General features: G+C 62.6%; 52 protein-coding genes and 2 pseudogenes (2 of these 54 only partly in view). 29 read left to right on the top strand and 25 right to left on the bottom strand.

What is annotated here, in order from left to right; genetic code table 11:
• Together ACWNC0_RS04085 and ACWNC0_RS04080 are read left to right on the top strand one after the other, a co-directional pair.
• Positions 1–639: the 3' end of a TonB-dependent receptor gene (locus tag ACWNC0_RS04085; protein WP_449469863.1), read on the top strand. 1,341 nt of this gene lie to the left of the window's left edge; 639 of the gene's 1,980 nt are visible here — the last part of the coding sequence; its start codon lies off the left edge, out of view; the stop codon is at positions 637–639.
• Between the two features lie 231 nt (positions 640–870).
• Entirely contained in the window at positions 871–1,113 is a 243-nt protein-coding gene (locus ACWNC0_RS04080; RefSeq protein ID WP_449469799.1) for a hypothetical protein, read from the top strand.
• Positions 1,114–1,151: 38 nt separating this feature from the next.
• On the opposite strand, the gene ACWNC0_RS04075 is transcribed toward ACWNC0_RS04080, so the two are convergent.
• The gene (locus tag ACWNC0_RS04075; protein WP_449469797.1) at positions 1,152–1,604 is read right to left on the bottom strand and encodes a MaoC family dehydratase; all 453 of its coding nucleotides are present in this window, start codon (positions 1,602–1,604) and stop codon (positions 1,152–1,154) included.
• Between the two features lie 317 nt (positions 1,605–1,921).
• On the opposite strand from ACWNC0_RS04075, the gene ACWNC0_RS04070 reads away from it, so the two are divergent.
• From ACWNC0_RS04070 to ACWNC0_RS04060, 3 genes are all read left to right on the top strand, one after another.
• A complete protein-coding gene (locus ACWNC0_RS04070; RefSeq protein ID WP_449469795.1) occupies positions 1,922–2,671 on the top strand; it encodes a helix-turn-helix domain-containing protein in 750 nt (249 codons plus the stop codon).
• Positions 2,672–2,965: 294 nt separating this feature from the next.
• Entirely contained in the window at positions 2,966–5,434 is a 2,469-nt protein-coding gene (locus ACWNC0_RS04065) for a TonB-dependent receptor (RefSeq protein ID WP_449469793.1), read from the top strand.
• Between the two features lie 23 nt (positions 5,435–5,457).
• A complete protein-coding gene (locus ACWNC0_RS04060; protein ID WP_449469791.1) occupies positions 5,458–6,351 on the top strand; it encodes a hypothetical protein in 894 nt (297 codons plus the stop codon).
• A 43-nt stretch (positions 6,352–6,394) separates the two neighbouring features.
• Here the strand turns inward: ACWNC0_RS04060 and ACWNC0_RS04055 are convergent, their stop codons facing one another.
• The 4 genes from ACWNC0_RS04055 to bktB form a co-directional block, all read right to left on the bottom strand.
• The gene (locus ACWNC0_RS04055) at positions 6,395–6,925 is read right to left on the bottom strand and encodes a VOC family protein (protein ID WP_449469789.1); all 531 of its coding nucleotides are present in this window, start codon (positions 6,923–6,925) and stop codon (positions 6,395–6,397) included.
• 56 nt (positions 6,926–6,981) lie between these two features.
• Complete coding sequence (locus ACWNC0_RS04050) at positions 6,982–8,733, bottom strand: N-acyl-D-amino-acid deacylase family protein (protein ID WP_449469787.1); 1,752 nt, start codon at positions 8,731–8,733, stop codon at positions 6,982–6,984.
• A gap of 271 nt (positions 8,734–9,004) precedes the next feature.
• Entirely contained in the window at positions 9,005–9,316 is a 312-nt protein-coding gene (locus ACWNC0_RS04045) for a hypothetical protein (RefSeq protein ID WP_449469785.1), read from the bottom strand.
• A 199-nt stretch (positions 9,317–9,515) separates the two neighbouring features.
• The gene (bktB, locus tag ACWNC0_RS04040; protein WP_449469783.1) at positions 9,516–10,697 is read right to left on the bottom strand and encodes a beta-ketothiolase BktB; all 1,182 of its coding nucleotides are present in this window, start codon (positions 10,695–10,697) and stop codon (positions 9,516–9,518) included.
• Positions 10,698–10,896: 199 nt separating this feature from the next.
• On the opposite strand from bktB, the gene ACWNC0_RS04035 reads away from it, so the two are divergent.
• Together ACWNC0_RS04035 and ACWNC0_RS04030 are read left to right on the top strand one after the other, a co-directional pair.
• Positions 10,897–11,577 (top strand): TetR/AcrR family transcriptional regulator, encoded by a 681-nt coding sequence (locus tag ACWNC0_RS04035; RefSeq protein ID WP_449469782.1) that lies wholly within the window; start codon positions 10,897–10,899, stop codon positions 11,575–11,577.
• Positions 11,578–11,693: 116 nt separating this feature from the next.
• Entirely contained in the window at positions 11,694–12,401 is a 708-nt protein-coding gene (locus ACWNC0_RS04030; RefSeq protein WP_449469781.1) for a TetR/AcrR family transcriptional regulator, read from the top strand.
• A 50-nt stretch (positions 12,402–12,451) separates the two neighbouring features.
• On the opposite strand, the gene ACWNC0_RS04025 is transcribed toward ACWNC0_RS04030, so the two are convergent.
• The gene (locus ACWNC0_RS04025) at positions 12,452–13,702 is read right to left on the bottom strand and encodes a TetR/AcrR family transcriptional regulator (protein WP_449469780.1); all 1,251 of its coding nucleotides are present in this window, start codon (positions 13,700–13,702) and stop codon (positions 12,452–12,454) included.
• A 122-nt stretch (positions 13,703–13,824) separates the two neighbouring features.
• Between ACWNC0_RS04025 and ACWNC0_RS04020 the strand changes: the two genes are divergently transcribed.
• Genes ACWNC0_RS04020 through ACWNC0_RS04005 form a run of 4 tightly spaced genes read left to right on the top strand, consistent with a single transcriptional unit; the run spans position 13,825 to position 18,722 of the window.
• Positions 13,825–14,685, top strand: coding sequence for a TauD/TfdA dioxygenase family protein (locus tag ACWNC0_RS04020; RefSeq protein WP_449469779.1), 861 nt, complete (start codon positions 13,825–13,827; stop codon positions 14,683–14,685).
• A 14-nt stretch (positions 14,686–14,699) separates the two neighbouring features.
• Positions 14,700–15,554 (top strand): hypothetical protein, encoded by an 855-nt coding sequence (locus ACWNC0_RS04015; protein WP_449469777.1) that lies wholly within the window; start codon positions 14,700–14,702, stop codon positions 15,552–15,554.
• Positions 15,551–17,305 carry an N-acyl-D-amino-acid deacylase family protein gene (locus ACWNC0_RS04010; protein WP_449469775.1) on the top strand — a complete coding sequence of 585 codons (1,755 nt, stop codon included), beginning with the start codon at positions 15,551–15,553 and terminating at the stop codon, positions 17,303–17,305. Before ACWNC0_RS04015 ends, ACWNC0_RS04010 begins: the two co-directional genes overlap by 4 nt.
• A 31-nt stretch (positions 17,306–17,336) precedes the next feature.
• The gene (locus ACWNC0_RS04005) at positions 17,337–18,722 is read left to right on the top strand and encodes an FAD-binding oxidoreductase (protein ID WP_449469774.1); all 1,386 of its coding nucleotides are present in this window, start codon (positions 17,337–17,339) and stop codon (positions 18,720–18,722) included.
• A gap of 29 nt (positions 18,723–18,751) precedes the next feature.
• Here the strand turns inward: ACWNC0_RS04005 and ACWNC0_RS04000 are convergent, their stop codons facing one another.
• Positions 18,752–20,074, bottom strand: a complete 1,323-nt coding sequence (locus tag ACWNC0_RS04000) for an MFS transporter (RefSeq protein ID WP_449469773.1) — start codon at positions 20,072–20,074, stop codon at positions 18,752–18,754.
• A gap of 214 nt (positions 20,075–20,288) precedes the next feature.
• Between ACWNC0_RS04000 and ACWNC0_RS03995 the strand changes: the two genes are divergently transcribed.
• Positions 20,289–20,570, top strand: a complete 282-nt coding sequence (locus tag ACWNC0_RS03995) for a hypothetical protein (protein WP_449469771.1) — start codon at positions 20,289–20,291, stop codon at positions 20,568–20,570.
• A gap of 82 nt (positions 20,571–20,652) precedes the next feature.
• Here ACWNC0_RS03995 and ACWNC0_RS03990 read toward each other — a convergent pair whose 3' ends face one another.
• Genes ACWNC0_RS03990 through ACWNC0_RS03955 form a run of 8 tightly spaced genes read right to left on the bottom strand, consistent with a single transcriptional unit; the run spans position 20,653 to position 28,058 of the window.
• The gene (locus ACWNC0_RS03990) at positions 20,653–21,447 is read right to left on the bottom strand and encodes an SDR family NAD(P)-dependent oxidoreductase (protein WP_449469770.1); all 795 of its coding nucleotides are present in this window, start codon (positions 21,445–21,447) and stop codon (positions 20,653–20,655) included.
• A gap of 14 nt (positions 21,448–21,461) precedes the next feature.
• Positions 21,462–22,697, bottom strand: coding sequence for a serine hydrolase domain-containing protein (locus ACWNC0_RS03985; protein WP_449469768.1), 1,236 nt, complete (start codon positions 22,695–22,697; stop codon positions 21,462–21,464).
• 29 nt (positions 22,698–22,726) lie between these two features.
• Positions 22,727–23,488, bottom strand: coding sequence for a 3-hydroxyacyl-CoA dehydrogenase (locus ACWNC0_RS03980; protein WP_449469767.1), 762 nt, complete (start codon positions 23,486–23,488; stop codon positions 22,727–22,729).
• 17 nt (positions 23,489–23,505) lie between these two features.
• Positions 23,506–23,925, bottom strand: coding sequence for a nuclear transport factor 2 family protein (locus ACWNC0_RS03975; protein ID WP_449469766.1), 420 nt, complete (start codon positions 23,923–23,925; stop codon positions 23,506–23,508).
• A gap of 19 nt (positions 23,926–23,944) precedes the next feature.
• On the bottom strand, positions 23,945–24,829 hold the full coding sequence (locus tag ACWNC0_RS03970; protein WP_449469765.1) for a crotonase/enoyl-CoA hydratase family protein: 885 nt from the start codon (positions 24,827–24,829) through the stop codon (positions 23,945–23,947).
• 2 nt (positions 24,830–24,831) lie between these two features.
• On the bottom strand, positions 24,832–25,806 hold the full coding sequence (locus ACWNC0_RS03965; RefSeq protein ID WP_449469763.1) for an NAD(P)H-dependent flavin oxidoreductase: 975 nt from the start codon (positions 25,804–25,806) through the stop codon (positions 24,832–24,834).
• A gap of 18 nt (positions 25,807–25,824) precedes the next feature.
• Positions 25,825–26,883, bottom strand: a complete 1,059-nt coding sequence (locus ACWNC0_RS03960) for a phosphotransferase (RefSeq protein WP_449469761.1) — start codon at positions 26,881–26,883, stop codon at positions 25,825–25,827.
• Positions 26,880–28,058, bottom strand: a complete 1,179-nt coding sequence (locus ACWNC0_RS03955; protein WP_449469760.1) for an acyl-CoA dehydrogenase family protein — start codon at positions 28,056–28,058, stop codon at positions 26,880–26,882. The genes ACWNC0_RS03960 and ACWNC0_RS03955 overlap by 4 nt, the downstream gene beginning before the upstream one ends.
• 136 nt (positions 28,059–28,194) lie before the next feature.
• Here ACWNC0_RS03955 and ACWNC0_RS03950 point away from each other — a divergent pair, with 136 nt between their 5' ends.
• From ACWNC0_RS03950 to ACWNC0_RS03930, 5 genes are all read left to right on the top strand, one after another.
• On the top strand, positions 28,195–29,790 hold the full coding sequence (locus tag ACWNC0_RS03950; RefSeq protein ID WP_449469758.1) for a class I adenylate-forming enzyme family protein: 1,596 nt from the start codon (positions 28,195–28,197) through the stop codon (positions 29,788–29,790).
• A gap of 135 nt (positions 29,791–29,925) precedes the next feature.
• Positions 29,926–30,972, top strand: coding sequence for a hypothetical protein (locus tag ACWNC0_RS03945; protein WP_449469757.1), 1,047 nt, complete (start codon positions 29,926–29,928; stop codon positions 30,970–30,972).
• Positions 30,972–31,715: a glucose 1-dehydrogenase gene (locus tag ACWNC0_RS03940; RefSeq protein WP_449469756.1), complete on the top strand. Its 744-nt coding sequence runs from the start codon at positions 30,972–30,974 to the stop codon at positions 31,713–31,715. The genes ACWNC0_RS03945 and ACWNC0_RS03940 overlap by 1 nt, the downstream gene beginning before the upstream one ends.
• 84 nt (positions 31,716–31,799) lie before the next feature.
• Positions 31,800–32,705 carry an NAD-dependent epimerase/dehydratase family protein gene (locus tag ACWNC0_RS03935; protein WP_449469754.1) on the top strand — a complete coding sequence of 302 codons (906 nt, stop codon included), beginning with the start codon at positions 31,800–31,802 and terminating at the stop codon, positions 32,703–32,705.
• A gap of 98 nt (positions 32,706–32,803) precedes the next feature.
• Positions 32,804–33,598, top strand: a complete 795-nt coding sequence (locus tag ACWNC0_RS03930; protein ID WP_449469753.1) for a hypothetical protein — start codon at positions 32,804–32,806, stop codon at positions 33,596–33,598.
• Positions 33,599–33,775: 177 nt separating this feature from the next.
• On the opposite strand, the gene ACWNC0_RS03925 is transcribed toward ACWNC0_RS03930, so the two are convergent.
• Entirely contained in the window at positions 33,776–34,615 is an 840-nt protein-coding gene (locus tag ACWNC0_RS03925; protein WP_449469751.1) for a helix-turn-helix domain-containing protein, read from the bottom strand.
• Between the two features lie 190 nt (positions 34,616–34,805).
• Between ACWNC0_RS03925 and ACWNC0_RS03920 the strand changes: the two genes are divergently transcribed.
• The gene (locus ACWNC0_RS03920) at positions 34,806–35,711 is read left to right on the top strand and encodes an alpha/beta fold hydrolase (RefSeq protein WP_449469749.1); all 906 of its coding nucleotides are present in this window, start codon (positions 34,806–34,808) and stop codon (positions 35,709–35,711) included.
• Positions 35,712–35,715: 4 nt separating this feature from the next.
• Here ACWNC0_RS03920 and ACWNC0_RS03915 read toward each other — a convergent pair whose 3' ends face one another.
• The 9 genes and pseudogenes from ACWNC0_RS03915 to ACWNC0_RS03875 all read right to left on the bottom strand — a co-directional run bounded on the left by ACWNC0_RS03915 (position 35,716) and on the right by ACWNC0_RS03875 (position 45,822).
• Positions 35,716–36,522 (bottom strand): SDR family NAD(P)-dependent oxidoreductase, encoded by an 807-nt coding sequence (locus ACWNC0_RS03915; RefSeq protein WP_449469747.1) that lies wholly within the window; start codon positions 36,520–36,522, stop codon positions 35,716–35,718.
• A 31-nt stretch (positions 36,523–36,553) separates the two neighbouring features.
• Positions 36,554–38,035, bottom strand: coding sequence for a class I adenylate-forming enzyme family protein (locus ACWNC0_RS03910; protein ID WP_449469745.1), 1,482 nt, complete (start codon positions 38,033–38,035; stop codon positions 36,554–36,556).
• A gap of 12 nt (positions 38,036–38,047) precedes the next feature.
• On the bottom strand, positions 38,048–39,238 hold the full coding sequence (locus ACWNC0_RS03905) for an amidohydrolase family protein (RefSeq protein ID WP_449469744.1): 1,191 nt from the start codon (positions 39,236–39,238) through the stop codon (positions 38,048–38,050).
• An 88-nt stretch (positions 39,239–39,326) separates the two neighbouring features.
• Positions 39,327–40,202, bottom strand: coding sequence for an alpha/beta hydrolase (locus tag ACWNC0_RS03900; protein WP_449469742.1), 876 nt, complete (start codon positions 40,200–40,202; stop codon positions 39,327–39,329).
• Positions 40,199–41,290 carry a Zn-dependent alcohol dehydrogenase gene (locus ACWNC0_RS03895; protein ID WP_449469740.1) on the bottom strand — a complete coding sequence of 364 codons (1,092 nt, stop codon included), beginning with the start codon at positions 41,288–41,290 and terminating at the stop codon, positions 40,199–40,201. Before ACWNC0_RS03895 ends, ACWNC0_RS03900 begins: the two co-directional genes overlap by 4 nt.
• Before the next feature lie 2 nt (positions 41,291–41,292).
• Positions 41,293–42,189: an IclR family transcriptional regulator gene (locus ACWNC0_RS03890; RefSeq protein ID WP_449469738.1), complete on the bottom strand. Its 897-nt coding sequence runs from the start codon at positions 42,187–42,189 to the stop codon at positions 41,293–41,295.
• Between the two features lie 10 nt (positions 42,190–42,199).
• Complete coding sequence (locus ACWNC0_RS03885) at positions 42,200–44,086, bottom strand: flavin-containing monooxygenase (RefSeq protein ID WP_449469736.1); 1,887 nt, start codon at positions 44,084–44,086, stop codon at positions 42,200–42,202.
• Between the two features lie 134 nt (positions 44,087–44,220).
• Positions 44,221–44,926: pseudogene (locus ACWNC0_RS03880) on the bottom strand (enoyl-CoA hydratase-related protein).
• Between the two features lie 80 nt (positions 44,927–45,006).
• Entirely contained in the window at positions 45,007–45,822 is an 816-nt protein-coding gene (locus ACWNC0_RS03875) for an enoyl-CoA hydratase (protein ID WP_449469735.1), read from the bottom strand.
• Positions 45,823–45,976: 154 nt separating this feature from the next.
• Here ACWNC0_RS03875 and ACWNC0_RS03870 point away from each other — a divergent pair, with 154 nt between their 5' ends.
• From ACWNC0_RS03870 to ACWNC0_RS03820, 11 genes and pseudogenes are all read left to right on the top strand, one after another.
• Entirely contained in the window at positions 45,977–48,064 is a 2,088-nt protein-coding gene (locus ACWNC0_RS03870) for an acyl-CoA dehydrogenase family protein (RefSeq protein WP_449469734.1), read from the top strand.
• A gap of 123 nt (positions 48,065–48,187) precedes the next feature.
• Entirely contained in the window at positions 48,188–49,570 is a 1,383-nt protein-coding gene (locus tag ACWNC0_RS03865; protein ID WP_449469733.1) for a spinster family MFS transporter, read from the top strand.
• A gap of 49 nt (positions 49,571–49,619) precedes the next feature.
• Positions 49,620–50,549 (top strand): phytanoyl-CoA dioxygenase family protein, encoded by a 930-nt coding sequence (locus tag ACWNC0_RS03860; RefSeq protein ID WP_449469731.1) that lies wholly within the window; start codon positions 49,620–49,622, stop codon positions 50,547–50,549.
• 209 nt (positions 50,550–50,758) lie between these two features.
• Entirely contained in the window at positions 50,759–52,504 is a 1,746-nt protein-coding gene (locus ACWNC0_RS03855) for an N-acyl-D-amino-acid deacylase family protein (RefSeq protein WP_449469729.1), read from the top strand.
• 20 nt (positions 52,505–52,524) lie between these two features.
• Positions 52,525–53,358 carry a TauD/TfdA dioxygenase family protein gene (locus ACWNC0_RS03850; RefSeq protein WP_449469728.1) on the top strand — a complete coding sequence of 278 codons (834 nt, stop codon included), beginning with the start codon at positions 52,525–52,527 and terminating at the stop codon, positions 53,356–53,358.
• A 158-nt stretch (positions 53,359–53,516) separates the two neighbouring features.
• Entirely contained in the window at positions 53,517–54,878 is a 1,362-nt protein-coding gene (locus tag ACWNC0_RS03845; RefSeq protein WP_449469726.1) for a spinster family MFS transporter, read from the top strand.
• 23 nt (positions 54,879–54,901) lie between these two features.
• Positions 54,902–55,576: an SDR family NAD(P)-dependent oxidoreductase gene (locus ACWNC0_RS03840; protein ID WP_449469725.1), complete on the top strand. Its 675-nt coding sequence runs from the start codon at positions 54,902–54,904 to the stop codon at positions 55,574–55,576.
• A pseudogene (locus ACWNC0_RS03835) lies at positions 55,474–55,920 on the top strand (alcohol dehydrogenase catalytic domain-containing protein); the annotation flags it as partial. The gene ACWNC0_RS03840 and the pseudogene ACWNC0_RS03835, both read left to right, overlap by 103 nt.
• Positions 55,921–56,106: 186 nt before the next feature.
• The gene (locus ACWNC0_RS03830; protein ID WP_449469862.1) at positions 56,107–56,415 is read left to right on the top strand and encodes a zinc-binding dehydrogenase; all 309 of its coding nucleotides are present in this window, start codon (positions 56,107–56,109) and stop codon (positions 56,413–56,415) included.
• A complete protein-coding gene (locus ACWNC0_RS03825; RefSeq protein ID WP_449469724.1) occupies positions 56,367–56,597 on the top strand; it encodes a hypothetical protein in 231 nt (76 codons plus the stop codon). The genes ACWNC0_RS03830 and ACWNC0_RS03825 overlap by 49 nt, the downstream gene beginning before the upstream one ends.
• A gap of 167 nt (positions 56,598–56,764) precedes the next feature.
• Positions 56,765–57,158 carry the start of an FAD-binding protein gene (locus ACWNC0_RS03820; RefSeq protein ID WP_449469723.1) on the top strand. Its footprint extends 1,295 nt past the window's final position, so the window shows 394 of its 1,689 coding nt (coding positions 1–394); it begins with the start codon at positions 56,765–56,767; its stop codon lies off the right edge, out of view.

Below are 57,158 nucleotides of genomic sequence, written 5' to 3'. Positions count from 1 at the left end.
TCCAACGATGCGCGCGGCGCGGTCAATGTCGACACGCCTGTCCCGATGCTCGTGCGCGGCACGGGCAAGGAATTGGGCGGCCGCCTGCAACTACCCGGCTTCACCTTCACCGCGACCTATTGGTGGCTGAATGTCGGCAGCGAGTTGCGTTTCGTCGGCGACTCAAATGCGGTCGAACCCAGCGGAGCCAGCCGCCGCCACGGCTATGAGCTTGTCGCCTTCTGGCGCCCGCTCCCCTGGCTCGCCTTCGACGGCAATTACACCGCCAGCCACAGCCGCTATACCAATGGCGACCATATTCCCAACGCCTTCAAAAATGCCGCGTCCGCTGGCGCGGCCATCGTGCTTGACCCATGGGAAGCCAGCATCCGCGTCCGCCACCTTGGCCCCTCGCCGCTGATCGAGGACAATAGCGTGCGCGATTCCGGCAGCACAATCGTCAACGCCCGCGCCGCCTGGAAAGGCAAGCGGGTGCAAGTCTATGCCGAACTGCTCAACATCCTTGGCAGCGGGGACAAGGACATCGCTTATTATTACGAGTCCTACCTTCCCGCCGCAGATGCGGAGCCTGTCGAAGGGAGGCTAAGCCGCGTGGTCGAACCGCGAACGGTGAGAGGCGGCATCAAGTTCAGCTTCTGATGCTGGGGAAGGCCGCATCTACAAAGAGCCTGCGGCCTTCCCAATCAATGGCTTACATAATGAACGGCGATGTTCATAAAGTAAAAGTGGATAGGGCAACGGTCAAACTACAATAGAATACATGTTAAATACCCGTGGAAATTTTGAGACGTAGTTGACGTCTTTTCGCCGCTATGCAATTTTCCCCCTCGGCAATCTGGACAAAGAATCAGTAGCCTGGAGAGGATGCCAATGAAGCACGCACCATTAAGGGGCGCCGTTTTTCACGCGATATTGCGTGACTGCCTGGAAGCACAGCGCGCCCCCAAGGAAACAGAAATACAACTGATCGCCTGCAAGATATGGCAGGACAGTTTCGCGGCGATCACGCACAAGAACTGGCACGACCTCGTACCGGGCGGCGAGGAGTATGAATACACCATCAACGCCGCGCGCATGGCCTTCGGCCTACACGCGACCAACACCGCCGCCTGAATGGATAGCCCAATCCGCTTACTCCGACGATTGCCGGATCAAAGCTGGAACTGGGTTATCCATTCGCAGATTAGCGCGGGCTTGCTCTCGCCTTCTATCTCTACCGTTGCTTCGGTGGTCAGCTGAATCTGCCCCGGCCGCTTTTCGACGATCTCCAGCGGCTTGAACCTTCCACGCACACGTTTGCCGGATCGAACGGGCGCCAGGAAACGTAGCTTGTTGCTGCCATAATTGATCTCAGTAGCGCCGTCGGGAACGATGTCGCCTCGCGCATCGGCGCACAGGTGCGGCAGGAGTGAAAGCGTCAGGAAACCATGAGCAATCGTCCCGCCAAAGGGCGACTGCTTTGCGCGCTCCGGATCGACATGGATATATTGATGATCCTTGGTCGCTTCGGCGAACTGGTCAATCATCTCCTGACTGACCAGGAACCAGTCCGACACGTCTTCCTCGTCCGCCCGCGCCTGAAGATAATCGAGAAACTGGCTCATTCCATTCACCCCCCATGCTGCTCCAAGAGCAAAACTATGCACAAGCATGCGCGAATGCGATAGGAAAATACTCTAGTGGTGATGAGGATCAGTTGGACCTTGTCAGCGGCGTCGAGTTACTTACCCTTCCCAAAAGAATAAGCTGGAGAGGCCATGACTGGAGAAGACAAGAAGCTTCGGCTGCACGAAAGCCGTGCAGCCGAAGAGTCGAGGGATGGATATCGATCGCGGAACCATCCACGATCAAACATCGCGGAATATGATCTAGCGCCGTGGTCGGCCCACATCATCCTTGCAGCGTGGGAAGGGATCATCTGATGAGCCCCTCTCATCCGTCCAACGACCCTTTCGGAATGGAACATGAGCTGCTGCTGGCGGCGCTCCGACGGCGGCTACGAGCAGCGGGCCTGACCCAGGCCGACGTCTCGAAAAAGCTTGGCGTGGGCACCGCCACCGTCAAACGATGGCTGCATGGCCGTGGGCTGGGCCTGCGCACCTTGTCGCAACTGTGCGCACTCGCCGACACCACGCTCACCGAAATCGCCGAAGAGGCCGCCGTGCGCGATCGGTCATCCGACAAGCTGACGCTGGCGCAGGAAAAGGCGCTGACCACAAGCCCCGAACTATCCACCATTTTCTTCATCATCGTCACGGGTTGGCCGGTGTCCGAAGCCGAGGAAGGCTTTGGCATACCGCCCGAACATATCGCGCAACATGTCGAACGGCTGGAAAGGTTGGCGCTGATCGATCGCCTGCCGGGAGGACGTCTACGTGCGCGGCTGGACCCGGCCCATGTGTGGCAACGCGAGCCCATGCGCAGGCATTTCGAACAGCATATGAAGCATCTGTTCTTCAATCTGAACTATGGCGACCCAGATACGATCTTCGGCGTGGAAACGGTCAAGCTGTCGCCCGTGGGCGTCGCGCGTGTCGCGGAAAGGATCGAGCGTTTCAGGGCCGAACTGCGGGAAATCGCGCAGGCGGATCGTCGCACCTCGGCTCTTCCGGGAGAATGGCACGCTGTTCTTGCAGTGGCATGTCCGGTGGCGCCGCTGAAACCTCGCTGATTGTGGATGGCCCTTGACGAAGGGATCATTTCAAGACACGCTGCATGCAAACAAGATAGCTCGGCCGAAGAGCTGATCGGTGGCCGAAGCTGTCAGGAGAGGATGCAGAAAGGGCTCGCGGCCATGCGCCGCAGATCAGGCTGCATCATGAACAATATAATGGCGGAACACCGCCAAACGTCCGCTTTCGGATGCGCGTACGCGTGTTCGGTCCCGGATGGTGGACCGAGCTTCTAAACGGAGCACGGCCCGTATCGAGGGATGGCATCGCCCGACGAAAGGAAGGGGATTGCCATGCGTTCATCTATTGCCGTTGCGTTAGCGGGCATATCATCGTTCGCCACGACAACGGCTCTGGCGCAGACTGCCGACCCGGCCACGCAGGCTGCGGTTCAGGGGCAGCTGGCCGACATCATAGTGACGGCGCAGCGGCGCGAGGAAAGCCTGCAAAAGGTGCCCGTCGCCGTTACCGCCATCGGCGCAGACCAGCTTGACCAGTTGCGCGTCACCAATGTGCGCAACCTCGCTGGCCTGGCGCCCAGCCTTCAGATCAATACGCAGGGCCTGCAATCCAATCCCACAATCATCATTCGCGGCGTGGCTTCCGGCACGTCCAACAATGCGGTCGATCCAAAAGTCGGCATCTATCTGGACGGCGTCTATATCGGCCGCACCGTCGGCTCGATCTTCGACCTGTCCGACATCCAGCGTGTAGAAGTGCTGCGCGGCCCGCAGGGAACGCTGTTCGGCCGCAACGCGACAAGCGGCGCGATCAGCCTTGTGACGGCTGCTCCAACGGGCGAGTTCGGCGTTCGCGGTACGGTATCCTATGGCAATTACGACGCGTTCCGGACGAAAGTATCCGTCGACCTGCCCGCCTTCGGCCCCTTGTCGGTCAAGCTGTCCTACCTTCATGACGAGATTGAGGGTGATTATCGCAACCTCCTGGGCGGCCGCACCATAGATCTGCGTCAGCGCGACCCGTCATTCGGCGTGCAACGCATCGCCGACCGGCTGGGCGAACGCAATGTCGATGGTGTCGGCGTCGCGGCAAGACTGGATCTGGGCGATCTGACCGCCGACTATCGCTTCGACTATACCGATGCGCGTTCGACCGGCCGGGCGATACAGAGCTATGGCGTCATCCCGGATGCATCAGGCCAGTTGTTGGCGCCGATTATCGCCTTCCAGCCGCTATTCGGCGGCATCACCAATATTTCGACTGATCGCCTGACGTCAGTCGCCAATGCGACCAGTCCCGAACATGTAGTGACGCAAGGGCATAGCCTCACCTTCACCTATCCCGTGAGCGATGAGATTACGCTCAAGAGCATCACTGCCTATCGCAAGTTCCGGCAGGATCCGAACATCTACGACCTTGGCGCGACCGGAGGTTTGCGATTTACGACCCTCCAATTGCAGGCATTGCTGGCACAAAATATTCCGGCCGTGCTCGACCCCAACAATGCGCCTCAGCCCAACGATTCCTTCTTTTCCCTGCTGACGTCGCGATCGACCAGTCAGAAGCAGTTCACCCAGGAATTTCAGGTCCAGGTCACATCCGAAGCCTTCGACCTGACCGCGGGCCTGTTCTACTTTCATGAAAATACCCCGGCGACAGACATATTGGGAATCTTCCAACCCGTGGCGAACGGCGTCGTCGTGGATACATCCACCGTGGGCGTCATTCCCAACGTACCGGTTGGACCAGTTGCCGCCGACATCAACGGCGACGGCGTGGTCAATGCGGCCGACTTCAACCCATCGCTCGACAGCATATTCGGCAGCGGACTGACGCGGACGCGCGCCATCAATGACAGCTACGCAGCCTATGGGCAGCTCACCTATCATCTGACCGATACGATCGATTTGACGGGCGGCATTCGCTACACGATCGACAAGCGGGAAAACCGGATCTTCGCAGTATCCGGCGGGCAGGGCGGCCAGTTGGGCGTCGGCGACTACAAGGTCGATTACAAAAAGGCCACCTGGGCGGCGATCGTCACCTGGCGGCCGACCAATCAGGTGACCGCCTATGGCAAAGTGTCCACCGGCTATGTGGCTGGCGGCATATTGAGCGGCATCCCCTATAAACCCGAAACGCTAACAGCCTATGAGCTCGGCCTGAAGACGCAAAGCTGGGGCAACCGGCTGCGGACCAATATCGCTTTGTTCTACAGCGATTATAAGGATCTTCAGACCCAGAACTTTATCAATGGCCGCCAATTCTTTGACAATGCAGGAAAGGCGAGCATCAAGGGTTTTGAACTTGAGGCCGATCTGGTGCCGGTGCGCGGGCTAACATTGAGCGGCAATCTGAGCTATACTGACCTTGATTATAAGAGCTTCATCCTGAACGGGGTCGAAGTTGCCGACATTGCCCGCACCACCTTTGCCTCCAAATGGCAGGGCCGCGCCTCGGTCCAATATGACAGCCCTGACATGAACATGGGCGGCCATATCTCGGCACGGGTGGACGGCCGTTATCGCAGCCGCGCGCCGCTGGTCTCAACGCCCTTCTTCGACCTTGCGGGCAATAGCGCGGACCTGAACCGATATGCCTACACCAAGGCATATTGGCTGGTTGATGGCAGGATCGGCTGGGTGGACATGCCCTTGGGCGGGACAAAGGCGTCTCTGTCGCTGTTCGGCCAAAACCTGTTCAACGAACATTATAATCCGTTCGGATCGCCCGTGCTGCAACTGATAGCCAGCTACGAACGCGGGCGGACCTATGGTGTCGAACTTGGGGTGAGTTTCTAAAAGACAGAATGAAGAGGAGAGACATGATGGAAAACGAGATTGCGGCGCGCGTAAGCAGCGCGGATTTTGAATATTATAATGGCTCGGGGCCGGGCTTCACGACCGAAAGCTCCGTCTTGATCAGTTCTTCGCCCTATCTCAACCACCCGCAACTGCGCGCGCTGATCGCTCAGGAGATGCTGCGGCGGAACGGCGCTGAACTGCCTAACACGGCCTATATTCCCGATGTCGTGAAGATATTGATGGAACTGGAAAACTGGCCCCGTATCTTCCAGCTGTTCGAGGAAGAAAAGGCGCGGCTTCCTGAATTCAAGACATGGCTGGACGGCAAAAAAGTCTCGCTGTTCAAAAATGAGGAACTGGCCGGTGCTGAGCCCGGCACGCTACGTGCCGTGATCTACGATTTCGTGGTCAATAGCGGCTATAATATGGACCATTTCTTCCAGGGGATGGAGATAGAGACCGATTTCGACTTCTACATGAAGGAGCGGACCCATACCCATGACATCGAACATATGATCACGGGTTTTGAAACCAATCATGCCGGTGAAATAGCGCTGCTGGCAGCGAACATGCGCGCGCTTTATAAATATTTCACGCCTGAACTCGCATCCTTCTTCAACCGCGTCAGTTCCTATCTGCGCGCCAAGACGATGATGAAGAGCGGGCTTTTCTATCCTGAATCAGTGAAGATAGAGCTCGATGCTGAAGACATTGGCGCAGCACAAGGGCGTAACTGGAAGCATCCCCTCTTCCTCATACCCTATCGCGACTATCTCGATTGGCAGGTGACAGATATTCGCGAGGAATTTGGCATCACTAATCCGCCAAAGCCCGGTGAATGGGCATGGACCACCGCAATCAGCGAAGACCCAAGGCCAAGCCATCAGGGCATGCCCTCCATGGCGGCGGAGTGAGATCAGGATTGGCGCTGCCCCTCTGATGAGGGGCAGCCGCCTACTACATTGCCGCGAAGTCGATCACCGTTACAGCATCGCTGCCGTCCCAGTCGCGGGCCGCCACGATCCCCGCTTCGCACATGCCGCGCATATCGGGGCCGCAGATAAACTCGAACAATTGGCCAGGCTCGCCGGGGACGCGCAAATAGGCGACGCGCGTGGCAGGGTTATGCGCCGTGAAAAGCACTTCCATGCCCCCCGCCACCGCAGTTTCAACGGCGGCGTCCAGATCATCGACTATGCGAGCGATGTGGTGAAGGCCCAGCAAGCGCGACCCATCATCAGCTCGATAGGGTGACGGGGCGTCGTTCGTGGCCTCGATCAACTCAATTTGCACGCCATCCTGATAGGATAATCCGACGTGCATGGTGACGCGGGTCGGTTCGTCACGATATTGGCCATCCAGCGCGACATTGCGGAATACGGTCCATGGACCCACGCCCGAATGACTGATCCAGCGATTTATGCTGGCATCGAGATCGTCCACCAATATCCCGATCTGGTCGATCGCACCGAATTTTGCCAAATTCATATTCCCATTTGCAAGGACAGGGTGCGAACGGCATGCACCGCCCGCACCCTTTTTCTTTATTCAGCGGCTTCCAACGAAGCCAGCGCGTCATTCGCCGCAGCGGTGGGCACCAGATATTCGCCCGGACGGGCGCCGGTATAGCTGTTGCCGTCAAAGGTCTTGACCCCATTCACCAGCGTAAGCCGCATGGGCGCAGCCGGACGAGTGAAGCGCCATGTCGTACCGCCATCGCCATCGGGCACGTCGAACCGCTTCTCCATATTGCGATATTCGACCTCGCTCAGGTTGAAGACGGCAATGTCGGCGCGCCGCCCGACCTTGATCTCGCCCGTATCATGCAGGCCGAAGAAATTGGCGAGCTTGCCCGTCTTTACATGGATCGCCTGCTCCAGAGTGAGCAGCCCTTCCCGCACATATTTGGTGAAGAGCAGGATATTCTCGCCGCCACCGCATAGCATCTGAAGATGCGCGCCCGCGTCGGAGATATTCCCCACCGTCTGCGGGTCCAGCATAAGCTGGATGGTCAGGTCCTCATCCTTCGGGAAGGGCGCCATATGCACGGTGGATTTGGTGCCATTCTCAAGAATCCACTGCGCCATCGCGTCCGAACGGTGCAGACCACGCGACTCCGCAAATTCCTTCAAAGTGCCGCCCACGGGGCCGGTGCCATTTTCGCTATCCAGCAGATACAGGTCCTGCGGATTATTCATCGGCGAATGCGGCCACGCCTTGGTGTCCCAACTCTCCCGCGCCCGCGCCCGCCAGTCGGGATCGGCCAGCAGGCGCGCCTTTTCCTCATGCGTTTCGGCGAGGACTACTTCATGCCAGACATAGTCATTGGACTGGGCGAAGATCAGCGACTTGACGAGGCTCAGCGTGCTGGTCGGCGAGACATGTGCATAGCCGGGCCAGACATCGATCCCTTCTTCCTTCAGCTTCGCAAGGGTGTCCTGCAACCGGGGCAGAATATCCTTCTGGAATTCCAGCGTCGGAATGCCACCCGCCACCTGCATACGGATAGCCCGGCCTTTCGCCAGCCGCCCAAGCCGCTCCAGACTTTCCGGTCCGGTCTTGCGCATGAAGGTGTCGATGATGACCTGATAGGTCGTGCCGGGGTAACGCTCCATCACCGTAAAAAGCGCTTCGAACTCCGCGTCATCGGCGAGCAATGTCGGGATGGCGCGGTCGTCGCCATCATGGTCGTGCAGATTGTCCGACAATCCAAGAGCCCCAGCGGCCAGCGCATCCTCCAGCAGTTCGGCCATGCGCGCAATCTCTTCAGCCGTTGCCGCGCGATCCCATGCTTCAACGCCCATCGCAGCGAGACGCAGGGCAATATGACCAACGAACGCAGAGTAATTGGCAGGCAAGCTGATGTTGCGCGCCATCGAAGCCTTATATTCCGACCACTTCTCCCAGTCCCATGGGACGTTCTGGAGGAAGGGCTTCAACGGAATATCCTCGAAGAAGGAGAAAATCTTGATCATCTCCAACTGCGCGGCCTTTTCCTTCGAAAGCGGCGCTGCGCTAAAGCCGCAATTGCCCAGAATTACCGTGGTCGCCCCGTTGCCGGGCAGCGGATCAAGGTCCGGTTGCCACCACATCGTCGCGTCATAATGGGTGTGGCTTTCGATGAAGCCCGGCGTCACATAGCACCCACTGGCATCCACCACTTCCTCACCGGCGGCGGCGGTCAGACCCGCGCCGATCTCGGTGATCCTGCCGCCTGCCACGCGCACGTCAGCAGCATAGCCGGGCGCGCCTGTGCCATCGACCACCGTGCCGCCACGGATCAACATGTCCGTCATCTCTCTCTCCTCTTGAGGCTTGTTTTCCCTCGAGCCGAAGCCATTGCATCTGTGTCGCCTCTTAGGGGCGATCGTGCTGGATGCAGGCTATCGCGACCGGGTCAGCCACCGCAAGTTCACTGCCGGACAAGTGGGTGACAGGATCATCGGGTGATCCCTATCGGGATTGGTTGGTGATCCCATCGGTCGGGACCAGGATGCATCGGTCAACTGGAGGCCATCAAGGCCCGGCGGCGCAAAGCGCCCCGACCAGGACGATAACGCTTCCCTATCAAGCCGCCGATTGAAGCCCTGCCTCGACTACCTGATCCGCAATGCCCGCAGCGGACGAGGGCCGTTCAGGCTCGATCATCAGTGCGACAAAATGCCACCACGCAGGAGTAGCGGGGCGCAGTGCCAACAACTGCCCCTGGCGACGCACCGCGACCCAACGGCCATCTTCGCGTTCAAATTTCCACTGGGGATCGCAATTGAGCGGAACCTGTTCGAATTCAGGCGCACCGTTCTGCCGAGGACCGATCGCCCGGAGCTGACTGGGAACTTCGCGGCATGCGCCTCCGGGAAACTCGACGAGAACGGACATGATCTACTCCATGCCAGCGGGTGGTCAAACCGCCGCCTCGTCCAAACGCACGACAAGGGATTGAGTTCTCGAAATAAGGAGAGGACATGACGCATCATGTTCGGGATAGGGCCGTCGGAGCAGCAGAGCCGCTCTGCGACAAGGTATCGACTACCACGCCGAACCCCGCATGTCCAGGATCCGGCGCGGCATTCAATCGTCAGTCTACATTCTCGATCACCAGCGCGATGCCCTGACCGCCGCCGATGCACATGGTGATAAGGGCATAGCGGCCGCCGATCCGCTTCAGTTCATAAGCGGCCTTGACCGTCAGGATCGTGCCGGTCGCGCCGACAGGATGGCCAAGCGCGATGCCCGACCCGTTCGGATTCAGCTTTTCCCCATCGAACTGCAATGCGTTGGCTACCGAAAGAGCCTGCGCCGCGAAGGCTTCGTTGGCTTCGATCACGTCCATCTGATCCAGCGTCAGCCCGGCCCGCTTCAGGGCAACCGGCACCGCCTTGATCGGGCCTTCTCCCATATATTCCGGCTCCACGCCCGCGTGGCCCCAGGCAAGTATCTTCGCTAGCGGCTTCAGCCCGCGCCGTTCCACTTCGCTTGCCGTCGCCAGGACGACGGCGGCCGCGCCATCATTGATGCCAGACGCGTTGCCTGCGGTAACTGTCCCGTCCTTCTTGAACGCAGGACGCATGGCGGCCAGCGTCTCGGCGCTGGTGTCGGCGCGGGGATGTTCGTCCGTGTCGAAAATGGTCACGCCCTTGCGCGTCTTGACCTCGACCGGCACGATCTGCTCCTTGAACCGGCCTTCCGCGATAGCCCGCACCGCGCGCTGATGCCCTTCGGCCGCCAGCGCATCCTGCTGTTCGCGCGTGATGCCATGCCGTTCGGCGCAGTTTTCCGCCGTCACGCCCATATGGTATCCGCCGCTCGCATCCTGAAGCCCGCAGACCAGCGCGTCCTCTACCGGATTGTCGCCCATCTTCCGGCCCCAGCGCGTGCCATGATCATGATAAGGCACATTGGACATCGATTCAGCGCCACCCGCGACGGTGATCGACGCTTCACCCAGCTTCATCATCTGCGCGGCCGATACGATCGCCTGTACGCCCGATCCGCAAAGCCTGTTCAGTGTCAGCGCCGGAACCTCAAACGGAACCCCTGCCTGCAAGGCGATGGCGCGCGACAGCATGCCATCGCGGGCACTGGTCGGCATCACCTGACCCATCACGACATGCTCAACGTCGGAAGCCGACACACCGGCACGGGACAGCGCTTCCTTCACGACGATGCTGCCGAGCTGCGAAGGCATGAAGGGCTTCAGCGAGCCGCCGAAATCGCCAATCGCCGTCCTGACGCCGCTGACAATATAAATATCTTCCATCTCTGATCCTCTGAGCAATGGGATGCGCCGTTCCGCACTTGCAGGCGCTCATGCGCCCCCACACGCAACTGTCAAGGACAATGCGCACCCTGCCACATGGGTGGCGGCGGCGCCTGACCATATAGGAATGGCTATGCTTGCCGACCAGATCAGCCACGACATATGGCCAAATCCCGGTCGGCCCGTTACGAACAAACCCATGACCAGCACCGCCCAGCGCGCCATCAGCGAACATGTCGTCCAACGCACCAGCAAGGGACAGCGCACCGCCGACCGCTTGCTCGACACGGCGGAACTGCTGTTCGCGCAGAAGGGCTATGAGGCGACCGCATTACGCGACATCGCAGCGGCGGCAAATATCCAGCAGCCCGGCCTGTACAAGCATTTCGAAAGCAAGGACGCCCTGTACCGGCAAGTTCTGCAACGGGCGCTCCAACCCCTGGCGGACGAGATGGAGGCGACCATCAGCCGGTCGCCGCGAGAAGCCTCCTTTCGCACGCTGTCCGACAAGCTGATCGATGTGCTGGCACAGCATCCCAATGTGTCCATGCTGCTTATCCGGTCGATCCTGTCGCCCCCATCGGATCGGGACGAGATCGGCATGGCCTGGGTGGAACGGCTGATGGATTATGGACGGCGGATCACACGCGCGGCCGAGGTCGAGCCTCCGGCCGAGGATCTGATCCTCCAGATCGTTGCCATCTTCAACATGATGTTCGGCTATTTCTGGGCCGCCCCTCTTTCTCGAGGATTGGCAGGCATTGACCCGCTCTCTCCAGCGATGATCGAGCGGCAAAAGGCGCTGCTGAGCCGATTTATCGCGACGATCGAACAGGACCAGCCTGACGGGAAAGCCACGGCAGGCGCCTCACCGGAATAGCGGTCAACGTGCATCTGCCTTGTTTCCGATCCGTAACGCCTTAAACTGCCTTCTCACATTTTCGCGAGGCGGGGACGCCGATCGCCCAGCCTGGTCCCGGAGTAATAGTACAAACGATGTCCGCAACCCGTCTTTCCAGCGTCGGTCGCCGCGCTTCCATCATCGCGGCGGCCAGGGCGGTTTTCGCGCGCCACGGGTTAGAGGGCGCGCGGACGCAACAGATCGCCCGCGCCGCTGGTGTGTCGGAAGCCCTGCTGTTCCGCCATTTTCCTACCAAGACACACATCTATCGGGCCGTATTGCGCGAGGTGATCGCAGACCAGAACAGGGTCTTCCGATCATTCGGTGACGCCGAAGCCAGCACAGAGGGCTTGCTCGAAATTTTGCGGCGCACCTTCAGATATGCGACCGCCGGGATGTACGCCCTCAATGCAGAAGGCTTGCGCATGGTCTTAGGCAGCCTTGCCGGCGACGGAGGCTACGCTCGCCTCGTCTATCGCCGAGCCTTGCGCTTGACACTGCCCAATCTGGAAAAGGCGTTGCAGGCGGCACGGGCCGACGGGGGAATGCCCGGAGAGGCGCTTTCGACAACGAATGTCGGCGCTTTCATAGAACATATCAGCACGATGATGCTGGTGGCGCGCTGCCATGAAAAGACTGCGATACCCTATGAGGAAGATCGCGTGTTGCGCGACGCGATCCTCTTCTGCGCACGCGGGCTTGGCGTCGCGGAACCACGCATCCAGCAATTTCTGGAGCAGATGAAATCATGCGAGCCCGAAACCGCGGCATTCATCCGATCGGGAACGCCTGTCACGCCATAGGATGTGAATTGGGAACCTTCTTCACCAGCTTCGACGGATTCGAGATAGGCTCAAAGCACTGCCATGAACCCCCGCAGGAACATCGACGCCGCACGTTCCGCATAATGCCGCCGTTCAAGCTTTGAGATGGAATGCCCGCCCGCCAGCAGACGGTTGCCACGCATCGCAAGCACCAACAGTTGGCGCGCGTGCCAGTCCGCACTCTCCTTGATGCCCAGGCTTTCCAGCCAGGGGATCAACCCCGTCACCCACGGCCTTCGCAGGATAAAGTAGACGTCCCGCGCCAATGCAGCGTCCCGGCGAGACTGACTGATGACGACGCGGTGCAACCGGATTGAACGACTGGAAGCCAGGTTATCCAAGGCCGCTTCCACATATCGGCTTAATGCCGCCGGATCGGCTTCGCCCGAAGGCAACGCTGGCGGCCTGGCCACGCGCGCACAGTCTTCGGCCATTATGCGCATTGCAGCTGCAAACAGCCCGGCCTTGCTGGCGAAATGCCGGTAGAGCGTACCCCGCCCAACCCGTGCCTCTTCCCCGATAAGGTTCAGGTTGGCGCCTTCAAAGCCCTCATCCAGAAAATGGCGCCCTGCTACATCGAGCAAGGTTCGGATATGAGGAAGCGGCTCCTCACGCAGTGGCCGCTCGGCGTCGAATAACGGCTCGGGCGAAGGCAAGCCATCCGACTCTCCCGCCCGGATACCCTGAATGAAAAGCGCCACCGATTGTTGCACTATCCGCTCGCGATGTTCTGGCGAAGCGGGAGGAAAGCCCATGAGGACAACGGGGCCTTCCACCGCAAGCGATCCGAAATCCAGCGCCAGTTCCAGCGGCACCGGGCGGTCAACGCCCTTGTCTCTCGCATAATCCTCCAGCGCGAGCCGCACCGGCTCCAGCCGCATGCCCTGCCCATTCTGCAACGACGACGCCAGGTCGGGCATCTTGTGCGCGACGCCAGCCGCAACCCAAAGCGCGCCGAACATTCCCTGATCTAGCGCCGAATCCAGAATCGCTCGCGCAAGCCCCGCCAGTTCAGAGCCCCCCGTGGCGGCACTTTCATGCACCGCCGCCGCGCGAGCATCGAACTCCGCGCCCTGCGCATCCAGCGCTGCGCGAAACAAGGCTTCCTTATCGGGGAAGTAGCGGTAGATCGTTTCCTTGCTGACGCCTGCGGTGCGGGCGATCGAATCGATGCTCACCGCGTCAAAACCGCGCTCGACAAACTGCGCGCACGCCGACGACAGCAAATGCCGGACGCGCGGCGACGCCAGTTGGCTCCCGGCCTCCGCTACCACTTTCATTCTGCATCCCCGCACATTGGAACCTGCTATAACAGGCTCAGGCACCGATGCACCCATGCTTCTTGACGAGAACCGAACGGTTCGATACCGTTCGGTCATATAGAAAGATGGAGAGCGATAAAATGGCATTGCCATGGACGGAGCGGCCGCTCGAACCGTTCGGCGTCGAAATCGGCGTTCGGCTGCAATGGCCGCTGCCCGACGGATTCGAACAAAGGCTGACCGAGCTATTTGATCGCCACAAGCTCATCCTGTTCCGCAATCAGAAGCTCAGCGAGGCCGATCAGGTCCGGCTGCTCGAAAATTTCGGCCGGGTCCTGGGGTCGCACGGTGAATATCGCGAAATATCCAGCGACGGCGCCCTAGGATCGGGGCCGCTCACCTGGCACAGCGATCTGGCTTTTACCGAAGAACCCTTCAAGATCATCTCGCTGCATGCCGTTGCCGTGAATGACGGGCAAAGCTGGACCGACTTCGCCAACGGCGCGGCTGCGGCCGCCGCCCTGCCGCAGCAATTGAAAGCCGCCGTCGCAGGCCGGGAGGCAGTCACGATGATCGCCCCGATCCAAACGCACCGTACGGTCGGCTACGACAGTTCGACCGACCTGCCGCATCAGATACGCCCGGTCATCATCCCCCATCCCCGAACCGGCGAGCCCATCCTCTATATCAGCGACATGCAGACCGCCCGCATCACCGGCATGGACCAGCCGGAAAGCGACGCAACGCTGAACGCCCTGTTTGCCGAACTCTATCGCGAAGATCGCGTCTACCGCCACCACTGGAATAATGGCGACCTCGTCATCTGGGACAATATCGCGCTCCAGCATGCGCGCGGCGACCTCACCGGCATGACGCCCCGCCGCCTCCAGCGCATCGTCGTCGCGGACAAGAGCTTCTTCGACCTGCTGCCGCAATTCAAGGTGGGGGATGAACGGATCAGCGCCTGGGGTTCAGGCAACAAGCAATTGGTACTTGATTGAAGGAACGACAAAAGATGGTCGACATTCCCTATCTCGCACGCGGGCTGATGCCCGTCGAAACGGACAGCAGCATACTCATCTCATCGTCCAAATATCTGAACAATCCGCGCCTGCGCGAATGGCTGGCGATGATCCTGTTGCGGCGAAACGGTCCCGACGTGCCCCCGCCGGCGGAAATGTACGAGTTCCTCCCGATCCTGGATTCACTCCGCGACTTCGACGCGATCGAAGACATGTTCACGCAGGAGAGGAAGGTAAATCCCGAACTGGACGCCTGGTTCAGCGAAGGCTTCATCTCCACCTACAAGATCGAAGATTTCCAACAATATGAACCCGGCTCCCTGGGCGGCATCTTCTACCAGCAGATGACGGCCGGAGATTATGAGATCCAGATCACGCCCTGGAAAGAACCGGAAACACAGCTTCAATTTTACAATCTGCGTTCGGGCCAGACGCATGACTTCGAACATATCCTCTGCGGCGGCGGCTTCAATTTCATGGGTGAGCTGGTGCCCTATTGGTATCGCCTGACCAACGTGCCAAAGCATATGCGCAACCCGCATCTGGCGGCGGAGGTCAACATGATCCAGATTTTCGGATCGCTCCGCTACACCGTACGCACGATGCTGCATTATCCCGAAGTGTGGCCGACCGCCGTCAACGCGATCCAGCGCGGCATGAAGGTGGGGCAGCAAAGCGACGCACTCTTCATGAAGAGGCTCGAAACCGTGTTCCACCTGCCGCTGGCCGAAGCGCGCGAGGCGCTGGGCGTGCGCGGCGTCGAAGAGGTCGATACGACACAAGAAGGCGCCTTCTGGGCATCGGACGGCAAGACCAGTCTCGAACCCATCGCGAGGGCAGCCGAATGAACGCATGCGACCTGCTGATCCGTGGGGGCACCATCGTCGACGGCAGCGGCGGCGAGCCCTTCATTGGCGATGTCGCCATCCATGATGGAAAAATCGTCAGCGTCGGCGCCTTTACCGGAGAAGCCCGCGAAGTCATCGATGCAACGGGCCTCACCGTCACGCCCGGCTTCGTCGATATCCATACCCATTATGATGGTCAGGCCATCTGGTCGGAGGAACTCTCCCCCTCCTCCTCCCATGGCGTGACCACGGTCGTGATCGGCAATTGCGGCGTGGGCTTCGCGCCTTGCCGCGCTGCTGATCACGACCGTTTGATCCGCCTGATGGAAGGTGTCGAGGACATCCCCGGAGTCGTCATGGCCGAAGGGCTCAGCTGGGATTGGGAAAGCTTCCCAGACTATCTGAACGCCCTCGAAAGCCGTCCCCGCGACATCGACATTGCCGCCCTTCTGCCGCACAGCCCCTTGCGCGTATTCGTGATGGGCGAACGCGGCGCGCAGCGCGAGGCCGCGACCCCTGCCGACCTGCAAAAGATGCAGGCCCTCACCCGCGAAGCCTTGGACGCGGGCGCGATCGGCTTCGCAACCTCGCGCCTCCTCATCCACCGCACAAAGGCTGGAGAGAATATCCCCAGCTATCAGGCCGATGTCGAGGAACTCAAAGCCATTACAGGCGCCATGCGGGACGCGGATACCGGCGTCTTGCAGATGGTGCTGGACGCCCCCTTCTCCAGCTGGACCGACGAGCTTGCCCACCTTCTCACCGTCGCAAAGGCAGCGAACCGGCCAGCCACCTTCACGCTCGGCACCTCCAATACAGGTGAGCCCGTCTGGCAGGACGCGCTCCGCATCTGCGAGGAAGCCAATGCGCAGGGCCTGAAGATCAGCCCGCAAATACTCCCCCGCCCCGTCGGCATGATCTGCGGCTTTGAACTGTCCAGCCACCCCTTTTCGCTCTGCCCAAGCTATGAAGCGATCGCCGCTCTACCGCTCGATCAACAACTCATGCATCTGCGCGACCCGGAATTTCGCGCAAAACTCATCGCGGAACAGCCCCATGAGGGCCATCCCCTGGCGATGATGACCCGGAACTGGGACTGGATCTTCCCGCTCTCCGACCCGCCCAACTATGAACCTCCGGCGGAAAGCAGCGTCGGAGCGCAAGCGCGCAGCCTGAACCTCACACCGGAAGAAGTCGCCTACGACCTCATGATGAACGGCGGCGATGGCGGGGGGATGCTCTACAACACCCTCGGCAACTTCTATAATGGCAGCCTCGACACGGTGCATGACCTGATCACGCATCCGGACACGGTCATGGGATTGGGCGACGGCGGCGCCCATTATGCGGCAATCTGCGACGCAAGCTATCCCACCTTCCTGCTGACCTACTGGACCCGCGATCGAGCCGGACCAAAGCTCAGCATCCCTCAGGCCGTCCGCGCCCTCACCTCACGCCCGGCCGAGACGATGGGCCTGCGCGACCGGGGCAGGATTGCGCCCGGCTACAAGGCGGATATCAACATCCTCGATCTTGAGACCCTGCGCCTCCACGCTCCTCATATACGCTATGATCTGCCGGCAGGCGGCAGGCGGCTGGACCAGAAAGCCACCGGCTTCGTCGCCACCATCGTCTCGGGCGAAGCCATCCGCCGCACCGACAACGCGACCGGCGCGCGGCCGGGGCGGCTCGTCAGGGGCGCTCAAACCGCACCAGCTAACACGGTGGAGGAATATGCCGGAGCGTTGTAACGTGGGTCACTGACCCACGGGAGAGATGCAAATGGCAACAGCGGTACATGTCCCGCAAGCTGACTGGTCCGCCCTGCGCGCCATGTTCGGCGATCGGTTCAGCGATAGCGCCGCCATCCGCGATCATCATGGCCGGGCAGAGACCTTCTACCCGGCCATGCCCCCGGACGCGGTTGTCTTCCCCCTCACCACGGAGGAAGTGGCCGCAGCGGTCATTTTCTGCAAGGAGCGGGGCATCGCCGTCACGCCTTACGGCACGGGCACATCGCTGGAGGGCAATTTTCTGGCGGCAAGAGGCGGTCTTTGTATCGACCTCTCCCGCATGAATCAGGTGCTGCGCGTCAGTCCAGAAGACCTGGACTGCACCGTGCAGGCGGGCGTCACCCGGAAGCAGCTCAACAGCGAGTTGCGCGTCACGGGCCTGTTCTTCCCCGTCGATCCGGGCGCGGATGCGTCCATCGGCGGCATGGCTTCGACACGCGCCTCCGGCACCAACGCGGTTCGCTACGGCACCATGCGGCAGAATGTGCTGGGGCTGACGGTAGTGCTTGCCGATGGCCGGATCATCCACACCGGCGGGCGGGCGCGTAAATCCGCGGCCGGGTACGACCTCACCGGGCTGTTCGTCGGGTCCGAAGGCACGCTCGGTATCATCACCGAAGTCACCTTGCGCCTCTATGGCCAGCCAGAAGCCGTTTCCGCCGCCGTTTGCGAATTTGAAACATTGCGCGGCGCGGTGAACGCAGTAATCCAGACGATCCAGATCGGCCTTCCCGTCGCCCGTATCGAATTGCTCGATCCGCTACAGATCCGCGCGATAAATGCTTACAGTCGGACAAACTATCGCGAAAGTCCGACGCTGTTCCTGGAATTTCACGGCACACCTGCGGGCGTTGCGGAACAGGCGGAAAACTTCGGACAGATCGCCACCGACAATGGCGGCGGACAGTTCACCTGGGCGACGAAGACGGAGGACCGAACCGCCCTCTGGGAAGCACGCCACAAGGTCCATTACGCCAATCTCGCGCTGCGGCCAGGGTGCAAGGCGATCGCAACGGATGTCTGCGTCCCGATTTCACGGCTTTGCGACTGTATAGAGGAAACGCGCAGCGCCATTGAGGCAAGTGGCCTTACCGCACCGATCGTGGGTCATGTCGGCGACGGGAATTTCCATGTCATCCTCGTCTTCGATCCGAACTCGGCCGAGGAAACGCAAAAGGCGAAGGCCTTGTCGGAACGGATCGTCGAAATCGCTCTCGCCATGGAGGGCAGCTGCACTGGCGAACATGGCATCGGCATTGGCAAGAAAGCCCATCTCGTTACGGAGCATGGCGCCGCTGTCGAGGTGATGCGCCAGATCAAGCGGGCACTCGACCCGGATGGCATCATGAACCCTGAAAAGGTTATCGACCTTTGACGCAACCCTCCTTCATCGGAATCTGAGGATCAAGCGGAAGGCAGGCGGCTTTCAGAGCCCAGCCTTCCACCTTTGTTTCCCCACTTCCAGCTGATCACAAGGATCGACAGCAAATGCCCAACGGCGGGGCCAATCGCGAAGAACAGATGCACGCCCGCCACCCCTTCCGATCCTGAAGACCGCGGATCAAATCCGAGCAAGCCCACGACGGACAAGGCTATGCCCACGGCCACCGCATAGGCCGCGTTGGTCGTCACATTGAACACGGATGAAAACAGCCCGGCCCGCTCCACGCCGCTACCCTCGCGATGACGGTCTGCCACATCATAGATCATCGACCGCAGCATCAGATTGCCCGATCCCTGCGTCAGCCCCTGTCCCACGATCAGCAGGATGAACAGCCACATGCGATCCGGCGTCAGGAACAGGACCATCAGGTTGATCACAACCTGCACGCCCTCGGCCATGATCAGCGTTCTCAGCCTCCCGAACCGGTAACTGATCCGCGCCCATAGCGGCGCTGCGAACATGCCGAATGCATATTGCAGCATCAGCAGCATGGCCGGTGAAGCCATGCCCATGTAACGCGTCACGAAGAACAGGAACACGGCAGTGCGAAAGCCCTGCCCCAGCGCGACGAAGAAATCCGACGCCACGATCCGCCAGAGCGCTGCATCGGTCAGCACCGCTTTCAACCCCTGCCGCCAGTTCGCGCCTGCGGGTGCGCGTTCTGGCAGCGACGGCTCGCGAAAGAGAAAGGCGATCAGCACCATGCCAACAGCAAGGACAGCGGCGACGAGCGCCCCCATCGATCCGACCCGAATCTCAGGATTGCCCCGGCCCAGCGCGTCCAGCACGGCAGGCAATACCAGCACCAGAAAGATGCCGATGGACGACCCTGTCTGGATATAGGCCTGGATACGCGCTCGCTCGACCGGCGATGAGGCCATCTCCCCGCCCCAGGCGTAAAGCGGCGTGGACGTGGCAGTCCACCCCAGGCACAGCAGCAAAAGCCACCCGCCAAGATAGAGCGGCGTGGCTCCGGCAGGCGGGGAAAAGACCGCGAGCAGCGACAGAAGGAACAGCATGCCGCCACCCAAAATCCAGGGTTTCCGCCTTCCAATGCGTGTGCGTGTGTGGTCCGAAGCCCATCCGATAACGGGGTCGGCTGCCGCGCTCCACAGGCGGCTGATCATGAAGACCAGCCCGACGGTCGCCAGGTCCATCCCGATCACCGTCGCGTAAAAGGCAGGCAAATAGGTCTGGAGCGGAATATTGAACCCGCCGGTCGCGATGCTGGTCACGGAAAATGCCGCAAGGCGCGGCCCCGACTCACGCGTCTGCCCGGTCATGCGAACCGCCATTCGTGAAGGTGAAAGAGCACACCAATCATCCCGGCTGAAACCTCCCCATTCCATTCATCAGGCGCTGTCAGCCGCCGATCCCATCCCATATCCGCCAAATTCCGAACCCGAAACGCAAATTGCATTTTTTGCAACACAGGGTGTCTTATTATTCGTTTTACAGCGTGCTATCGGCCCCTTGTCTATCCACAAGGGGATTATCATGAAGCTTTCTTTTGCCTTCGCGGCGGCTCTGTCGCTCTCGCTTTCCGCTGCGGCGATCGCCGCTGACGCGCCCGCGATCAAGACCAATGCACTTGTGAAGACGGTCGACGGCCGCAAGGTCGGCTTTATCGACCGCGTCCTGAAGAATAACGCTGGCGAAACGACCGGCGTCCAGATCATCTACAGCGGGCGTTTCGTGGTCATCCCGGTGACGACGCTCACCGCCGCGGAAAAGGGTCTGGTCACCAGCCTGACCGCCAAGGAAGTGAACCGCCTCTAAGGCGTGCCGGGGCGCTGCTGCGGGTCGGCTACGGCTAACCTGACCGCAGCGCCCTCTTCCCTAGCGCGGTGCGATGGCAGTCCTATTGCCGTTGCGAGTTGATGTTGCCGCCGTCCACGACGATCTCCGCGCCCGTCATGTAACTCGCTTCATCCGACATCAGGAAACGGATAACGCGTCCCAGTTCTTCCGGCGCGCCATAGCGGCCCAGCATGATCCGCCGCTCGAAATGCCCCGGCAAATGGGCCTTCGTCTCCGCAATGATCGGCGTATCGATCATGCCGGGGCTAACCGCGTTGATGCGCACCCCATCAGCAGCCAGCTCATCCGCCATCGAATGGACCAGCGATATCACCGCGCCCTTGGCCGCGCTGTAGATCGGGATCATCCCGTTGCCCAGCGTCGCGTTGATGGATGACAATGCGACAATGGCGCTCCCCGGCGAAGCGCGCAGATCTTCGCGGAAAGCCTGGGTCATCAGGACGATCGACCGGACATGCAGCGCCAGTCCCGCATCCCAGTTTTCCGGCGTCACTCCGTCGATGCCCGTGGCTTCGGCCGTGCCCGCGCAGTGCACGATGCCACCGATCGCGCCGATCGCCGCCCGTGTCGCGATGGCGGCGGGGGTTACGGCCTGCGGGTTGCGCAGATCGACGCTGAAACCCGCCGCGCGCACGCCATAGCGGCTCTCGATGATGCTCGCCGATCCGGCCGCACCTTCCGCATTGATGTCCCACAGGGCGACCGGCCGACCGACGGCAGCCAGCGCATGCGCCGCCGCCAGTCCGATACCGGAAGCTCCGCCCGTGATCACGACGCCAGTGCCGGGCGATCCCAGCCGGGGCGTGAAGTCGGCGTCATTGTCCAATATCGGCATGGCAGCGTTCCTCCTTATTGCTTCTCCAGATCGCGATAGGCCGCCGCGACAATCTCAGGCCGCATGCTGCCGTTCAACCAGGTCGGCCAATATTGCGTGAGATACAGGAGGAAGAACTTGCGTTCGGGGTCCATCCAGCATGCCGTCCCCGCAGCACCCGGCCAACCGAACACACCCGCTGGCACCGAACCCGGCCAGTCAAAGAAGCTGTTGGTCTGCTCACTCGCCTTCAGCGATACGGACATGCCTGCGCCCATGCCGACGTTCGACAGCGTATAACCGATCGGCACGTCCACATGCGTCACCGCGTCGGGCAGCAGGTTCGACCGTGCGATCCGCACCGTCTCCGGCTTCAGAATGCGTACGCCGTCCAGCTCCCCCTCGCTGAGCAGCATGGCGGCAAAACGCGAATAATCATGCGCCGTCGACACCATGCCGCCGCCGCCGGACGGATAATAAGGCCGCGCATAGAGACTGTCCGCCGCATCATCGGCCAATGCCCATGCGCCATCCTCCTGCTGCTGGGGAAGATCGGCAAAGCGGGCGGCCTGATCCGCCGTGATGGCAAAGCCCGTGTCCACCATGCCCAGTGGATCGAACAGGCGCGTCTTCAGGAAGGTTTCGAACGGCATGCCCGACGCCACTTCGATCACCAGCCCAAGCACGTCCAGCGCGACGCTGTAATCGAACCGTGTGCCGGGATCGGTCGCCAAGGGCAGCGCGGCGATACGCTCGCCCAATTCGGCAAGCGTTTCCGGCACCGGGAGATCGCCCGGACCCGGCACCCACTCCCGTGAACCCGGCGCCACGCCATGCTTCGTGTAGAGCTCGCCGAGCGTCATGCCGTCCATGCCAAAGCCCGCCGTATGGGTCAGCAGGTGGCGGATAGTGATCGGGCGAACCGCAGGCCGCGTCACTTCCGGGTCATCACCCTCAATGACGCGCATCTCGGCGAACGCCGGGAGTATTTCGCCGATCGGCTGGTCCAGCCCGATAACGCCATCCTCGATCAGCATCATCGCGCCGATGCCGGTGATCGGCTTCGACTGGGAAAAAACGCGGAAGATGGACCGCTCGTCCACGCCATCCTTGCGCGCATAGCCCAGTACGCCTTCGCCATGGTAGCGAACCGGACCATCCGCGGTTCCCCACGCAAGGATGCCGCCCGATATGACGCCCTGCTCGACAAATTCGCGCAGCTTAGCCTCGGTTTCCGGCAGGCTGATGACGTCCGGGCTAGTCTCGATCATGGCAGCAATCCTTCTTAGATGGCGAACGGTCAGCGCGGTCCCATGCGGATCGCGCCGTCCAGACGGATCACCTCTCCGTTCAGCATCGGATTTTCAATGATATTCTGAACCAGCTTCGCAAATTCTGCTGGTTTACCCAGCCGCGACGGGTGCGGCACCTGCTTGCCCAGCGAATCCTGCGTCGCCTGCGGCAGGCCTTGCAGCATCGGCGTCAGGAAAATGCCCGGCGCGATCGTCATCACCCGAATGCGATGTTGCGCCAGATCGCGCGCGATCGGCAACGTCATGCCCACGACACCGCCTTTGGACGCTGCGTAAGCAGCCTGGCCGATCTGCCCATCAAAGGCGGCGACCGACGCCGTATTGACGATCACGCCCGCTTCTTCGCCATCCACTCCTGCGCCGGAGAGCAGGGCGGCAAAGCGCGAAATGACGTTGAAGCTGCCGATCAGGTTGATCTCGACAGCCTTGCGGAACGCGTCCAGCGGATGGGGCGAACCATCCTTACCCACGACACGAAAGCCCGGCGCCACACCGGCGCAGTTCACCAGCACACGCGGCGTCCCCAGCTTCGCTTCGGCCGCTGCCAGGCCCGCATCGACGGACTCGGCGCTGGTCACATCGACCTTATGGAAGCTGCCGCCCAACCGTTCGGCGAGCGACGCGCCAGCTTCCTCGTTCAAGTCGAAAATCGCCACGCGAGCGCCAAGCTCGGACAGCCTTTCCGCAGTCGCACTGCCCAGCCCCGAAGCGCCGCCGGTGACGACAGCGCACAAATTCTTAATGTCCACGACCGTTCCTCCGTGGCTTAGAAATCAAGGCTGAACGACTGGTCGAACTGAACAAAGCGGCGCGCGATCTTCCACCCGTCGCTTGTCTTCACCACCGTATCCCGCTGACGGCCAGTTACGACGATCTTGGCGCTCATCGGCGCATGCCCTGCGTTGGCGTTCATGAAGGCATATTCCGCATATACTGCGTCGTCCTTCTCGAACACGATCATGTTGAAGTTATAGTGGCGGTTCTTGCCTTCGGTCTGGTTGGCCGACTCCTTGGCATGTTCAACCTGAGCCTCGACGCCTTCATAGCGGATGGGCAGGCCCTCCATCTCCGTCACAACCTCGGGCGTGAAGAGGGAGGCAACGCCTTCCCAATCGCCAAAGTCGGAACAGCGGGTGAAACGGGCGATCAATTCCTGAATCGCGATCTTGTCTTCCAGCGTGATCATCTCAATCCTCTCCGTTGAATTATTTTTCGCCATACCAGGGGAAGAAGGGCGGCATCTGCGACGCCTTCCCCGTGAAGTCCGCTGGCCGTTTTTCATTGAAGGCGCGAACCCCTTCGCGGCCGTCCGCCTGACTGGTGTAGAATACCGCCAGCGATTCGGTCAGATGCGCCTGCCACGGATCGGGCTGCGCGCTGTTGCGGTTCAGCATCTGGCGGATCAGCGCGATCGAAACGGGCGAACGGTCCTTGACCAGTGATCGGGCAAAGGCCTTCGCCTCCTCGACCAGCGTCTCGGCCGGGAACACGCCGCGCACCAGTCCCTTGTCATGCGCTTCGGCGGCATCGAAGATATCGGCCTTGTACGCCCACTCCATCGCCTGCTCCAAACCGACAATGCGCGGCAGGAAGAAGGACGAACACGCCTCCATCGTGATGCCCAGCCGTCCAAAGACAAAGCCGAAGCGCGCCTTGTCCGATGCGAAGCGGAAATCCATCGGCAGCAGCATGGTCGAGCCGATACCCACCGCCGCACCATTCACCGCGCCCACGATCGGCTTCAGGCAATCATACATCGCCATCGCCACGCGACCGCCCGTGTCCCGCACGCCCTTCAGGATCGCCGGATCATCGCCACGCTCGCGCAAATCCTCCATGGTCGGCGTCATGCTTTCGTCCAGACCAAAGACATTGCCGCCGACCGACAGATCCATGCCTGCGCAGAAAGCACGGCCCTCGCCCGTCACCACGATCACGCGCACCGCATCATCCTGGCTCGCCCGGCCATAGGCGTCGACCAACTCTTCGCACATCTCGACCGTAAAGGCGTTCAGCTTGTCCGGTCGATTAAGCGTCAGCAGCAGGACGCCGTCATCCTCGACCTCATAGCGGATTGTATTGTAGCTCATGTTCATGCCTCCCCGGTCAGCGCCACGGCGCGACCCAGCGCCTCGCGGCATTCGCCCACGATGCGCTCGATCAGTTCGGCGCATGTCGGAATGTCGTCCATCAGGCCGATGCCAAGCCCGGCCCAGACCAGCCCGCCATCCACTTCGCCACTCTCCAGCGCAGCGCGTCCCCGCGCACCGGCGACCAGCGGCCGAATATCTTCGAAGGTAGCACCGGGCTCCCGTTCCTTGACGTTCACCTCCTCGGCGACGGCATTGCGGAAGACGCGCGCCGTGTTGCGTAGCTGGCGGAAGATCAGCGTCGTATCGCGCTCCGTTCCCTGCACCACCGCCTGCTTGATCGCCTCATGGATCGGCGCTTCCTTGGTCAGCATGAAACGGGTGCCCATGGTCACGCCTTCCGCGCCCAGCGCCAGCGCCGCCGCCATGCTGCGCCCGGTCGCCATGCCGCCCGCCGCCAGGATCGGAATGTCCAGCGCCCGGGCCGCAGCGGGGATCAGAACCATGCCCGGAATATCATCCTCGCCCGGATGCCCCGCCGCTTCGAACCCGTCGATCGACACGGCATCGACGCCTGCACGCTGGGCCGACAGCGCGTGGCGGACGGCGGTGCATTTATGCACGATCTTGACGCCCGCCTGCTTGAAACGAGCGATGAACTCGGCGGGACTGCGCCCGGCTGTCTCGACCACGCCAACGCCCGATCCAGCAATGACTTCGGCATAGGCTTCGTAGGGAACCGGCTGCGCGGTCGGCAATATGGTCAGGTTCACGCCGAACGGCTTGTCCGTCATCGTGCGGCACCGCTCGATCTCGGCCGCCAGCGCTTCAGGCGTCGGCTGCGTCAGCGCCGTCAGGATGCCGAGGCCACCAGCATTGGACACCGCCGAAGCCAACTCGGCGCGGCCCACCCACTGCATGCCACCCTGAATAATGGGATAGCGCGTGCCAGTAAGCTCGGTAATCCGGGTCTTCATTCCACCATTCCCCTTTGATCAGGCCGCTTCCGCCTCGCTCCATCCCAATTGGGCGAGCAGGGGATATTGCGCCGCCAGTTCTTCTGCATGCGCCGATGCGGCCGTTCCGCGTAGTGCCCTTGCCTTAATGCCATGATAGATGGCCGCAAGCCGGAAAAGAGCGAAAGCGCGGTAAAAGCCCATATGGTCGATCCCGTCCCGCCCGGTCCTGCGGCAATAGGCGGCGATATACTCCTCCTCGGGCATCAGTTTCAGCGCGGCGAAATCGGCGCCCCGCAGGCCAGACAAGATGGCGGGCGGCAGCCGGTACATCATCAGGTGATTGACGAAATCCGCCAACGGATGGCCAAGCGTCGAAAGCTCCCAATCCAGCACCGCCACGACGCGTGGCTCGGTCGGATGGAACACCATATTATCGGCCCGATAATCGCCATGGACGATCCGGCTTTCATCCCCAGCGGGAATATTCGCTGGCAGCCATTCGATCAACCGGTCCATATTGACGTCGCGGCCAGCCGCCTCGTCATTCAGATATTGGCGCGACCATCGTGCGATCTGCCGCTCGAAATAATTGCCCTTCTTCCCGAAATCATCAAGGCCCAGAGCCACGGGATCGAAATTGTGAAGCTGCGCCAAAGTCGCGTTCATCGCGTCGAAATAGGCGACCCGCTCTTCCGCCGCGACCGCCTCGAACCGCGAGTTCCAGAACACACGCCCTTCGACGCACTCCATGACATAGAACCAGCTGCCGATTACCGCATCGTCCGTGCAAAGCCCGTAGATGCGGGGCACCGGAAAACCTTCCTTGCCCAGCGCCGCGATCACCCGCGCCTCGCGATCCACGGCATGGGCGCCGGGCACCGTAACGCCGGGCGGCTTGCGGCGCATGACGAAGGAACGGCCCGGAACGTCCAGCCTGAAGGTCGGATTGGACTGCCCGCCCTTGAACTGCCGCACGGTCAGCGGCCCTTCCGCCTCGGGCACATGCTCCTTCAGCCATGCTCGCAACGCGCCCTCATCGAACCGATGCGCCTCGCGCACTTCGGACAGCCCGGCGTTCAGTTCCTCGGCATTCATGACTTCGCCAACGCCTCGCGCTTGATCTTCTTGGCAAGCGACCATTTATGCACCTGGGTCGGCCCGTCATAGATGCGGAAGGCGCGGATTTCGCGGAATACCTGCTCCACGATAGTGTCATGGCTGACCCCAGTCCCGCCCATCACCTGGACGCACCGGTCAGCCACCCGAAACAGCGTCTCCGACACAGCCACCTTGGCCATGGAGCTTTCCGTGATCGCCTTGTCCCCGGCGTCCAGCACATCCGCACACCAATCGATCATCAACTCGCACTGCTTCAGGTCGATGAGGTTGTCCGCCAGCATGAAGCCAACGCCCTCATGGTCGATCAGCGGCTTGCCGAACGCCTGCCGCTTGACCGCATAGTCCGTCGCAATCTCATTCGCGCGCGTCGCAGCGCCCAGCCAGCGCATGCAGTGCGTCAACCGCGCGGGAGCCAGCCGGACCTGCGCATAGGCGAACCCCTCATGCGGCGCGCCCAGCACGGCCTCGGGCGGCAGGCGCAAATCATCAACCTTCACCACCGCATGACCGCCCGGCATCGAGCTGTCGATCGTGCCGATCAGCCGTTCCTGCACCAGCGCGGGGTGCGGCAGCGGCACCAGGAACATAGTCGCAGCCGCCGCGCCGTCATCCCGCTCCGTCTTCGCCATCAGGATAGCAAAGCTGGCTCCAGCAAATCCGGTCGCGAAAGCCTTGCGTCCATTGATCACCCATTCACCGCCCTCCAGCCGCGCCCGGGTCTGCATCATCGACGGGTCCGACCCAGTCCCGCCTTCCGTCGCAAGTTCGGTCATCAGGAAACAGGAGCGCTCATTCCCCGCAACCATCGGATCGAGGTAGCGGCTCTTCTGCTCTGCCGTAGCGACCTTGCCCAACAGGAACATATTGCCTTCGTCTGGCGCATTGGTGTTGCAGGCGAGCGGCCCCAGCGGCGACAATCCCGAAGCGCGCAGCACCCGCGCCGTCGCCCGGTGGCTAAGATGCGTTCCGTCCGCGCGGATATGCGGCGTCAGGACACCCGCTTCTCGTGCCTTGCCGCGCATTTCCTGCACCAGCGCATCCAGCGGACCATGATCGTCCCGACGGCCATCCGTTTCATAAGGAACGACCACGTCGCGGACGAAATTCTCGACCCTTCGAGCAATCGCCGCATCACCCTCATGATCTGCCATGGCTTGTCTCCGCGCCTCTCGTTTCTTGGCGCTTGCCAAGGGAAGAACCGCAATGCAAGGTGTAATTAGAAAGCCATATAAGAGCTTTCGTGCCCGTCATAGCAGGGCAGGTCGCACGGAGAGGACCGATAAAGAGATGAAGCATCTGCAACTCCGCAAGGAAGTGCATCACGGCAGGCTGGTCAATTGTCATCAGGATCGCCCCGCAGACATTTACGCCATGTTCCTGGACGCCGTCAGCCGGTCACCCGACGCGATCGCACTGGTCGATGGCAACGATCGGTGGAGCTACGCCGTTCTCGCCGCCCGCGTCGCCGCCTGCGCCGCGCGTTTGACATCTCTCGGCCTCGCGACGGGCGACAGGCTCGCCATCCTGCTGTCCAACCGCGCCGATTATTCCACCCTGCTACTGGCGGCAGCAAGACTCGGCCTGATCGCCGTGCCCATGAATATCCGCCAGCGCGCGCCGGAAACCGCTTATGTGCTGGACGACAGCGGCGCCGCAGCCATCATCTATGACGATGCGCTGGAAGACCAGTTGCCCGGCCGCTCCGACCACCCCCAACTGCGCCACTGGCTCCGCTATTCCGACGAAGCCGCCCATTGGTCCAAAACCGCACCCGAAGCGCTGACCGACGCCCCCCACCGATCGGCCGTTGGCGAAGATGACCCCTTCTGCATCCTCTACACCTCCGGCACCACGGGCCGCCCCAAGGGCGCGGTTCTCACGCATCTCGGCATCGTCACCATCTGCATCGGCAGCCAGCAGCACCTGCAATTGAAGGATGGCGAGTCGATGGTCCTCGCGGTCCCTGCCTCGCACGTCACCGGGATCGGCCTCATCCTGATGCTCAGCATCCGGGTCGCGGGGAAGGTGGTGATGCAGCATGCGTTCAAGGCCCGCCCCTTTCTGGAACTCGCGCAGGCCGAACGTATGAGCTACGTCGTCATGGTCCCGGCCATGTACAAGCTATGCCTGATGGAGCCCGATTTCGCGGACTTCGACCTGTCGAGCTGGCGCATTGGCGCGTTTGGCGGAGCGCCCATGGCCGAATCCAGCATCGAAACACTTGCCGTACAGCTCCCGCAACTGACGCTGGTGAACATCTACGGATCGACCGAAACCTCCTCCCCGGCCGTCATGATGCCGCTTGGCGACTGTCCCGCTCATCCGGACAAGGTCGGCAAGGCCCTGCCTTATGCCGACATCATCATCATGGATGGGGAAGGCCGCGAACTCCCACGCGGGGATCAGGGAGAAATCTGGATCGCGGGCGCGATGACGATACCGCGCTACTGGAACAACCCCGAAGCAACGGAACGGGGCTTTACCGCCGGCTATTGGAAATCGGGTGACATCGGCACGATGGACGCGAACGGCTATATCCGCGTGCTCGACCGGATGAAGGACATGATCAATCGCGGCGGCTTCAAAATCTATTCGGTCGAGGTCGAAAACATGCTCATGTCGCATGAGGCCGTCACCGAGGCCGTCGTGATCGGCAGGCCCTGCCCTGTCCTGGGCGAACGGGTCGAAGCGTTCGTTGTCGCACCCGACCAGGCAGACGGCGCGAGCCTGCGCGACTTCTGCGCACGGCATCTGTCTGACTACAAGGTGCCCGACCATGTCTACATTGTGGAGGGGCCGCTTCCTCGCAATGCCAACGGCAAGCTGCTGAAAACCGCGGTTCGCGAATGGCTGCCCCAAACGCCGGTCAGCGGCCCCACATGAAATACATCAATCGTTGTCATAACTTGCAGCGAGGGCCGGAATAAGTTAGGACTCACTTGGTTAGCGAGCCGCCTCAGCTTTCCCTGTCTACAAATTAAGGGGCGGTCGGCGATGCAGGTACTCAGGAGAGTTCACATGACCACCCAGTTCCGCCCAGTGGCCCCGCCCCAGATCATCGAAAGCGCCTATACCGACGACCAGCATCGCCGCATGCTGAACGTCGTGCGGGAAAACGGCCCCTGGTCGTTGATCCTGGCACAACATTTCAAGTCACCCGAAGAAGTCGTTGCGACGACCTCGGGCGGCCTTCCCCCAGGCTTTACCCCCACATGGGACATGTTCCTTTCGCCGGTATTCCGTGGCTATCTCGCGCAAGGATCGACAGTCCAGCATCCTGATATCGAAGACTGCTTCTTCAACAAGAAATTCCTCGATCTGGTTCGGGGATATTGGAAGGCCGAGTACGCCCGGCCCGAAAATATGCTGTTCAACATTCAGGGGCCGTGTCCCGGCGCTGGGGCGCCCCATGTCGACGGCACCCGCTTCCGTGGCATCTCCATGCAGACATCGCCGGTATGGCTGATGAACATCATGGTGAAGTCCGGCCTGTTCGAACATTGGCGCGCGAAAAAGGCGCAGGTGATCACCTGGTATTATAAGGGCAAGGTCGGCGGCGGCTTCAACTACTGGCCTGATGGCCCGCAGGGCCAGCCCGCCCAGATCAAGGCGCCGATGTGGAGCCGCGCGGTCGTCGTTGAAAATGAAATGATGTACCACACGGCAGAAGCCAGCGGCCCCGCCGCCCTGCGCCGACCCGAAGGGCTCGCGATCAATTCGCTCATGAGCGCCGATCCCGAAGATCCCAATGGCTGGCAGATCACCACGGACGGCAAAGTCATCCAGAAGATACCGGAAGACGAGTTCCGCTTCCTCATCCACTGGGGCGCGGACATCTTCATGGACTATCGCGAACTCAAACAGTCGCTCGACCACACCGACGACATCAGCCATGATCAAGTATTCGACATGCTGATCACCGATCTTCGCGCACGCGGCGCCACTTTCGAAGTGCCCAGCGATCCGCTCACCGATCAACAGTTCATCCGCCTGCTGGTCCAGACCTATGATCCCGGCAAGCCGTCCATCTTCCCGCCGGAACCGGAAGAAGCGTTGGCAGCCTGATGCCTCTCTCCTTCAGCCTGGCGGGCAGGACCGCGCTCATCACCGGGGCGAGCAGCGGACTCGGCGCGCACTTCGCGCGCACGCTCGCTGCTGAGGGTGTTCAGCTGGTCCTCGCCGCCCGGCGTGGCGACCAGTTGGAAAGCCTTGCCGCATCGCTCCCCCACGCGCGCGCCATCTCGCTCGACGTACAGGACGCCGCGTCCGTCGATCGCTTGTGGGAAGAGGTCGGCGCCGTCGACATCCTGATCAACAATGCGGGCGTCGTAAGCGCTGGTCCAATGCTTGATCAGGATGCGTCGCAATGGGATCGCGTCATGGATACCAATGCGCGCGGCGCTTATCTGGTCGCGCGCGGGGCCGCGCACGCCATGATTGCGGCCGGTCGGCCGGGCAGCATCATCAACATCGCGTCCATCCTTGGCCTTCGGCAGGGCGCACAGCTTGGCCCCTATGCCATTTCAAAGGCCGCCTTGGTGCAGATGACCAAGGTCATGGCGCTGGAATGGGCGCGCTACGATATCCGCGTGAACGCCCTGTGCCCCGGCTACATCGTAACGCCCTTGAACGAGCATTTCTGGGGAACGGACGCAGGCAAGGCGATGATCAACCGAATACCGCAGCGCCGGATAGGAAGCCCGGTAAATCTGGACGGCGCCCTGCTCCTGCTCGCGTCGGACCTTGGCTCCTACATCACGGGCGCGGAACTGGTCGTAGACGGCGGCCATCTCGTCAGCTCGCTCTAACCGCCTCCGCCTCTCCGGAACCCATGGCTGGACTCTTGACGCCGGGTGGATCGCTGTTGCTTCCTTGCTCACGGAAGGAACCCGATGCGCATTCTCGTCCTCGGCGCGACCGGCTATCTCGGATCGCACATCGCCCGGCGCCTTACGGCGTCCGGCCATCAGGTGAGCGGCCTCAGCCGCACAAGCGAAGGCGATCGCGCGCTTATCGATCATGGCATAACCCATCTACAGGGTGATTTGTCGCATCTGGACGCCGTCATCGACATGCTGCGCCAGCACGACGCCACCATCTACGCCGCCCAACTGCTCCTTCAGCAGGAACATGACACGGTCAGAAGCTTGCTCAATGCAGCTGACGGACGCGGTCATCAGTTCATCTTCACCAGCGGCACCGGCCTTCTGTCGCAACGCACCGACGGGCTATGGAGCGAAGACAGTTTCGCCGAGGATGACCCGTTCGAACCCTCCAAATATATTGGCCTCCGGTTCGACACGGAAAATATCGTCCGCCGCGCAGGATCATCGGGCGGGGTGCGCGCCATGGTGATCAGGCCCCCGATGATCTGGGGGCATGGCGGCTGCGGCCATCTGCGCATGTTCTACAGCGACGCCGGGCGCACGGGCGAAGTCGGCTATCTTGGGCAGGGCCTCAACCTGTACTCCAACGTCCATGTCGATGATCTGGCAGAAGTCTACCGCCTGGCGCTGGAACAAGGTTCACCCGGCGCCCTTTATCACGCCGTCGCAGGCGAGCTGGACAACCGCACTCTGGCCGAAGCGGTAGCCCGTGACCTCGGCATAGAGGCGCGCAGCATCGACTTCACCGAAGGCGTTCGCCGCTGGGGAAAGTTCGAAACGCTGATCGGCATGGCGACATGCAGCCGCTCCCGCAGCCCCCGCACCCGCCGGGAACTGGGCTGGACACCCCGCCACCTCGATGTGCTGAGAGACATAGGCCATCCCGCCTATCGCGCCCTCGCAGGCCGCTAGAGCTTCGCGAGCTTCCGCCAACCCGGAAGAGGCGCAGCCCCGCTTTAACACCGCCGCCTGCCCCGCTTCAGTGAAGCCATCATTTTCAGGAGAGGCCCATGCAAAGCTGCGAAACCTTGTACGAACGGGCTGACATAGCCCGCGCCGACCGTCCCATACGCCTCGGCTCCCTGCTCTTCACCATGGTCGAGCCGCGCCCCGGCCATGAGGTAGCCTATAATCGCTGGTATGAGCGCGATCATTTCTACAGCGGCTGCATGATCGGCGCCTACACCGTCTCGGGCGCGCGCTATGTCGCCACCCGCGCGGAAAAGACCAAGCGCTTCGGTTCAGGCACCATGGACATGTCGAAGGGCTCCTATCTCGCGCTCTATTGGATTTTGGACGGCCATCATAAGGATTGGGACGCATGGGCCGTTCGTCAGGTCAATGACCTCCATGCCACCGGCCGCATGTTCAAGGAACGGGACCATATCCACACCAGCTTCTACAATTTCGACGCGGAATATAATGCGCCGGGCAGCGCCATGCCGATCGAACTGGCGCTCGACCGCCCCTATGGCGGCCTCGTCGCCTTCATCGTCGATCTCAATCCGGGCAAGACCAGCGCGGACCTCTCCGCCCTGCTGCGCGCCCGCAACCTGCCGGGCGATGTGGCGCTGACCGGCTCCCCCCTGCCGCTTGATCCCACCAGCCCCAAGGATGTACCGGTTGAGGAGAACGACCGCGCCGTCTTCCTCAGCTTCTCGATCGAGGACCCCAAAACCGTCTGGGACTCCGCCTATGTGCCGCTCGCCCAAGCAATCGAGGAAAGCGGCATCGGCCGCATCGCGATAGCCTCGCCCTTCATCCCGACGATTCCGGGCACCGACAGCTACACCGACCAGCTTTGAAAACTAGGGCCGATCGACATTCAGGAGATGGCGAGCCGAAAATGGTGGTTTTCCGCGACCCGGAGCGCAGCGTACTCACAGTACGTGAGCACCGGAAGCGCGGAGAGCCGCCATTTGCAGGCCGCCAGAACTGAATGTCGATCGGCCCTAAGGGGCGGCACAGGAAAGGCCGTCTCCTTATTGGATGCTCGCCGCCCCGTTCCGGCGAATGCGATCATTATAGCGGTAGATGACCGACTGCATGCCCGACAGCATCTGCCGCACATCATTGTCGTTCACGAACAGCGGATCGCCCACCACGCCGATCGCATAGGAAGCAACGCCATGCGGCACCCGCAGCGGCATGGCGATCGAGTCCACCGGAATGGTCGCGCTCCGGCGGCACAGCGCAAACCCGCGCGCCCGCGTCGTTGAAATCCGGTCCACCAGATGTTTCATCAGCGTCGGCCCCTTCGGACCCAGGCCCAGCCGCTGCGTCCGTGTCGCGAGCTGGATGATGTCGACATTGGATTGCTGCGCCAGCATCGCCGCCGCAAAATTGGTGCCCGGCCGCCAGCTATTGTGCTGGAAACAGATCATCTCAGTGGAATAATAAGGTTCAGCGTCAGGCTTCGCCGCCCAGCCGCCGGACATTTCAGCGACACTCTCCGACCAGCAGTCATTTTGCTGCGTGACGAAGACCGATCCGCCGGTCTCCCGCCGCATATCCTCCATCACTTCATTGATCCGGCCGCTTCCAAAAAAGCTCTGTTCGATCGCCGAAGCATTCGCGACCAACTTGTAGGATGGCGCATAGAGCTTCGTCGCCTGATTATAGGTAAGATAGCCAGTGCTCGCGAGCGTGCGCAAGATTTCGTCAGCGCTTGAATTGGGGATGCCCAATGCTTCGCTGATCTCGATCGTGCGCGCAGGCTCGCCCGACTTCATGAAATATTCCAGCACCTCCAGCGTCCGCAGGCACGACTTCACGCTGCCTCTGCCGCCAGACCTGCCTTCCGCCTGTGAGTTAGCGCTCATCCCGCCTCCTACGCACTTCTTGCCAGCGTCGGCGCTGCCGAACACCCGGATTTTGCTATTCCCCACCATATTCCTGGCGCACCATGGATTCAAGCGTGGGAAATCCGCTCCGCCGCGATCCATTACGCGAATATGGAAAGCCGCCATTGCCGGTCGCCAGCACAGCTTCGCTCCTCTCTACACTGCAACCATGCACGACAGACAAAGTCGCCCCCACATCAGCACGAAGCCTGTAAAGCGCCGCTTTCGCAATGGCCGCATGCCGCTCAGCTATACCGAATGGACGCATGAAGGCGCGCCGCTCGCCATCCTCCTTCATGGCAGCCGGGACCATAGCCGCAGCTGGGACGCGCTGGCGAACGCACTGCTTCCCGATTACCATGTGATCGCCCCCGACCTTCGCGGCCATGGCGACAGCAGCTGGTCGCAGGACGGGCGCTACGACTTCGCGGCCTATCTGTCCGATCTCGCCGCGCTTGCCGAACAATTGACGCTGGGTCCGCAGCGTCAGGCCATCCTGATCGGCCACTCCCTGGGCGCACACATCGCCTTGCGCTTTGCCGCAACCTATCCCGAAACGATAAGACGCATCGTCGCGATCGAAGCCATTGGCGCGCCTCCCGATATCGAAGCCTATCGCTTCAGCCAAAGCGTCGAACAAACCGCCCGCAACTGGCTTGAAGAGCGCCGCGCCGCTTCCCTTTCCGCCCCGCGCATCTTCGCGTCCGTGGACGAAGCGGTCGAGCGTATGCGGGAACGCCATGCCTTCCTCACCCCTGCGCAGGCACGGCACATGACGCGCCAGGGTCTGCGTCGGGCTGGCAGGGCTGGATGGCAGTGGAAGCATGATCCCTATCTCGCCGTCTGGGCATTTCCCGACATCTCCATGGAGGATGTCCGGGCATTGTGGCGCAACGTCGCCTGCCCGACCCTCCTCCTTTATGGCGACCGCAGCTGGCCCTCCGGCCTGCCCGCCGACCTACTCGCCCATATCCCCAACGTGCAAGAAGTCCGCCTGCCCGGCAGCGGCCACTGGCCCCAGCATGACGCCTTCGACGCATGCCTGGCGGCGATCATGTCCTTCCCGACCGACTGAGCCGCTATTCGTTGCTCTTCTTGGTCGCCATCACCCGCGGGTCGAAATGGTTGGCGGCCATCCACCCACCATCCACGAACAGGCTGTGGCCCGTCACATATTCCGATAGTCCCGACGCCAGAAACAGCACAGCCCCAGCCACGTCCCGCGTCGTCCCCGGCCGCCCGATCGGCAACACGCTCGCCTCCATCAGCGCCCGCGATTCCGCCGTTTCAGGCAAGCGTGGCGTGGTGATACTCCCCGGAGCCACGGCATTGGCGCGAATGCCATGCCGCCCCCATTCGGTCGCCATCGACTTCACCAGATGCATGAGGCCCGCCTTGGCCGCGCCATAAGGAGCATGCATCGGCGATCCGACCGCGCCATCGACCGACCCGATGCAGATCAGCGAACCGCCCACCCCGCGCGCAATCATGGACTGGGCGACCGCGCGCGCCGTCACGAAGAAATAGCGCAGGTTCCGGGATTGATCATGATCCCATTCCTCCAGCGTCACGTCGAGCAGCGGCTTGAACAGCGCTTGACCCACGATCGTCACCAATATGTCGAGCCCGCCCAGCGCGCCTTCCGCATCCGCCACGGCTTTCTTGACCGATGCCTCATCCAAAATATCGGCCTCGATCGCTATGCCCGCGCGCCCGATCGCCCGCACTTCGCTCGCGACCTGCTCGGCCCGCTCCATGACGCTGTCCAGCACGGCGACATCGCACCCCGCCTCCGCCAGCAGCAGCGCGCTTGCCTCGCCCATGCCACGGCCGCCACCGACGATCAGCGCCTTCTTTCCTTCCAGGCCCAGCAATGACACGCTCATCCTCTCCATCCTCTTCGTTGCGCGCGCCCGCTCATGCGGCGTCGGCCAGGAACATCTTCTTGATTTCGGTCAGGCTGACCTTCAGCGACGGCGTGCGCGGCAGCGCGTCCACGATCCGGATCTCCACCGGCACATGCGTCGGCGGCAGTTCGGCCCGCACATGCGCCAGCAGCGCCTGTTCATCTACCGCCCCGGCGCTCCGGCTCAGTTCGACCGCCGCCACCGGCACCGCGCCCAACCGCGCGTCGGGGATACCCACCACCGAAGCATCGACAACAGCCGGATGCTGGCGCAGCACAGCGACCACCCGTTCAGGCAATATCTTGAAGCCCCCGCGCACGATCGCGCCATCATGCCGTCCGCGATGAAAGACATATCCATCCTCATCGATCATCACCAGATCGGTTGTCCGCACCCAATCAGGCCGCACGGACGGGCAATGCACTTCCAGCAATCCTTCCGCCCCGCGCGAAACTTCCGCGCCGCTTTCCGGATCAACGGCCCGTATCTCCACGCCCGGCATGGGAAGGCCAGTGCTGCCGCGCTTGCTGTCCCCGCGCTCCGCCCGCATCCGCGGCGTCCAGCGAACGATGGTGCCGCAAAATTCCGTCGCGCCCATGCCCCAAAGGATCGGCAGCTTATAGCGCTGCTCGAAGCGCTCCTGCAAATCGGGGTCCAGATAGGCCGATCCCCCAGACACACTCTTCACGCTCGCCATGTCCTCTGGCGACACATTAGCGTCCATGATCATAGCGATCGCGGTGGGATTAAGGCCCAGCGTATCGGGCCTATGGCGGCGCAGCGCATCCACCAGTCCATCGACCGTGAAGCGCTCCATCAACACCAGCGGCGTATTATTGACCGCAGCCCCGGTCAGCAAGCACACGCCCCCCACCCCGCCCAGCGGCCAGATATTGATCTGCACCGGCGGCGCGCTCCCTGACTCCGCACCAGGCGCGCTCATCACCGCCCGCTCCAGCAGCTTCAGCGGCATCGGAATGCGCTTGGGCGTCCCCGTCGTCCCGCTTGACAGCACCTCGATCCCCCCATCGGGCAAGGCATCGTCGAACGAGGATCGCCTGCACTTCTCCAGTCCATCGACCAGCATGGGCGCGTCATCGATCCCGCCAAGAGCGATCCCCGCGCAACCAGCCTGTCCCGCAGCCTCCCAAAAGTTCGGCCAGTCCTGCTCATCCGCCAATATAGCGGCGGCGCCCAAATTCTCGATATTGTCCGAAATCGCGGTCGCGGGCAGGAAGGGATAGACGAAACTCACCGACCGCCTGTGCGCCAACAGCCCCACCACCGCCGCCGCATGGGCCAGCCGGTTGCGGATGATGATGCCGACCTTCGCCGATGGCGGGCACCCGGCGGCGTCGAGCAGCGCAACGACGGCATCGCCATAGCGCGCCACCTCGCCCCAACTCACCCACCGGTCCTCAAACTCGATGCCGCGATCATCTTGATGGTCGCGCAAATTGGCGCGAAGCTGCTCGATAACATCCTGGCTCATTGGCGGTCGTCCTTAATTGCGCACGCCTTCCAACAGGCCCTTGAGGTTCGACGACATCACCATTTCCTTCTCCGCCATCGAATAGCTCGTCAATTCATGAAGGAAATCGAGTGGGTGTTCAGTCCCTTCCGGATGCGGATAGTCGCTCCCGAACAATATCCGGTTCACCTGCATATGTTCTCGCAGTTGCCCGAAATCATCCTCGACAAAGGGCGTCACGAAGATATTCCGATGAAATTGGTCAACGGGATCATTCATGAATTTCTGCGGCATCTGCCCATAAACATGCTTCAACTGTTCGATCAGCGGAATGACCCACTTCGCGCCATTCTCGACACTCACCACCCGAACCCCGGGGAAGCGGTCGAAAACGCCACCACAAATGATCGCCGCGATCGTATCGGAAATCGCCCGCTCGATAATCCGCAGGCAGTTGACGAACGGATCGGATTCAAACGGCAGCCACTCGGCGCCGCCTGTCCACATCTCGATCAGATGATCATAGTCAGAATTGGACGCATGGATCGACACGAATATCTTCGCCTCCTCGATCCGCGCCCAGAACGGGTCGAAATCCTTCAGCCCCATCGACCGCCCACCGCGATAACCCGGCACTGGTGAAGGCCGGATGCAGATGGTCCGCGCGCCCTGCTTGATCAGCCAGTCCGTCTCGGCCAGCGCCCGATCCATGTCGGCAAGCGACACCACTGGCACGCCGAACAGCCGGTTCTCCCGCGCAAAGCCCCACTCCTCGCTCGTCCACTGGTTGAGCGCGTGGAGTGCATCATGCAGAAACTCATGATCATAGCTCATCCACTTTTCGATCACCGAAAAGAGCGTCGGAAACATGAGCGCCGCATGGACATTATGCCCGTCCAGCACCGCCAGCCGCTCCTTGCCCGTCCGCCAGGATTCCGGCGGAGCGATCGGCTTGCCCGTCATCTGCCGCATCGTCAGCCCTTCGGGATTGTCGGCCTTATAATATTTGACGTGCGTCCCGGGCGCCGCCACCCGCTCGAAGGTCGGATTGGGGATATAGTCGGAAATCTGCCCCTTGATCGCCAACCGCTTGCGGCCATCCACTTCGACGAAGCGGAAATCCTTGTGCCATTTCTTCGGCAGATGCCGGAACAGCGCATCCTCCGGCTCGTAGAAATGATTGTCCGCGTCATAAACGGGGAACGGAAGGCTGGGCGTCGTCATCGCAATGTCTTTCGGTCAGCTATGATAAGTTGGTACTTGTTGTCCTGCACCCGCCCGCGTCTGGCAATTAAGCGGGACGGCTTTCCGGCTACGCGGAATCCTCGGAGCCAGTAGATTTCAGCGCTTTTACAAAAGCAGCAATCGCCGCGACCGCATCCCGCGCTTCGCTGGTTTCAGGCGCCAGCAAAGGCCAGACATGGCCCATGCCCGGCGCAACATGCAGCGTGACCCGCCGATCCGCCAGCGCCAGCCGCTTGGCAAAGGCAACCGCCTCATCCAGCAACGCCTCCGCGCCGCCGGTCAGCACCAATGTCGGCGGAAAGTCAGCGGGGTCAGCCTCCAGCGCCGAAACCAGCGGATCGCGCGGATCATGCCCCTGCAAATACAGCCCCGCGCTATCCAACACGGCCGCCTTGGAAAACATTGGATCACGCGCCGCATTGCGATCAAGGCTCTCGCCCCGCGCCGTCAAATCCAGCATCGGCGACACCAGAACAGCACCCGCAGGCCGCTCACCAGCACGCGCCGCCATAATGCACAGCGCCGCCGCCAGCCCGCCCCCGGCAGAGTCGCCCGCGACCACTACCGACTGCCTGTCCTCCAACCCCCGATAAACCGCCACAACAGCATGCAAAGCCGCCGGAAAAGGATGCTCAGGCGCAAGCGGATAAAAGGGCAGGATGACCCGCCGCCCCGCCGCATCCGCGATCCTTTGCGCATAATCCACATAGGCAAGCGGCGACCCCAGCCGATATCCCCCGCCATGCAGGTAGATCATCTCCCCCCGCGCATCACGCCCACGCGGCTCGATGACCAAACAACGCACGCCGCCAATAAGCGTCTCGCCCGCCTGCTCCGCAGCATCGGCAGGACCAGCCGCCCGAACCCGCCGCTCGACCAGCGCCTCATCGGCAGGATAGCCCGCCCGCAACGGCGGCAACTCCCAGGCGTCGGCTTGCGTCACAGCACAAACACCCCGCGCGCCAGCTTCCCTTCCTCCAGATCGTGAAAGGCCCGTTCGAAGTCGGCAAGATCATAACGCTGCGTCACCAGCTCATCCAGCAGCAGCTTACCCTGCCGATATTGCGCAATATAGGATGGGATATCCTGATGCGGCCGCGAAGCACCATAGCGCGCACCCATCACCCCGCGATCCACAAAGGACAGCGGCGTCAATGATACCTCCGCCATCGTCCCCATCGCGGTCGTCCCGACGATCACGCAATTGCCGCCCCAACCAAGGCTCGCCATCGCATCGTTCAGCACCCGCGTACTACCGACGCATTCGAACGCCCAATCGACGCCGCTGCCGTGATCGGGATTGCCGCCCGATACGATGTCCTTGATCCGCCGCGGCACATCGCCCTTGGAAGCGTCGATGAAATCGGTCGCGCCAAACTCCCGCGCCTTCTCCTCGCGCGTTGCCAACAAGTCGATCGCGATGATCCGGCTCGCTCCCGAAAGCCGCAAGCCCTGCAACACATTAAGCCCGATACCACCGATGCCAAAAACCGCCGCCGTCTCGCCCGGCTTCACCCGCGCCCGGTTGACGACCGATCCCACCCCGGTCAGCACGCCGCAACCCACGACGCAGGCAATGTCGAGCGGCACCGTCGGATCGATCCTGACCGCCTGGTTGGCCTTCACCACCGTCTTCTCGACAAAGGTCGATGTCGCTGCAAAGCTCGACACCGGCTCTCCATTGCGGCTGAACGGCTGGGCGCGATTGCCATAGGACTGGCGGCAATGGGTCGGCCTGCCACTCTCGCACGGGCCACAGCGCCCGCAATTGGCCAGCGTATGCAGCGCCACATGGTCACCCACCGCCAGTTCAGTGACGTCCGGCCCCAGCTTCTCAACGATGCCCGCCCCTTCATGGCCCAGCACCGCAGGCGCAGGCCAGTCGATCGTGCCGTTGATAACCGAAATGTCGGAATGGCAAATGCCGCTCGCCACGATGCGCACCAGCACCTCGCCTGCGCCCGGCTCCCGCACTTCGACATCCTCGACAAAACGAACCTTGCCCGGCCCTTCATAGATCAGCGCCCGCATGTTCAGCCTCTCCCAACTTCATTTATCTGCTTGTCTGGTTCGCCGGGCATCGCGCTCGCCGCCCGGCAATGTCGCGCAACGGCTTCGCCCAGAGCAGCGATGCGACTCAGCGGCAGCGGCCGGTCAAAACCGAACAAGGACAAGGTACACAACACCGCGCCATCCGCGCCAAATACGGGGGCGGAGATCATCATCACCGGATGCAGCCGGTCGGGCTGCGCCTCGATCATCAGATAATCCTCGCCCATCTGCCCAATCCGTTCGGCAACCCGCTTCTGCCAGTCTCCGGCCAGCGGCTCTTCCGCCATGCCAAGCACGGCCAGCCCGGCCGCCGCCTGTTCCGGACTGCGTTGCGTGACGGCATAGCCGCGCTGCCGCACCATCGCGAGCGACTGCCGCAACCGGTCAGCATCGATCGCCCCCGCCGCTTTAGCGAGCCAGCTATCCACCTCCCGCTCGTTCGCCCAGGCAAGGAAGGGCGTGCCAAGCGGCGGGATCAGCGGAACCCGCTGACCGACCGCGAGACCCGGCATACGTCCCGGCCCCTCCGATGCAAGCGCGATCAGCTGGTCATCCAGCCGCGCGGTCAGCAGGCTGTCCAGGTCCAGTTCGGCGGACAGCAGCGCGATCTGGTTCCGCGCAGCCGCCACCACCGGATGGCATTGCAGAGCGGCATGCCCAATCGCGATCAACGCCGGGCCAAGCCTATAAACCCGCCCCCGTTGCGCCCTGACGAGATATCCGTCCCGCGTCATCGCGCCCAACAAGGCGTGGCAGGATGCGGGATTGAGGTCTAGCTGCCGCACCAACTCCGTCAGCGAATAACCGCGCAACGGCGCCGCCGCCATGAAGTTCAAAATATCGATGGCGCGCGACGCGGCCAGGGCCGGACGAGGCATGGCAGCTTCCTCAGCTCAGTTCCAGATCGTCCCAATTCACCACCGTGCACATGCGGTGATAATCGGGGCTAAGCCACGGCGCGTTGACCTGAAGCCTGCGATGCTCGCGGTTCACATAATAATTCTTCTCGATGCCCCCCTCGGGCGTCATCTGAAGCCAGCCCTGCGCCTCGGCATCCAGTTCACAATTATAGCGCTCAAAAGCCTCAGCCTTCACATCGACGCGCCGCTTGTCTTCCTTCAACATGCGCATGACGCACTGCGCGGCATAGCTCGCCCAGATCAGCCACCATTGCGGCAGCCCCGTGCCCCCCGTCAGCGGCTGCGAATTAGGGCCGTACAGCATGAACAGGTTCGGGAATTGCGGCACCATCATCGACAGATAAGCGCGCGGCCCGTCGCCCGCGTCCCATGTCTCGTGCAGGTCCTTGCCCTCCAGCCCCTTGTACCGCGCGGGCCAGAGATATTTGAGCACATCAAAGCCGGTCGCGGCGATGACCACGTCAAAGTCCCGCTCCGTCCCATCCGCCATCACAAAGCCCGTCTTCGTGAACCGCTCCACCGATCCGGTCAGCAACTCCACATTGTCGCGGGTCAGTGCGCGATACCATCCATTGTCGACCACCGGACGCCGGGACATGGGCGCATAGTCAGGGATCAGCTTTTCGATCAGGTCCTCGCGGCCGCCCGTCTCCTGCCGGATATAGTTAGTCAGGAAGGCGCGCATCTCGTCATTCGCCTTGCTGACCTTCCCCCCCTGCGCCTGCCATTCGCGATCGACACGCTGCAACCGGTCGATGTCGAACAACGGCATCGTCGCGGTATAGCGCGACCAATTCCAATAACCGGGCATATTCTCGTTGAGCCAGGCCAGTTCCGGCTCGATCGGCGCGCCATATTTCTCGCGCGGGCTGATCCATTGCGGGGTGCGCTGCACGACGCTGACATGCCCCGCCTTTTGCGCGACAGCGCTCAGCAATTGCACCCCGGTCGATCCATTGCCGATGATGGCGACCCGCTTGCCCGTCAGGTCCAGTCCCTCGGGCCATGCGGACGGATGGATGATCTGCCCGCCGAAATCATGCGCGCCCTCAATGTCGGGCAGCTGCGCATTGGCGAAGGTGCCGCATGCGGTGATCAGCACATTGGCGACAATCTCCTGACGCCCGCCCGGCGTTTCGACATCCAGCCGCCAGACGTTGCGGCGTTCGTCAAACACTGCACCCTTCACATCATGGCCAAAGCGGCTGTTCGCCATCACCCCATATTTGCGCGAGACATGTTGCAGATATGCGCGAACATCCTCACCCCGGTTGAAATGCTCGCCCCACGGATAGAGCTTCTCGAAACTATATTCGTAGGTGATGGACGGCGTATCGACCCGCACATCGGGATAGCGGTTGATTGTCCACGTGCCCCCCGCCTCAGGCTGACGATCCAGCAACAGATAGGGCAGACCCAGCAACTCACACTGCACGCCCGCGGCGATCCCGGCCGGGCCGCTGCCGATGATGACGATGCGGAAACCCTCCGGAATCTCCGGCTTCTCGCCCTGCCATTCGACGGCGCAAGGAACAGCACGGAAAGCCGGAAGGTCACGCCGCGCCTCAAACTCGACATCGGTCATCTCGCCCGACAACATCGTCATCAATCGGCGCAGTTCCTCTTCGGGCGGCTCCGGCAAATCCACCGCACCGGCATTGTCCGCCAGCCACCCGACCGCGCGCTCCTTCAGCAGCGATTTCTGCCCTTCGCTCATCTGCGCGGCGGCAGGCAGGGCGGCAATCTCCTCATCCCCGCTATTCTGGTAGAGCGCGATCCGCAGCGCGTTCAAATCCGCCAGCTCAACCGCGCGCCGAATGCTGTCAGTGTCGATCGCCTGTGCCGCCGTGGCCATTCATCCCATCCCATCTGCTGTCGAGCGCATGCGAGCGCGCCCATCTTGTTTTTTGCAATATCGAATCTTTGACGCGAGGTAAGCCGAACCCGCCCCAATTCCGCCATGCCGGAACAGGTGCCAATTGCGGCTCGTCAGTAACCGAGAAAATTGGACTCGCGCCGCTCCATGAAGGCCCGCGCCGCCTCACTCGCATCATGCGAAAACAAGCTGATCTGCGCATTGGCAGCCGCCTCCTGCGCCATGCTTTCCTCCAGCGCGATGACCCCCGCCGCATTCAGGTTGCGCTTCATCGCCGCAAAGGCCGCCGTCGGCCCGCCCGCCAGCTTCGCCGCCAAAGCCCCGCACTCACTCTCTAACGCCTCATCCTCGACCAGCCGATTGACCAGCCTGCTCGCCAGCGCTTCATCCCCCAGCATCGGCTCATCCAGCAGGAACATCTCCCGCGCCCGCGCCGCGCCCAGCAGCCGGGTAAGCAGATAGCTCCCCCGGATCGCCGCACCGCCCAGCGCTGGCGAAAGCGAGCTTGAACTTCACCGTCCGCGACGCAATCCGCAAGTCGCACGCCGCCGCTATGACCAAGCCGCTCCCAGCCACCGGCCCCCGCAAACAAGCGATGGTAGGCTTGGGCATGCGATGCAGCAGCAGCGGAATGTCGCCATGAATGCTCATCCGCGCAGCCGCCTCATCGGCCCGCATCGGCTCGGCCCGCGCCGCCTTGTCATCCCCCGACAGATCATAGCCCGCACAAAAGCCACGCCCCGCGCCCGCCAGCACGACGCAGCGCACCGCGGGATCAACAGACCACCCACGCAGCGTCAGCGCGATCTCATCCAGCATCGCCTCCGTCAGCGCGTTCAACCGATCGGGCCGGTTCAGCGTCAGCGTGGCGACGCCCCCATCCACCTGCGTCAGGATGCTCATGAGTGCGACTTCACCTTGTCCATGCCAGCGACGATGAACTCGCCAGTCTGGCCATAGGCCGACGCATGGCCCAGCTGGTGAATATCGAAACAGCTTTGCAGCGCCGTGCTCTGCCCCATGATGTCCAGCGTCTGGTTCACCGCGCGCTTTGCCATGGCCAGCGCATGCGGGTGCATCTGCGCAATCTCACGAGCGAGCGCCAGCGCCTCGGCATCCAGCTCCGCGCGCGGCACAACCCGGTTCACCATGCCCCGCCGCTCCGCCTCATGTGCGTCGATCGGCTTGGCGGTGAACAGCATCTCCTTGGCCTTGCGCGGCCCCAATTCCCATGTGTGGCCATGATATTCGACCCCGCCAATGCCCATCAGCACCACCGGATCAGAAAAGCGCGCATCATCGGCCGCGATGATCAGGTCGCACGGCCATGCCAGCAACAGCCCGCCCGCGATGCACGCTCCCTGAACCGCCGCGATCGAGGGCTTGGGAATATCGCGCCAGCGCTTGGAATAGCCGAGATAATGCTTCGCCTCCCATTCATGGATGCCCAGCAGCCCACGCTCCGGGATCGTCTCACGAATGCGGTTAAACGACCCGTCACGAATGGCTTCCGCGCTCACATCATGCCCGGCGGAAAAATGCTTACCCTCCGCGCGCAGCAGGATGACGCGCACGGACTCATCCGCCGCAGCCTTTTCCCACGCCTCGTTCAACTGCTGCAAAAAGGGTTCATTCTGCGCGTTCGCCCGGTCGGCGCGATCCAGCGTGATCGTCGCCACCCGTTCCTCGACCGCGTAACGGATATATTGTACCATCTGCCTTACTCCTGGACCGCTGGTTGCGCGCGATCGGCGCTGCGAGCATCCGCTACCAGCGCCCTTCCGCACTCCCGGAAGCGCGCTGCCGCCAAATTGACATCCTACGCTTCAGGATGGCCAAGCAGGAAGGCGCGAACAAGATGGAATTGGCATGAATCTCGAACTCAGCGAACAGCAGGCGATGATGCAGGAAGCGGCCCTGCGCTTCTTCGATCGGGAAGAGGTGGTTCAGGCCGCGCGCGCATCGAAGGGCGCAGTCGACGCCAGCCTCTGGAGCGAGGCTGCGCAGATGGGCTTCATCACCATGCGCGCGCCAGAAGATCGCGGCGGCCTCAGCATGGGCCTCATGGAAGCAGCGCTAATCTGCGAGGCGGCAGGCCGGGGCGCAGCGCCTCTCCCGATCGCGGACGGCATCGCCGCCTGCGCACTTCTGGGCCAGCTTGAAGGCGAAGCCGCCGCCGCACTGCTCGAACAAGCAACGTCCAACCCCATCAGCCTCGACGCGCAGGACGGCTGCATCCAGCTAAGCTGGGAATCCGACGCCATCTACGCCCTACTGCCGACCGGCGAAACGCGCGCCATCGCCAGCGGCAACGCAGCAAGGCAGTCCTTCGAAGCCGCCCTCACCGAACGAACCCTGCTGCGCTCAGCATGGCTCGTCGGCGCAGGCACCCGCGCCATTGAAATGGCCTCCGCCTACGCCACCGACCGCAAGCAGTTCGACCAGCCGATCGGCGCATTTCAGGGCGTGGCCTTCCCCCTCGCCGACTCCATCACCGACATGGAGGGCGGCCGCCTGCTGCTCTGGCGCACCATCTGGGGCGTAGCGCAGCAGCGGTCCGAAGCAGGCGCGCTCGCCGCCCTCACCAGTTGGTGGACCGCCACCACCGCCCGCGCCGCCGTGCGCCGGGCGCTGCGCACCTTCGGCGGCTACGGCCTCTCCGACGAATATGACATCCACCTCTTTTTCCTCGCGATCGATCGCGTAGCCTTGGCGGAAGGCGACCCCGAAGACCGGCTGGTCGATGCAGGCGATCGGCTCTGGGCGGGCGCAACAACCTCGCTACCCGATGCAGGCAATCCCGGCATCGAAATGGGCTTCACCCCGGCCGAAGAAGCCTTCGCGACGCAAGTACGCGCCTTCCTCGAAACCGCAGTCACCCCCGAACTGCGCGCCGCCGCCGCCACATCCACCGACGGCCACCTTCCAGACCTCCACCGCCAGCTTGCCGCCGCTGGCCTCGCCTATCCCGACTGGCCGCGCGAGTGGGGCGGGCAAGACCGCAGCCCCATGGAAGTCACCGCGCTCGGCCGCGTGTTCGAGGAATTCGGCCTCTCCCGCATCCCCATTGGCTGCACCAACATGGGCGCGCGCATGACGATGAAGTTCGGCTCGCCCGAACTAAAGGCCGAAGTCCTCCCGCGCCTCGCCGATGGATCGGCGCTCGCCTGCCTCGGCTTTACCGAGCCAGCATCAGGATCGGACATGTACGCCGCTCGCACCCGCGCCGTGCGCGATGGCGATGACTGGATCATCACCGGACAGAAGATGTTCACGACCGGCGCCCATATCTCCGATTATATCCTGATGCTCGCCCGCACCGATCCCGACGCGCCGAAGCATAAGGGCATCACCCTCTTCTTCTTCCCCATGAACCTGCCGGGCGTCACGATCCAGCCGGTCGACACGCTGCCGGATGAACGCACCAACATCACCTTCTACGACGATGTGCGCGTGCCCGACCGCTATCGCCTGGGCGAAGTCAATGGCGGCCTCAAGGTCATGGCCGCCGCCATGGAAATCGAACATGGCGGCGAAGGCTATCATATCTATCATCACAGCCTGATGCGCGCCGCGCTCGACTGGGCCAGCAGCAGCGACGCGTCGGGCAAGCGCCCGATCGACAAGCCAGCCGTCCGCGCCCGCCTTGCCCGCGTGCGCGCCCATCTGGAAATCGCCGACCTTATGTGCCGCCGCGTCACCTGGGCAATCGAAGCGGGCCGTATGACCCGCGCCATCGGCCCGATGGCCAAGATGTTCACCACCGAAATCTACATGGCAGATGCCGCCGATCTCGCCGCCCTCGCCGCGCCCGGCACGCTCACCCACCAAACGCCCGCCTTGGCGAAGATCGAGGGATCCTACCGCCAGTCCATCGGCCAGACCATCTATGGCGGCACCAGCGAAGTGCATCGCACCATCATCGCCCAGCATCATCTCGGCCTGCCGCGCGCCTGACCTGCGGGCTTCCATATGCGCGGAAAGTTGCGCGCCTGCATTGATCCTGACCGCGATCCGATGATCTTGGCTCCCATGACCTAAGCCGTTTTCAAGGACGGCGGCTCCTTGGGAGACAAGCTGATGACGAACCCGGCACCGCTGACCTTGTCGGACGCGCTCCCAACGGCCGACCCCGATGCGCTCGCAGCATCCGCGCCGATCAAGGCACAACGCCGCACAGCAATGCTGCTGATGCTCGCCTTCATCTACAGCCTCAACTATCTCGACCGCCAGATCGTCGTCATCCTTCAGGAACCGATCAAGGCCGACTTCCAGCTGGCCGACTGGGAACTCGGCCTGCTGACCGGCGGCGCCTTCGGGATTTTCTACACCTTGATGGGCATTCCCATCGCCCAGCTGATCGATCGCGGCGTCAACCGCGTGCGGCTGATCGCGCTCTTCACCGCCAGCTGGAGCATCATGACGGCCCTGTGCGGCCTCACCCGCAGCTTCGGGGCCTTCTTCACAGCGCGCATGGGCGTCGGACTTGCGGAGGCAGGCTTCGCCCCCGCCGCCCACTCCCTGATCTCCGACCTCTACCCGCCGCGCGAGCGACCCGCTGCGGCAGGCATCTTCGCCATAGGCGTGCCCGTCGGCATCATGGCGGGCCTTTCCATAGGCGGCATCGTCGCGCAGGCGACCGACTGGCGTACGGCCCTTCTGCTGGCGGGCGCCCCCGGCATCCTGATCGCGATCCTCTTCCCCCTAATCGCCCGCGAGCCGATCCGTGGCGGCACGGAAGACCCCTCCGATCAACCGGCGCAAGCCGCCCAGTCTTCGAGCTTCCTTCAAAGCCTGCGTGTCCTGACGCAGCGGCGCGCCTTCCTGCACATCGTCGCGGGGACGGCGATCATGGCCTTCGCCCAAACCGGCATTTCGACCTGGCTGCCTTCCTTCCTCATCCGCAACCATGGCATGAGCCTGGCGCATGTCGGCGTCAGCCTTGGCCTGCTGACCGGCATATGTGGAGCTATCGGCACCTGGGCAGGTGGCTGGCAAGGAACGCGGCTTGCCAAGTCGGGCCTCCATATGGCCCTCTGGTTGCCGATCGCGGGCATGCTCCTCTGCATCCCGCTGGACATACTGGCGCTCAGCATGGCGAACGGGCAGGCGGTTCTCCTCGTCCTCATCCCCAGCTACATCGTCGGCTCCTTCTGGACCGCACCCTCGATCGCCCTCACCCAAAGCCTCGCGCCCGTATCGATGCGCGCGCGGGCAAGCGCCATGAACATCGTTGCGGCGAACCTGATCGGCGTATCGATGGGGCCTCTTGTGGCAGGCGTGCTGAGCGACGCCTTCGCCTATCTGCGCGGCGGCGACGCGGCGCTCGGCCTGCGGGACGCGATGATCTGCCTCACCGCCTTCTTCCTGTGGGCAGCCTGGCACTGGACCATGGCGATGCGCGCGCTCAAGCAAGAAAGTACAACAACTGTACGAATTGATTGCGCAACGCAGCGGATATAAAATACAGGTGAACCGGAACACCGGACGAATATCGGAGAGAGGATAAGCCATGGCTACCGGAAACGCGAAGAGGCAGGTCACGCACAATATGGGCGCAATGGACACGCGCCCCGTAAAGCCTCTGGAATTTGACGGCCCCCTGCCGCAACCGACCAAGGACATGGACCAGATCCGCGCCGATCTTGACCGCGCGGGCTACGCCATCGCGGCCGAGGTCGTGACCAAGGACAAGGCGCGCGAAATGCGCGACTTCCTCGCCGCCGAAATCGCCCGCGAAGAAGCGATCGATGAAGAGCGCGTCCGCCGCTTTTACACCGATAATGACGACCTTAATCGCCGCATGTCGGGATGCCATCTGATGAACCGGGAACGCTTCTTCCACGACATCCTGGAACATGAACTGCCGCTTCAGCTCACCCGCGAACTGCTCGGGCCGCAGACGCTGGACGAATCCTATCTGGTGCACAGCTATGGCGCGAACGTCACCCGCCCCGGCAGCGCGCAACAGGGCATCCACCGCGACCGCAGCGGCGCGATGCCGCTGTCGGCGGGCGCCGCGCAGACCCGCTTCATCTGGTGCCTCGATGATTTCGTCGAAGCCAATGGCGCGACCCGCATGGTTCCCGGCAGCCATCGCGACACGGAGCCGCAATCCTGGGCCGTCCAATATGAATCCGTGCCCGCCGAAGCGCCCGCCGGATCGGTGCTTATCTATACCGACCTGCTGCTGCACGGCACGGGCGCGAACACGTCAACGGACCTTGAACGCGCTGGCGTGATCATCGGCTACTGCCCGCCCTGGTGGAAACCCATGATCAACTTCCCGATGACGATCGACCCCGAAGTGATGAAAGGATCGTCCAAAACCCTGCGCCAGATCCTTGGCTACAGCTCGGTCTCCGTCGGCTTCGACGAACCCTGGACCTATGCTCCCGACGCGGTGAAGGAACTGCTCGTCACGCCCGAAATGGAATGGTGAGGTAAAAATGCGGGCCTGCCGACACCAATCCGGCCAGGCCCGCTTCTCCGCTTTCAGCCCCTCTGCACATCAACGGCTTCACCTTCGGCAGATGAGCTGCCGCACGCCTTTTCCGGATAGGCGGCAAAGCTGCGCCTATGGGTGAACCCTATTCCATATTGGGAATAGATCTTCGCCGTACAGCAGAACCAACGAGAGCGACCCGGCGCATGACATCGCAGACATTCGATTTGATCATTCGCGGCGGCTTGGTGATCGACGGCACCGGCCTGCCCCGCCGCCGGATCGATGTCGGCGTCAAGGACGGCCATATCACCGCCCTGGGGCTCCTCGCCGAAGCAACGGCGGAGCAGGAAATCGACGCCAGCGGCATGATCGTCGCACCTGGCATAGTAGATCCGCACACCCATTATGATCCGCAGATCACCTTCGAGCCCTACGCCACCATGTCCTGCTTCCATGGCGTCACCACCGTACTGGCGGGCAATTGCGGCTTCTCGGCGGCGCCCGTGCGCAAGGATGACCGGGAATTCCTGACTGACATCTTCGCCAGCGTAGAGGATATGAACCCCATCGCCCTGTCCGGCGTACCGTGGGACAATTTCGAAACCTTCCCCGAGTATCTGGCGTCCTTGAAAGGCAGGCTAGGCGTCAATTTCGCCTGCTATGTCGGCCATTCAAACATCCGCCGCTGGGTCATGGGCGAAGGCGCCTACGACCGCGACGCAACGGCCGAAGAGATCGCCGCCATGCAGGCGATCGTGGATGAAGCGGTCAAGGCGGGCGCCGCTGGCCTCTCCTCTTCGGCCGCCCCCACGCATCTCGATATCAAGGGACGCCCAGTACCCTCCCGCCGCGCCAGCCGGGACGAACTTCTGGCGCTCAGCGCCGCCGCCGGACGGACGCGGCCGGGCACCATCTGCTATCTCCCGGCCAGCGCCATCGGCGGCATGACGCAGGAGGATTATGACCTCCTGCTCCAGATCGGCGAGGCATCGGGCCTCCCCGTGATCATTCAGGGCATCGGCGGGGCGAGCAAGGTCGATGTGCCGACCGCCAGTTGGGACACGGCCTCCCGCTTCCTCGATGATGCGACTGCGCGCGGCACGCCTGTCTATTCGCTGCTGATGAGCCGCCCGTTCGACCGCACCGTCGAAATCGGCCCCAACAATGTCCACTATAAGGCCTGCTTCGCCTTCAACGACCTGTTGAACCTGCCCGACGCGGAAAGGCGCGCCGCACTGCGCGACACAATATGGCGCGACCGGGTTCGCAACTCCGTCGAAGAGTGCAACCGTGACCCGTCAAAGGGCACCACACTCCCCCCGCCGCAATGGCCCGACGTCTATGTGGTGCAAGTCGCCGAGGAACGGAACCGCTCCCTCGAAGGCAAGTCGATCGCCGCACTGGCGCAGGATTGGGGCGTCGCGCCGATGGACGCGATGCTCGACCTGGCGCTGGATGAGGATCTGCGCACCACCTTCCGCTGGCGCACCGAAAGCCCCGAATGGGCCGCAGCAGTCGATGTGGCACAGGGGCATCCCAACATGATCGTCGGCGTGTCGGACGGCGGCGCACATCTGCACAAGGATGATGGCGCGGACTGGAGCTCCTATTTCCTGCGCTCCTGGGTTCTCCAGCGCAAACGCTGGACGCTGGAGGAAGGCATCCGCCAGATCACGCAGGTCCCGGCCGCGATGCTCGGTTTCGCCGATCGCGGCACGCTCCGCGTCGGCGGCTGGGCCGACATCATGATCTTCGACCCCGAAACCATCGGCCCGTGGCGCAAGGAATTCGTGCACGACCTGCCGGGCGGCATCGGCCGTTGGAAGGCGCTGGGCACCGGGGTCAAGGCGACCATCGTCAACGGCCAGCCGATCGTCATCAATGGACAGCTGACCGGCGCCCTGCCGGGCCATGTCGTGGCGCCGGGCGCCCCGCTGGCCGCTGCCTGAATCATCGGAAGGAAATCGTCATGATCGAAGTCATCAAACTGACCGGCGCGATCGGCGCCGAAATAAGGGGCGTCGACCTTTCCACCGATCTTTCGCCCGAAACCGTCGCCGCGATCAACGAAGCGCTCTATGACAATTATGTCGTCTTCTTCCGCAATCAAAAGCCTTTGTCGGAGGAAGAACATATGCGCGCCGGGCGTCATTTCGGCACGCTCGACCTCTCGGAAATTCAGCCCGATCCTGCCGCCCGGCGCGAAGTGCTGTGGATGGAAAGCAATTCAGCAAAAGGCGCGGGCGCTGAATATCTCCACCGCGACCGCACCTATCTCGAAGCGCCGCCGATGGGGTCGCTGCTCCAATGCATGGTGAAGCCCGACGTCGGCGGCGATACCTGCTGGATCAGTTCGGTCGCCGCCTATGAAGCGCTGTCCCAGCCGATCAGGGACCTGATCGACGGCCTCAGCGCCCTTCATTCCATCCAGCCGCTCGCCGCCCGCAGCCAGTCAATGCGCGACATGCTGGGGGACAAGGTGCACAGCTTTTCCACCGCCATCCACCCGCTGGTGGAAGTGCACCCGGTCAGCGGACGCAAGGCGCTCAACATCAACGCCAACTGGACGACGCAGATCATGGGCGTGTCGCAGGAGGAAAGCCGCATGCTGCTCGACTTCCTGCTCAATCATGTGAAGCGGCCGGAATTTCAGGTCCGCTTCTCCTGGAATGTTGGCGACATCGCCTTTTGGGACAATCGCACGACACAGCATTGCGCGATCGCGGATTACAACAGCCGCCGAGTCATGAAGCGCGTCGCGCTCGTAGGCCATCCGCCCAAAGGCCCCCATGATGCGCACTGACGACCGTCGCGCATTCACGGGCAGCACTCCATATTTGCGGATTGGATGACCTCCGCGCTTGCGAATCTGATGCATCTGCGCCATCCCTCCTTGAATAATTGCATCCGGCCATGAAGTTTTTGCGACGCGGACCGGGTGCCTGCCAATGTGAGGAGAGAATGATGGCGCCGACGGAGGAACGCCCGGCCCACGCGGGCTATGCGCTCTATATCTTGCTGCTGCTGCTCGCGATCAATTCGTTGAGCTACGCGGATCGCCACGTCTTCTCCGTCCTTATTCCCGCGATCAAATCGGAATTCGGCGCGTCCGATTCGCTCCTCGGCCTCGTCGGCGGACCCGGCTTCGTCGCCAGTTACGTGTTGTTCAGCATGCCGCTCGCGCGTTTCGCAGACCGTTGGTCGCGACGCGGAGTCCTCACCCTGTCCGCGACCTTGTGGAGCGCGGCAACGGCAGCATGCGGCGCGGCTGGCAATATACTACAGATGAGCATCGCTCGCCTGATGGTCGGCATCGGTGAAGCGGGCGGCCTGCCGCCTGCCCAATCGCTCCTCGCCAGCCTCTATGACGAACGCCGCCGGTCTAGCGCCATGGGCGTCCTTTCCGCCTCCACCTATATCGGCGTCGTCCTCGGCCTGACCGGCGGCGCAGCCGTGGCCGCGATGTGGGGCTGGCGCTGGGCCTTTTTCGCGCTCGCCATTCCCGGCTTCCCCCTGGCGCTGCTGCTCTGGCTTACCGGCCCCCGCCGCAGCAAGGCTATGCAGGTTACCGTCGATGGGCCGTCCGAAAGCCTTTGGAATGCCATCAGGCGCTGCTGGTCGATCCCCTCCTTGCGCCTGCTTGGCCTGGGCGTCGGCACCTTCAACATATTCGGCTATGCCGCCGCCATCTGGACGCCCGCCTTCTTCATGCGCTCCCATGGCATGACCCTTGTCGAGGCAGGCACTTGGCTCGGCATCGGCGCGGCGATCGGCGGCATCACGGGCAGCTTGCTCAGCGGCGTCATCGTGGACCGCCTGCGCGTCCGTGGCGAAGCTTGGCAACTGCGCGTGCCCGCCATCGCCTTCCTCCTCGCCTTCCCGGTCTTCATCGTCATGTTCACCCTGCCGGGCGGAACGGCGGTGCAGATCGGCGGCCTGCGCGTCCCTGGCGTCGCGCTGCTTTCCATCCTCACCGGCATGATGGCGGCCATGTGGGCTGGCCCTTCCTTCGGAGCCGCCGCCCGCCTCGTCCTGCCGCATCAACGGGCGCAGGCAACCGCGATGCTGGTCGTCATCATCAACGTGATCGGCAGCGCATTTGGCCCAGTGATAGGCGGGGTCGTCAGCGACTTGCTGGCTGACCGGTTCGGCGCTGAATCCCTCCGCGTCAGCCTCTTCTTGCTTTCGGTACTGACAATTTTCGGCGGGCTGCTTTTCTGGCGGGCTTCCGTTCATTATCCCCACGATCTGACCCGCGTCGGCGGCCCTGATGAAGCCCCCTCGCCGCTCGGCCAAAGGAAGCTGAAAGAATCGACGCTCTGATCGCAGAGACAGGAGAAGAGAGCATGAAAACGCACGCAATCGTGACCGGTGCCGCCGGCATATTGGGCCAGGCCGTCACTCAGGCGCTAAGCCAGGCAGGCTATAAGGTAACCGGCATCGACCGCGCCGACAGCGCAGGCCCCGCGACGCAGGGCACCTATCTGGGCGGCATCGACCTCGCCGATCCCGACGCAACAGCAACTGCGGTCAATCAGGCGATCAACGCCAACGGCCCCGTCGCAGCGCTCGTCAATGTCGCGGGCGCCTTCCGCTGGGAAACCGTCGCGGATGGCGATGTCGCGGCCTGGGCGACGATGTTCGACATCAACTTGCGCACAGCCGTCAACGCCGTCCGCGCTGCCCTCCCCTCCCTGCGGGATGGCGGCGGCGCCATCGTCAGCATCGGCGCCGCCTCCGCGATCAAGGCAGGCGCAGGCATGGGCGCCTATGCCGCCAGCAAGGCGGGCATCGCAAAGCTCACCGAAGCGCTGGCCGAGGAAGAAAAGGACAATGGCGTTCGCGTAAACGCCGTCCAGCCCTCCATCATCGACACGCCCGCCAACCGCGCGGACATGAGCGATGCGGACTTCAGCCGATGGGTGTCCCCCGCGCAGGTCGCCAGCGTCATCGCCTTCCTCCTGTCGGACGGCGCAGCCGCTGTGACGGGCGCCTGCATCCCCGTGACGGGCCGCTGCTGATGCGCGCCGCCATCTTCCGCGGAGCAGGCCAGCCGCTCGCCATCGAAACCGTCGCCGATCCGGTTCCAGCCGCCGACCAGGTCATATTGGAAGTCGCCAATGCCGGGATTTGCGGGTCAGACCTCCACATGGCGGAAAGCGCCCATACGCCCTCGGGCCTCATATTGGGGCATGAGTTCGCCGGCACCATCGCCGCCCTTGGCCGCGACGTGAAAGGCCCGTGGAAAGTCGGCAACCGCGTGACGGCCCTTCCCTTGAACGCCTGCCATCACTGTCCCGCTTGCGATGCCGATCTGCCCGCGCTCTGCCCGACCAATCTGTTCACCGGCACCAACCTCCTCGCGCAGGGAGCCTATGCGCAGCTCGTCACCGCCCGCGCCGACATGGTCCAGCGCCTGCCCGAAGGCGTCACCCTTGAGGAAGGCGCGCTGGTCGAGCCGCTCGCCGTCGGCCACCATATCGTGTCCCTGGCCCACATGCCCAAGGATGCGGCGGTTCTGGTGCTCGGCGCTGGCCCCATCGGCATTGCGGTGGCCCTGTTCGCCCGCCACGCCGGCGCGCGCCATGTGGTGGTGAGCGAGCGCTCTCCCGAACGCCGCGCGCTGGCGCAGCAAGTCGGCGCCACCGCCGTCATCGATCCGCAGGCGCAGGACGTCGCCGCCGCCTTCGCTCAGGCAACCGGCGAAAATGCGCCCGGATCATCTTCGAATGCATCGGCGTTCCCGGCATCTTCAACCAGGCGATGCAGCTCGCCGCCGTCCGCGCGCAGATCATCGTCGCGGGCGTGGTGTTGCACGACGAAACGATCACCCCCGTCATCGCCCTCGGCAAGGAACTGACCATCCGCTACAGCCAGGCCTACAACGAACGGGATTTCGAGGCAGTGATCCACGCCATCGCCACCGGCGCGATCAAGCCAAAGCCTATCCACACCTCCACCGTTAGCCTGGATGAACTGCCCGCCGCCTTTGAGGCGCTGCGCAGCCAGCCGCGCGAATGCAAGGTGCTGATCCGCCCCTGAACCGTCATCCTTGCACGCTAAAATCGCCCGCCAGCTACGCAAGAAGTTGACATTATAGCCCGGAAGGGCACAGTTCGCGTGAATATTGCGGGAGGGGATTAGCGCAGCGGCCTGATGGCGGCAGCGCTCCCCTTCCGCTTTGGAACCCGGATCGGAATGGGGCTATAATGAGCAATTGGGACAAGGAAGTCGACATTCTGGTGGTGGGGTCGGGCGCGGGCGGCCTGCTCGCGGGCCTCGTCGGCGCGCACAACCGCGCAGACGTGCTGATCGTTGAAAAGGCCGACCTGTGGGGCGGCACATCGGCCACATCGGGCGGCGGCATCTGGATTCCGGGCAGCGACGTCGCCAGGGCGGCGGGCTTTGAAGATAATCTCGACAACGCCTTCACCTATCTGCGCGGCCTGTCCGCCGACAATGTCCCCGACGAAAATATCCGCGCCTATGTCGATAATGCCGCGCCCATGCTGCGCTGGGTCATGGCGAACACGCCGGTCCAGTACATGGCCTTCCCCTATCCCGATTATCATGCGGAAAATCCCGGCGGATCGGCGCAGGGCT

The organism is Sphingobium chungangianum (genome assembly GCF_977014255.1).
This window is presented reverse-complemented; position numbering and strand designations above follow the sequence as displayed.

Bases quoted from the DNA above. Each gene is read 5' to 3' on its own strand.
- ACWNC0_RS04080 (WP_449469799.1), top strand. From the start codon at position 871: ATGAAGCACGCACCATTAAGGGGCGCCGTTTTTCACGCGATATTGCGT.
- ACWNC0_RS04075 (WP_449469797.1), bottom strand. From the start codon at position 1,604: ATGAGCCAGTTTCTCGATTATCTTCAGGCGCGGGCGGACGAGGAAGAC.
- ACWNC0_RS04070 (WP_449469795.1), top strand. From the start codon at position 1,922: ATGAGCCCCTCTCATCCGTCCAACGACCCTTTCGGAATGGAACATGAG.
- ACWNC0_RS04065 (WP_449469793.1), top strand. From the start codon at position 2,966: ATGCGTTCATCTATTGCCGTTGCGTTAGCGGGCATATCATCGTTCGCC.
- ACWNC0_RS04060 (WP_449469791.1), top strand. From the start codon at position 5,458: ATGATGGAAAACGAGATTGCGGCGCGCGTAAGCAGCGCGGATTTTGAA.
- ACWNC0_RS04055 (WP_449469789.1), bottom strand. From the start codon at position 6,925: ATGAATTTGGCAAAATTCGGTGCGATCGACCAGATCGGGATATTGGTG.
- ACWNC0_RS04050 (WP_449469787.1), bottom strand. From the start codon at position 8,733: ATGACGGACATGTTGATCCGTGGCGGCACGGTGGTCGATGGCACAGGC.
- ACWNC0_RS04045 (WP_449469785.1), bottom strand. From the start codon at position 9,316: ATGTCCGTTCTCGTCGAGTTTCCCGGAGGCGCATGCCGCGAAGTTCCC.
- bktB (WP_449469783.1), bottom strand. From the start codon at position 10,697: ATGGAAGATATTTATATTGTCAGCGGCGTCAGGACGGCGATTGGCGAT.
- ACWNC0_RS04035 (WP_449469782.1), top strand. From the start codon at position 10,897: ATGACCAGCACCGCCCAGCGCGCCATCAGCGAACATGTCGTCCAACGC.
- ACWNC0_RS04030 (WP_449469781.1), top strand. From the start codon at position 11,694: ATGTCCGCAACCCGTCTTTCCAGCGTCGGTCGCCGCGCTTCCATCATC.
- ACWNC0_RS04025 (WP_449469780.1), bottom strand. From the start codon at position 13,702: ATGAAAGTGGTAGCGGAGGCCGGGAGCCAACTGGCGTCGCCGCGCGTC.
- ACWNC0_RS04020 (WP_449469779.1), top strand. From the start codon at position 13,825: ATGGCATTGCCATGGACGGAGCGGCCGCTCGAACCGTTCGGCGTCGAA.
- ACWNC0_RS04015 (WP_449469777.1), top strand. From the start codon at position 14,700: ATGGTCGACATTCCCTATCTCGCACGCGGGCTGATGCCCGTCGAAACG.
- ACWNC0_RS04010 (WP_449469775.1), top strand. From the start codon at position 15,551: ATGAACGCATGCGACCTGCTGATCCGTGGGGGCACCATCGTCGACGGC.
- ACWNC0_RS04005 (WP_449469774.1), top strand. From the start codon at position 17,337: ATGGCAACAGCGGTACATGTCCCGCAAGCTGACTGGTCCGCCCTGCGC.
- ACWNC0_RS04000 (WP_449469773.1), bottom strand. From the start codon at position 20,074: ATGACCGGGCAGACGCGTGAGTCGGGGCCGCGCCTTGCGGCATTTTCC.
- ACWNC0_RS03995 (WP_449469771.1), top strand. From the start codon at position 20,289: ATGAAGCTTTCTTTTGCCTTCGCGGCGGCTCTGTCGCTCTCGCTTTCC.
- ACWNC0_RS03990 (WP_449469770.1), bottom strand. From the start codon at position 21,447: ATGCCGATATTGGACAATGACGCCGACTTCACGCCCCGGCTGGGATCG.
- ACWNC0_RS03985 (WP_449469768.1), bottom strand. From the start codon at position 22,697: ATGATCGAGACTAGCCCGGACGTCATCAGCCTGCCGGAAACCGAGGCT.
- ACWNC0_RS03975 (WP_449469766.1), bottom strand. From the start codon at position 23,925: ATGATCACGCTGGAAGACAAGATCGCGATTCAGGAATTGATCGCCCGT.
- ACWNC0_RS03970 (WP_449469765.1), bottom strand. From the start codon at position 24,829: ATGAGCTACAATACAATCCGCTATGAGGTCGAGGATGACGGCGTCCTG.
- ACWNC0_RS03965 (WP_449469763.1), bottom strand. From the start codon at position 25,806: ATGAAGACCCGGATTACCGAGCTTACTGGCACGCGCTATCCCATTATT.
- ACWNC0_RS03960 (WP_449469761.1), bottom strand. From the start codon at position 26,883: ATGAATGCCGAGGAACTGAACGCCGGGCTGTCCGAAGTGCGCGAGGCG.
- ACWNC0_RS03955 (WP_449469760.1), bottom strand. From the start codon at position 28,058: ATGGCAGATCATGAGGGTGATGCGGCGATTGCTCGAAGGGTCGAGAAT.
- ACWNC0_RS03950 (WP_449469758.1), top strand. From the start codon at position 28,195: ATGAAGCATCTGCAACTCCGCAAGGAAGTGCATCACGGCAGGCTGGTC.
- ACWNC0_RS03945 (WP_449469757.1), top strand. From the start codon at position 29,926: ATGACCACCCAGTTCCGCCCAGTGGCCCCGCCCCAGATCATCGAAAGC.
- ACWNC0_RS03940 (WP_449469756.1), top strand. From the start codon at position 30,972: ATGCCTCTCTCCTTCAGCCTGGCGGGCAGGACCGCGCTCATCACCGGG.
- ACWNC0_RS03935 (WP_449469754.1), top strand. From the start codon at position 31,800: ATGCGCATTCTCGTCCTCGGCGCGACCGGCTATCTCGGATCGCACATC.
- ACWNC0_RS03930 (WP_449469753.1), top strand. From the start codon at position 32,804: ATGCAAAGCTGCGAAACCTTGTACGAACGGGCTGACATAGCCCGCGCC.
- ACWNC0_RS03925 (WP_449469751.1), bottom strand. From the start codon at position 34,615: ATGAGCGCTAACTCACAGGCGGAAGGCAGGTCTGGCGGCAGAGGCAGC.
- ACWNC0_RS03920 (WP_449469749.1), top strand. From the start codon at position 34,806: ATGCACGACAGACAAAGTCGCCCCCACATCAGCACGAAGCCTGTAAAG.
- ACWNC0_RS03915 (WP_449469747.1), bottom strand. From the start codon at position 36,522: ATGAGCGTGTCATTGCTGGGCCTGGAAGGAAAGAAGGCGCTGATCGTC.
- ACWNC0_RS03910 (WP_449469745.1), bottom strand. From the start codon at position 38,035: ATGAGCCAGGATGTTATCGAGCAGCTTCGCGCCAATTTGCGCGACCAT.
- ACWNC0_RS03905 (WP_449469744.1), bottom strand. From the start codon at position 39,238: ATGACGACGCCCAGCCTTCCGTTCCCCGTTTATGACGCGGACAATCAT.
- ACWNC0_RS03895 (WP_449469740.1), bottom strand. From the start codon at position 41,290: ATGCGGGCGCTGATCTATGAAGGGCCGGGCAAGGTTCGTTTTGTCGAG.
- ACWNC0_RS03890 (WP_449469738.1), bottom strand. From the start codon at position 42,189: ATGCCTCGTCCGGCCCTGGCCGCGTCGCGCGCCATCGATATTTTGAAC.
- ACWNC0_RS03885 (WP_449469736.1), bottom strand. From the start codon at position 44,086: ATGGCCACGGCGGCACAGGCGATCGACACTGACAGCATTCGGCGCGCG.
- ACWNC0_RS03875 (WP_449469735.1), bottom strand. From the start codon at position 45,822: ATGGTACAATATATCCGTTACGCGGTCGAGGAACGGGTGGCGACGATC.
- ACWNC0_RS03870 (WP_449469734.1), top strand. From the start codon at position 45,977: ATGAATCTCGAACTCAGCGAACAGCAGGCGATGATGCAGGAAGCGGCC.
- ACWNC0_RS03865 (WP_449469733.1), top strand. From the start codon at position 48,188: ATGACGAACCCGGCACCGCTGACCTTGTCGGACGCGCTCCCAACGGCC.
- ACWNC0_RS03860 (WP_449469731.1), top strand. From the start codon at position 49,620: ATGGCTACCGGAAACGCGAAGAGGCAGGTCACGCACAATATGGGCGCA.
- ACWNC0_RS03855 (WP_449469729.1), top strand. From the start codon at position 50,759: ATGACATCGCAGACATTCGATTTGATCATTCGCGGCGGCTTGGTGATC.
- ACWNC0_RS03850 (WP_449469728.1), top strand. From the start codon at position 52,525: ATGATCGAAGTCATCAAACTGACCGGCGCGATCGGCGCCGAAATAAGG.
- ACWNC0_RS03845 (WP_449469726.1), top strand. From the start codon at position 53,517: ATGATGGCGCCGACGGAGGAACGCCCGGCCCACGCGGGCTATGCGCTC.
- ACWNC0_RS03840 (WP_449469725.1), top strand. From the start codon at position 54,902: ATGAAAACGCACGCAATCGTGACCGGTGCCGCCGGCATATTGGGCCAG.